This is a genomic window from Mycobacterium genavense ATCC 51234 (assembly GCF_000526915.1).
In the GTDB taxonomy this organism is placed as follows: domain Bacteria; phylum Actinomycetota; class Actinomycetes; order Mycobacteriales; family Mycobacteriaceae; genus Mycobacterium; species Mycobacterium genavense.
The window spans coordinates 1-56,937 of the sequence record NZ_JAGZ01000018.1; the positions used below are offsets into that span (position 1 = coordinate 1).

The 56,937-nt window shown below is 67.3% G+C and carries 49 protein-coding genes, 1 tRNA gene and 8 pseudogenes; 34 read left to right on the forward strand and 24 right to left on the reverse strand.

Annotated features, from left to right (window positions below; translation table 11 throughout):
• Nucleotides 1–66: 66 nt before the first annotated feature.
• The 3 genes and pseudogenes from T428_RS0123520 to T428_RS30545 all read right to left on the reverse strand — a co-directional run bounded on the left by T428_RS0123520 (nucleotide 67) and on the right by T428_RS30545 (nucleotide 2,682).
• Complete coding sequence (locus T428_RS0123520; RefSeq protein WP_025735564.1) at nucleotides 67–363, reverse strand: WXG100 family type VII secretion target; 297 nt, start codon at nucleotides 361–363, stop codon at nucleotides 67–69.
• Nucleotides 364–502: 139 nt separating this feature from the next.
• Nucleotides 503–1,684, reverse strand: coding sequence for a PPE family protein (locus T428_RS0123525; protein ID WP_025738382.1), 1,182 nt, complete (start codon nucleotides 1,682–1,684; stop codon nucleotides 503–505).
• A 57-nt stretch (nucleotides 1,685–1,741) separates the two neighbouring features.
• Nucleotides 1,742–2,682: pseudogene (locus T428_RS30545) on the reverse strand (PPE family protein, SVP subgroup).
• 358 nt (nucleotides 2,683–3,040) lie between these two features.
• On the opposite strand from T428_RS30545, the gene T428_RS0123535 reads away from it, so the two are divergent.
• Nucleotides 3,041–3,114, forward strand: a tRNA-Leu gene (locus tag T428_RS0123535).
• A gap of 24 nt (nucleotides 3,115–3,138) precedes the next feature.
• On the opposite strand, the gene T428_RS33350 is transcribed toward T428_RS0123535, so the two are convergent.
• From T428_RS33350 to T428_RS0123550, 4 genes are all read right to left on the reverse strand, one after another.
• Nucleotides 3,139–3,630, reverse strand: coding sequence for a hypothetical protein (locus T428_RS33350; protein WP_169733700.1), 492 nt, complete (start codon nucleotides 3,628–3,630; stop codon nucleotides 3,139–3,141).
• Nucleotides 3,611–4,279 carry a hypothetical protein gene (locus T428_RS31455; protein WP_051465341.1) on the reverse strand — a complete coding sequence of 223 codons (669 nt, stop codon included), beginning with the start codon at nucleotides 4,277–4,279 and terminating at the stop codon, nucleotides 3,611–3,613. Before T428_RS31455 ends, T428_RS33350 begins: the two co-directional genes overlap by 20 nt.
• Nucleotides 4,280–4,345: 66 nt before the next feature.
• Nucleotides 4,346–4,672: a DUF732 domain-containing protein gene (locus T428_RS0123545; RefSeq protein ID WP_025738383.1), complete on the reverse strand. Its 327-nt coding sequence runs from the start codon at nucleotides 4,670–4,672 to the stop codon at nucleotides 4,346–4,348.
• A 142-nt stretch (nucleotides 4,673–4,814) separates the two neighbouring features.
• On the reverse strand, nucleotides 4,815–6,035 hold the full coding sequence (locus T428_RS0123550) for a class I SAM-dependent methyltransferase (RefSeq protein ID WP_025738384.1): 1,221 nt from the start codon (nucleotides 6,033–6,035) through the stop codon (nucleotides 4,815–4,817).
• An 85-nt stretch (nucleotides 6,036–6,120) separates the two neighbouring features.
• Between T428_RS0123550 and T428_RS0123555 the strand changes: the two genes are divergently transcribed.
• From T428_RS0123555 to T428_RS0123605, 10 genes and pseudogenes are all read left to right on the forward strand, one after another.
• On the forward strand, nucleotides 6,121–6,924 hold the full coding sequence (locus tag T428_RS0123555; RefSeq protein ID WP_036468782.1) for a hypothetical protein: 804 nt from the start codon (nucleotides 6,121–6,123) through the stop codon (nucleotides 6,922–6,924).
• Between the two features lie 63 nt (nucleotides 6,925–6,987).
• Nucleotides 6,988–8,571 carry an esterase-like activity of phytase family protein gene (locus tag T428_RS0123565; RefSeq protein ID WP_084298852.1) on the forward strand — a complete coding sequence of 528 codons (1,584 nt, stop codon included), beginning with the start codon at nucleotides 6,988–6,990 and terminating at the stop codon, nucleotides 8,569–8,571.
• A gap of 101 nt (nucleotides 8,572–8,672) precedes the next feature.
• Nucleotides 8,673–9,428: a dienelactone hydrolase family protein gene (locus T428_RS0123570; RefSeq protein ID WP_025738387.1), complete on the forward strand. Its 756-nt coding sequence runs from the start codon at nucleotides 8,673–8,675 to the stop codon at nucleotides 9,426–9,428.
• A 35-nt stretch (nucleotides 9,429–9,463) separates the two neighbouring features.
• Nucleotides 9,464–9,712: a DUF6295 family protein gene (locus tag T428_RS30555; protein ID WP_245605056.1), complete on the forward strand. Its 249-nt coding sequence runs from the start codon at nucleotides 9,464–9,466 to the stop codon at nucleotides 9,710–9,712.
• Nucleotides 9,713–9,725: 13 nt separating this feature from the next.
• Nucleotides 9,726–10,484 carry a DUF427 domain-containing protein gene (locus T428_RS0123580; RefSeq protein ID WP_156943044.1) on the forward strand — a complete coding sequence of 253 codons (759 nt, stop codon included), beginning with the start codon at nucleotides 9,726–9,728 and terminating at the stop codon, nucleotides 10,482–10,484.
• A 378-nt stretch (nucleotides 10,485–10,862) separates the two neighbouring features.
• Nucleotides 10,863–11,999 (forward strand): YncE family protein, encoded by a 1,137-nt coding sequence (locus T428_RS0123585; protein ID WP_025738389.1) that lies wholly within the window; start codon nucleotides 10,863–10,865, stop codon nucleotides 11,997–11,999.
• Nucleotides 12,000–12,128: 129 nt separating this feature from the next.
• A pseudogene (locus tag T428_RS30560) lies at nucleotides 12,129–13,734 on the forward strand (long-chain fatty acid--CoA ligase).
• 23 nt (nucleotides 13,735–13,757) lie between these two features.
• Complete coding sequence (locus T428_RS0123595) at nucleotides 13,758–14,231, forward strand: SRPBCC family protein (RefSeq protein ID WP_025738390.1); 474 nt, start codon at nucleotides 13,758–13,760, stop codon at nucleotides 14,229–14,231.
• A gap of 30 nt (nucleotides 14,232–14,261) precedes the next feature.
• On the forward strand, nucleotides 14,262–15,152 hold the full coding sequence (locus tag T428_RS0123600) for a class II glutamine amidotransferase (RefSeq protein WP_025738391.1): 891 nt from the start codon (nucleotides 14,262–14,264) through the stop codon (nucleotides 15,150–15,152).
• Nucleotide 15,153: 1 nt separating this feature from the next.
• A complete protein-coding gene (locus tag T428_RS0123605) occupies nucleotides 15,154–16,023 on the forward strand; it encodes a patatin-like phospholipase family protein (RefSeq protein ID WP_025738392.1) in 870 nt (289 codons plus the stop codon).
• On the opposite strand, the gene T428_RS0123610 is transcribed toward T428_RS0123605, so the two are convergent.
• The 3 genes from T428_RS0123610 to T428_RS0123620 all read right to left on the reverse strand — a co-directional run bounded on the left by T428_RS0123610 (nucleotide 16,024) and on the right by T428_RS0123620 (nucleotide 19,156).
• Nucleotides 16,024–17,361, reverse strand: a complete 1,338-nt coding sequence (locus tag T428_RS0123610) for an aminotransferase class I/II-fold pyridoxal phosphate-dependent enzyme (RefSeq protein WP_211244006.1) — start codon at nucleotides 17,359–17,361, stop codon at nucleotides 16,024–16,026.
• Nucleotides 17,362–17,594: 233 nt separating this feature from the next.
• The gene (locus T428_RS0123615) at nucleotides 17,595–18,575 is read right to left on the reverse strand and encodes a patatin-like phospholipase family protein (protein WP_036468785.1); all 981 of its coding nucleotides are present in this window, start codon (nucleotides 18,573–18,575) and stop codon (nucleotides 17,595–17,597) included.
• Nucleotides 18,576–18,715: 140 nt separating this feature from the next.
• Nucleotides 18,716–19,156, reverse strand: coding sequence for a lipoprotein LpqV (locus T428_RS0123620; protein WP_211244007.1), 441 nt, complete (start codon nucleotides 19,154–19,156; stop codon nucleotides 18,716–18,718).
• A gap of 112 nt (nucleotides 19,157–19,268) precedes the next feature.
• Between T428_RS0123620 and T428_RS0123625 the strand changes: the two genes are divergently transcribed.
• Together T428_RS0123625 and T428_RS0123630 are read left to right on the forward strand one after the other, a co-directional pair.
• Nucleotides 19,269–19,868, forward strand: a complete 600-nt coding sequence (locus T428_RS0123625) for a cysteine dioxygenase (protein ID WP_025738396.1) — start codon at nucleotides 19,269–19,271, stop codon at nucleotides 19,866–19,868.
• On the forward strand, nucleotides 19,865–20,296 hold the full coding sequence (locus T428_RS0123630) for a rhodanese-like domain-containing protein (RefSeq protein ID WP_025738397.1): 432 nt from the start codon (nucleotides 19,865–19,867) through the stop codon (nucleotides 20,294–20,296). The genes T428_RS0123625 and T428_RS0123630 overlap by 4 nt, the downstream gene beginning before the upstream one ends.
• On the opposite strand, the pseudogene T428_RS30565 reads toward T428_RS0123630, so the two are convergent.
• The 3 genes and pseudogenes from T428_RS30565 to T428_RS0123645 form a co-directional block, all read right to left on the reverse strand.
• A pseudogene (locus T428_RS30565) lies at nucleotides 20,297–22,074 on the reverse strand (alpha/beta hydrolase).
• A gap of 9 nt (nucleotides 22,075–22,083) precedes the next feature.
• Nucleotides 22,084–22,869, reverse strand: coding sequence for an enoyl-CoA hydratase (locus T428_RS0123640; RefSeq protein ID WP_025738398.1), 786 nt, complete (start codon nucleotides 22,867–22,869; stop codon nucleotides 22,084–22,086).
• Between the two features lie 12 nt (nucleotides 22,870–22,881).
• Nucleotides 22,882–23,931, reverse strand: a complete 1,050-nt coding sequence (locus T428_RS0123645; RefSeq protein WP_245605057.1) for an enoyl-CoA hydratase/isomerase family protein — start codon at nucleotides 23,929–23,931, stop codon at nucleotides 22,882–22,884.
• A gap of 280 nt (nucleotides 23,932–24,211) precedes the next feature.
• On the opposite strand from T428_RS0123645, the gene T428_RS0123650 reads away from it, so the two are divergent.
• Entirely contained in the window at nucleotides 24,212–25,057 is an 846-nt protein-coding gene (locus T428_RS0123650; protein WP_025738400.1) for a Bax inhibitor-1/YccA family protein, read from the forward strand.
• Nucleotides 25,058–25,244: 187 nt separating this feature from the next.
• Here T428_RS0123650 and T428_RS0123655 read toward each other — a convergent pair whose 3' ends face one another.
• On the reverse strand, nucleotides 25,245–26,462 hold the full coding sequence (locus tag T428_RS0123655; RefSeq protein WP_025738401.1) for an acetyl-CoA C-acetyltransferase: 1,218 nt from the start codon (nucleotides 26,460–26,462) through the stop codon (nucleotides 25,245–25,247).
• A 90-nt stretch (nucleotides 26,463–26,552) separates the two neighbouring features.
• The gene (locus tag T428_RS0123660) at nucleotides 26,553–27,500 is read right to left on the reverse strand and encodes an SGNH/GDSL hydrolase family protein (protein WP_025738402.1); all 948 of its coding nucleotides are present in this window, start codon (nucleotides 27,498–27,500) and stop codon (nucleotides 26,553–26,555) included.
• 242 nt (nucleotides 27,501–27,742) lie between these two features.
• On the opposite strand from T428_RS0123660, the gene T428_RS0123665 reads away from it, so the two are divergent.
• The 4 genes from T428_RS0123665 (at nucleotide 27,743) to T428_RS0123680 (ending at nucleotide 32,250) form a co-directional block, all read left to right on the forward strand.
• Entirely contained in the window at nucleotides 27,743–28,810 is a 1,068-nt protein-coding gene (locus T428_RS0123665; RefSeq protein WP_025738403.1) for an alpha/beta hydrolase, read from the forward strand.
• A gap of 62 nt (nucleotides 28,811–28,872) precedes the next feature.
• Entirely contained in the window at nucleotides 28,873–30,267 is a 1,395-nt protein-coding gene (locus T428_RS0123670) for a cystathionine beta-synthase (RefSeq protein WP_025738404.1), read from the forward strand.
• A gap of 88 nt (nucleotides 30,268–30,355) precedes the next feature.
• A complete protein-coding gene (locus T428_RS0123675) occupies nucleotides 30,356–31,030 on the forward strand; it encodes an RDD family protein (protein WP_025738405.1) in 675 nt (224 codons plus the stop codon).
• Between the two features lie 53 nt (nucleotides 31,031–31,083).
• Nucleotides 31,084–32,250, forward strand: a complete 1,167-nt coding sequence (locus T428_RS0123680; RefSeq protein ID WP_025738406.1) for a cystathionine gamma-synthase — start codon at nucleotides 31,084–31,086, stop codon at nucleotides 32,248–32,250.
• 12 nt (nucleotides 32,251–32,262) lie between these two features.
• Here T428_RS0123680 and greA read toward each other — a convergent pair whose 3' ends face one another.
• Nucleotides 32,263–32,757: a transcription elongation factor GreA gene (gene greA, locus T428_RS0123685; protein ID WP_025738407.1), complete on the reverse strand. Its 495-nt coding sequence runs from the start codon at nucleotides 32,755–32,757 to the stop codon at nucleotides 32,263–32,265.
• A gap of 214 nt (nucleotides 32,758–32,971) precedes the next feature.
• Nucleotides 32,972–33,406, reverse strand: a complete 435-nt coding sequence (locus T428_RS0123690; RefSeq protein ID WP_025738408.1) for a DUF4307 domain-containing protein — start codon at nucleotides 33,404–33,406, stop codon at nucleotides 32,972–32,974.
• Nucleotides 33,407–33,531: 125 nt separating this feature from the next.
• Between T428_RS0123690 and mca the strand changes: the two genes are divergently transcribed.
• From mca to T428_RS0123705, 3 genes are read left to right on the forward strand one after another with little or no spacing between them, the layout of a single operon-like run.
• On the forward strand, nucleotides 33,532–34,404 hold the full coding sequence (gene mca, locus T428_RS0123695; RefSeq protein ID WP_025738409.1) for a mycothiol conjugate amidase Mca: 873 nt from the start codon (nucleotides 33,532–33,534) through the stop codon (nucleotides 34,402–34,404).
• Nucleotides 34,401–34,685: a hypothetical protein gene (locus T428_RS0123700; RefSeq protein ID WP_025738410.1), complete on the forward strand. Its 285-nt coding sequence runs from the start codon at nucleotides 34,401–34,403 to the stop codon at nucleotides 34,683–34,685. The genes mca and T428_RS0123700 overlap by 4 nt, the downstream gene beginning before the upstream one ends.
• Nucleotides 34,672–36,693 carry a thioredoxin domain-containing protein gene (locus T428_RS0123705; RefSeq protein ID WP_025738411.1) on the forward strand — a complete coding sequence of 674 codons (2,022 nt, stop codon included), beginning with the start codon at nucleotides 34,672–34,674 and terminating at the stop codon, nucleotides 36,691–36,693. Before T428_RS0123700 ends, T428_RS0123705 begins: the two co-directional genes overlap by 14 nt.
• A 77-nt stretch (nucleotides 36,694–36,770) precedes the next feature.
• On the opposite strand, the gene trhA is transcribed toward T428_RS0123705, so the two are convergent.
• Nucleotides 36,771–37,505, reverse strand: a complete 735-nt coding sequence (gene trhA, locus T428_RS0123710) for a PAQR family membrane homeostasis protein TrhA (RefSeq protein ID WP_025738412.1) — start codon at nucleotides 37,503–37,505, stop codon at nucleotides 36,771–36,773.
• 156 nt (nucleotides 37,506–37,661) lie between these two features.
• Here trhA and T428_RS0123715 point away from each other — a divergent pair, with 156 nt between their 5' ends.
• The 6 genes and pseudogenes from T428_RS0123715 (at nucleotide 37,662) to T428_RS30575 (ending at nucleotide 42,773) form a co-directional block, all read left to right on the forward strand.
• Nucleotides 37,662–38,450, forward strand: a complete 789-nt coding sequence (locus tag T428_RS0123715; protein WP_025738413.1) for a (2Z,6E)-farnesyl diphosphate synthase — start codon at nucleotides 37,662–37,664, stop codon at nucleotides 38,448–38,450.
• A gap of 41 nt (nucleotides 38,451–38,491) precedes the next feature.
• Nucleotides 38,492–39,862, forward strand: a complete 1,371-nt coding sequence (locus tag T428_RS0123720; protein ID WP_025738414.1) for a hypothetical protein — start codon at nucleotides 38,492–38,494, stop codon at nucleotides 39,860–39,862.
• Nucleotides 39,863–40,026: 164 nt separating this feature from the next.
• Nucleotides 40,027–41,115: a methyltransferase gene (locus T428_RS0123725; protein WP_025738415.1), complete on the forward strand. Its 1,089-nt coding sequence runs from the start codon at nucleotides 40,027–40,029 to the stop codon at nucleotides 41,113–41,115.
• 137 nt (nucleotides 41,116–41,252) lie between these two features.
• Nucleotides 41,253–41,333 (forward strand): annotated as a pseudogene (locus tag T428_RS36255) (hypothetical protein); the annotation flags it as partial.
• Nucleotides 41,334–41,403: 70 nt separating this feature from the next.
• Nucleotides 41,404–42,237, forward strand: a pseudogene (locus T428_RS30570) (methyltransferase).
• Between the two features lie 158 nt (nucleotides 42,238–42,395).
• Nucleotides 42,396–42,773, forward strand: coding sequence for a hypothetical protein (locus T428_RS30575; RefSeq protein ID WP_036468792.1), 378 nt, complete (start codon nucleotides 42,396–42,398; stop codon nucleotides 42,771–42,773).
• 117 nt (nucleotides 42,774–42,890) lie between these two features.
• On the opposite strand, the gene coaA is transcribed toward T428_RS30575, so the two are convergent.
• Complete coding sequence (coaA, locus tag T428_RS0123740) at nucleotides 42,891–43,829, reverse strand: type I pantothenate kinase (protein ID WP_025738416.1); 939 nt, start codon at nucleotides 43,827–43,829, stop codon at nucleotides 42,891–42,893.
• 116 nt (nucleotides 43,830–43,945) lie between these two features.
• Here coaA and glyA point away from each other — a divergent pair, with 116 nt between their 5' ends.
• The 5 genes from glyA to T428_RS0123770 all read left to right on the forward strand — a co-directional run bounded on the left by glyA (nucleotide 43,946) and on the right by T428_RS0123770 (nucleotide 50,205).
• The gene (gene glyA / locus T428_RS0123745) at nucleotides 43,946–45,226 is read left to right on the forward strand and encodes a serine hydroxymethyltransferase (RefSeq protein ID WP_025738417.1); all 1,281 of its coding nucleotides are present in this window, start codon (nucleotides 43,946–43,948) and stop codon (nucleotides 45,224–45,226) included.
• 69 nt (nucleotides 45,227–45,295) lie between these two features.
• Entirely contained in the window at nucleotides 45,296–46,123 is an 828-nt protein-coding gene (locus T428_RS0123750; RefSeq protein WP_025738418.1) for an acyl-ACP desaturase, read from the forward strand.
• Nucleotides 46,124–46,344: 221 nt separating this feature from the next.
• Nucleotides 46,345–47,646, forward strand: a complete 1,302-nt coding sequence (gene phoH2, locus T428_RS0123760) for an RNA 5'-3' helicase PhoH2 (protein ID WP_025738419.1) — start codon at nucleotides 46,345–46,347, stop codon at nucleotides 47,644–47,646.
• Between the two features lie 89 nt (nucleotides 47,647–47,735).
• A complete protein-coding gene (locus T428_RS0123765) occupies nucleotides 47,736–48,620 on the forward strand; it encodes a polysaccharide deacetylase family protein (RefSeq protein WP_025738420.1) in 885 nt (294 codons plus the stop codon).
• A gap of 121 nt (nucleotides 48,621–48,741) precedes the next feature.
• Nucleotides 48,742–50,205, forward strand: a complete 1,464-nt coding sequence (locus T428_RS0123770) for an adenylate/guanylate cyclase domain-containing protein (protein ID WP_025738421.1) — start codon at nucleotides 48,742–48,744, stop codon at nucleotides 50,203–50,205.
• 5 nt (nucleotides 50,206–50,210) lie between these two features.
• On the opposite strand, the gene T428_RS0123775 is transcribed toward T428_RS0123770, so the two are convergent.
• The 3 genes from T428_RS0123775 to glpX are packed head-to-tail and all read right to left on the reverse strand — an operon-like array spanning nucleotide 50,211 to nucleotide 53,737.
• Nucleotides 50,211–51,194: a hypothetical protein gene (locus tag T428_RS0123775; RefSeq protein WP_025738422.1), complete on the reverse strand. Its 984-nt coding sequence runs from the start codon at nucleotides 51,192–51,194 to the stop codon at nucleotides 50,211–50,213.
• 17 nt (nucleotides 51,195–51,211) lie between these two features.
• Nucleotides 51,212–52,615 carry a class II fumarate hydratase gene (locus tag T428_RS0123780; protein WP_025738423.1) on the reverse strand — a complete coding sequence of 468 codons (1,404 nt, stop codon included), beginning with the start codon at nucleotides 52,613–52,615 and terminating at the stop codon, nucleotides 51,212–51,214.
• 36 nt (nucleotides 52,616–52,651) lie between these two features.
• Entirely contained in the window at nucleotides 52,652–53,737 is a 1,086-nt protein-coding gene (glpX, locus tag T428_RS0123785; protein ID WP_025738424.1) for a class II fructose-bisphosphatase, read from the reverse strand.
• Nucleotides 53,738–53,816: 79 nt separating this feature from the next.
• Here glpX and T428_RS0123790 point away from each other — a divergent pair, with 79 nt between their 5' ends.
• Nucleotides 53,817–54,488: a DUF4245 domain-containing protein gene (locus tag T428_RS0123790; protein ID WP_025738425.1), complete on the forward strand. Its 672-nt coding sequence runs from the start codon at nucleotides 53,817–53,819 to the stop codon at nucleotides 54,486–54,488.
• A 10-nt stretch (nucleotides 54,489–54,498) separates the two neighbouring features.
• Nucleotides 54,499–55,295: pseudogene (locus T428_RS30580) on the forward strand (dienelactone hydrolase family protein).
• Here T428_RS30580 and T428_RS30585 read toward each other — a convergent pair.
• Nucleotides 55,276–56,416: pseudogene (locus tag T428_RS30585) on the reverse strand (AI-2E family transporter). The pseudogenes T428_RS30580 and T428_RS30585 sit on opposite strands and share 20 nt — an antisense overlap.
• A 224-nt stretch (nucleotides 56,417–56,640) precedes the next feature.
• Nucleotides 56,641–56,937, reverse strand: a pseudogene (locus T428_RS35145) (HNH endonuclease signature motif containing protein); the annotation flags it as partial.

A 56,937-nucleotide genomic window follows, 5' to 3' on the forward strand; every position in this document is an offset into this window, starting at 1 on the left:
GGTAATTGATCGACATTGTCTATGTCCTTCTGAGTTGAAAGTTTTGGAAACCAGTGGTTTTCGCGGTTAGTGGCTGAGGGCCTGCTGCGAGGCCTGCTCTTGCGTCTCGTAGTTGTTGGCGTCACGGATCAGTCCGTCCCGCACGCCGTGGAGCATGTTGACAATGTTGTTGAACGCCTGGTTCATCTGACCCATCGTGTCGTACGAGGTCGCCTGGGCCTGACCACTCCAGCCCGCACCGGCGATGTTCATCGACGACGCCCACATCTTGCGAGCCTCATCCGACACCGTCTGCGCGTGCATCTCAAAACGGCCCGCCATCGCACGCATCGCGTGCGGGTCGGTCATAAAACGTGTTGCCATCTTGCCTTTCTCCTTTTTTCGGGTGCTGCCTTCGGTAACTGGAAGTCTGAGCGCGACGGTAGCCGCGCAGCGGATAGATTACGGCGTAGCGGTTAACTGCCAGCCTCGAACGAGTGACATGTGACTGCCTTTTCGGGCGTCACACCACCACCTGCTTCGGCATGACGATCGGCTTGAAGCCGTACCGCGGCCCGGCGTACGCGCCGGCGCCCTTGGCTCCGGCCACCATTCCCGGCATGCCGGGCGCGCCCATGACGCCGGGCTCCTCCTCGGCGGCGGTCCAGCCCGAGCCCTCGAGCGGAGCGGTCGCTGCGGCCGCCTCGGTCGCGGGGGCTGCGTTCGCCGCCCAGCTGGCCGGCACCGAGAGACGGCTTACGGTCGACGCCCCACCGAGGCTCGCCGTCGCCGCGCTGCCCAAGCCACCCGCACCCGCCATCGGGGACACCGAGCTCACCACGGCACCTTCGATGATGCCGCCCGCACCGGCCGGCACCACGTCGCTGACCGCGGCCGCCGGCACCGCGGCGCCGGCCAAGACGTGGCCCAGCGATACGGCGGTCGGGATGGTGATCATGCTGAACCAGGCGGCGGTGTTGACCGCGCCGTTGATGGCGTTCAGCACCGACGGGGTACCGAGGAAGCCGTCGATCGACTGCAGAATGTTGTTGCTGGCTACGGGGTTGGTGATGCCCAACGAGTCGAGCAATGACTGCACATCCGAGCTGAAATCCAACGTCTGCAAATCGTTGGCCCCCTCGAGCACGTCATTGGCGGCGAGCGTGGTGGCGCCGGCGGCTGGGTCGGTGGTCGACGCCAGCGGCGTCACCGGCTGCAGCGTCGAGGCGGCCGCATCCGCGGCGGCCTGATACGCGGTCATGGCGGTGGCGTCCTGGACCCACATTTCGTTGTACTCGACCTCCAATTCCATCAGCTGTGGGAGGCTGAACGGGACCGTCGCGAGCGCGGCCGCGAACTCCGCGCGATTGGTGAAGACCAGTGCCGGGTTCACCACCGCCGCGTGCGCCGCCTCGAACGCGGCCGCCGACGATGCGGCGGCGGAACTCGCCTGCTCGAGCGCGGCCGCGGTGTCGGTCAGGTACGTCACGATCGGCTGTGCCGCGGCGGCGGCTGCGGCCGACCCCCCGCCCGTCCACTGCTCGGTGGTCAGCAACGAGATGATCGACTCCCACGAGGTCGCCGTGGTGCTCACCTCCGCGGCCAGGTTGGCATACGCGGTCGCGGCGGCCATAAACGGCGCCGAGCCCGGACCGCTCCACACCAGCGTCGAGGTGATCTCGGGGGGCAGTGCTGCAAAGTCCATAACCATTTTGTGTATCCCGCTCGTATAGGTCGTATGAGAGTTAGGTCGGTGCCGCTGCTAGACGGCGGTCGATTTCGGCATGACGATCGGCTTGACGCCGTAGCGCGGCGCCCCGAAGCCGTTGGATGCGCGTTCCGCGCCGGTCACCACGCCCGGCATGCCGGCGATCGGAGTGCCCGTGCTGGCCTGCGGAGCGGCGGCGGTCCAGCCCACGGTGTGCAGCGGAGCGGCGGCGGTGCCAGCCACCGGGGTGACCTGACCGCCGACCCAACTCGGGGGCACCGACAGGTTGCCGACCAGGGTGCCCTGGCCGATGCCCGCGACCACCGGCATCGCGCCACCCATGCCTCCCACGCCGCCCATGCCCACCGGCATGGGGGACGTCGAGGCGGCGAGATCCGCGGCACCCGCGGCGGCGGCGGCGTCACCGATCGTGTCGCTACCGGCGGGCAGCAGACCACCACCGGCCATACCGACCAGGTTCGAGGCGGCTGACGCCCAGTTGCCGGCACCGATGTTGAGGATGTTGGCCGAGTTGCTGGACAGGCCGAACATCCCGCCGAGCATTGCCGAGTTGGTGTAGTAGCCGGTGCCACCGAGCAGGTACTGGAGCCAGTCGAGGGCGGTGGTGCCGGGCTCGGCCGCCTGGACCTGTGACACCGGATCCGACAGCAGGTTGAATTGGTCGCCCTCCGACAGCAGTGCCGATGCCGCGTTGTTGGCCTCGGTGTCGCTGTAGCTGTTGGAGCTGGTGCCCAGATTGGTCGCATACGCTTCCAGCTGGGTCTGCGCGTCGGCGGCGGTCGTCTGGTACGCGGTGCCGAACGCGGAGAGAAGATCGCCGCCTGCTGGAGCGAGACCGCGTCGGCGCCGGCCGGGGTGACGACCGTGGTTGCCGCCGCGGCGCCGGCGTTTTGCGCCGCCAGATTGGCATTGATCGTTTCCAGCTGCCCCTGCGCGGCAAGCATCTCTTCAGTCACTGTTGTCAAAGATGACATCCATTGCTCCTCTAGTGTTCGAGCCATGTCGAGCCAAAGAACTGGATCGACCCTGTGCGGTGGCGTACGAGCCCCTGTGTACTGGCGTAAGGCTAATTTCCCCCTGACCAAGTTCCCGATCGAAAGGGCGAGGATGGCGGGCGTTTACGGCCTCTTAACGCCGACGCCCGCAGTTTTAACAAGGTCCTGCCGGCCGACATAGCGGTGTCACTTGTGGGGTGGGGGCGCGTGCCCGGACGTCTGGCGGGACGCGCATCCTACGCGAAGAGAGGTCGGCACGCACGTGGGGATTTCGGCCGAATTCGGGTGGGACGCGGTGTCCCACCACCGGATCGCGCGCGCTAGATTCGCCGCCGAGGCCCCCATAGCCCAATTGGCAGAGGCAGCGGACTTAAAATCCGCCCAGTGTCGGTTCGAGTCCGACTGGGGGCACGGACCTACTGGGAACCGCCATGACTAGCAGGGATAGAACCAGCCCTCCGGCAGCCGCCACGAAACCGGGTACCAATCGCTGAACCAGGACAAGTACTCGTGGTGGTCCCTGGTCGGGTGGTACGCCGTGTGGTTGTGCCACCCATAGTCGGCTACCTGCCGGCGGCGCGGCCGGTGTGCGTCAGGGTCGGTCGCGGACGGCGATGTCGGACATCGCACCTTGGTAGTAGCCGATGATGTCGGCCGCGCTGATCGAGGTTTCGTCTTGCGGCCGAGAAAGAACACGCTGCAGGCACCGTCGATCGTGTGCTTGGGGTCAAGGATCCGGTCCATCCAGCTGAGCCAGAAGAAGCAGAGCACCGCGAGCCTGCCGAGGCGGCGGGACCGGGTGAGGGCCCGGACGAAATAGTCGATCGACCAACGCAAGGCGGTGCCCGCGCCGGCCACGCTGCCGGAGTCGATGCGTTCGAACCTGCGGAACAAGTAGCGCTGCCCGCTATCGGTGAAGCGGGTCAAATCGTAGGGTCCCTCGCAGATCTGCTGGATGAACGGCGAGTCGGCGTAAACGATTCCGCGCGGACGCAGCACCCGGTGGATCTCCCCGGCCACCACCGTCGGCTCCAGCACGTACTTGCAGCACCGCCTGGATGATCACGCCATCGACGCAGCCGTCGGCCAACGGGATCGCGTGGCCGTCGCCGACGAATTGCACGGTCGGGCTGGCGTAGATGTCGAAGGAGACGAGATCGACCTCCGGGTCGGCGTAGAGCCCCGCCAAGCCATCGCCCTGCGAGCCGCCCCCGATCACCAGAATCCGGGGCCGTCGCCCGGCCGTGCCGGCGTCGACCCGCAGCAGCTCCAGCATCCGGGCGACGCTGGCGGCGGCGGTGTCGTTCGCGGGGTGCATCAGCGACGCCAGCACCCGGTGCAGCCCCCGTCGGGGCACCTCCGATGCGCCCTGGGAAGCGCGCAACCGGTCGGCGTCGACCACGCTGTGCTCGAAATCGATCAGGGCGGGTATCCCGGCGATGACCGGGCACGGCTCGGAGCAGTACCGGCACGACGAATTGGTGCATCGCCAGGCACCGGCTTCGCGGCGCACCGGGTCGGTGCAGCGTGGACAGATGATGAGGTTTTCGCGGACCATCGTGTCCAGGGCGAGCACCGATTCACCCTAGCCCGCGGGCGTCCGGTGCAGGCGACATTGCTGCGGAGGTTGCCGGGTCAACCCCTACATTTTGCTGCGGTTCTGCGGGCAGTAGGCCGCGACCGCCGCACCCACGATGCTGCCCGCACCCATGTTGCTCACCCCGAGCGCCTTCTTCACGTCGTCGACGGTCTGGGCCATCGTGTCCCCGGCGTCAAAGTCCTGACACACCGCACGGCCCGCGTTGATCATCATCTGGTCCTGGCCGTTGGGCCAGCTCAGCTCGCGCTGCTGCAGGGTGCGCAGGTACGTGTCGTCCGCCCCGTCGGCATGCGCGATCGGAGCGGCGCCGATGGCAAGGGTGGTCGCCACGGCGGCGATCGGGCCCGCCAACCATGCCGTGTTCTTCATTCGTCGACCCCCTTGATGTGAACCGTGCAGAACCAGAATCCTAACGTTGTCTTGACATTATGTCTCGCCAACGGATGCGGCGGTGCCGGCCGGCTGCGGCTTGCTCCGTCAGGGGCCGCCAGATGCGGCTCAGCGCGAGCTATTACGCACCATGCTCACTCGCGTTGATTGCCATCGACAGGAAGTCCAACCGCCACAGCTCCTGAAAAAGCTTGCGCGCGAAGTCCTTCGCCGCATCGGCGTTGCTGCCACCGCGCGCTGCGACGGCGGTGGCGATCTCCCGGATGCTGCGACGGCCGTCGACGAGTTGCGCGAAAGGTAGTTGATCCGGGCCCAGCCGCACCCGGTAACCGGACCCTAACAGGTCGGCGTCGGACAACAGGCAGGCGGCGCGCGACATCGGGACGTAGTCCAGCGCCTGGTCCGTCGCGAAGTCGATGGTGTACTGCTCTTTGGGACGGTCCGGGCGACACGCAATGAAGAAGTGTGTCGCGTTCGCCGGCTGTAGCCGTTCCACCACCGACCATAGTTCGGCGTCCGGCAATTTTGCCAAATAGTCTCCGAATTTGCTTGCCGGAGTGAAGAATTCGTGAGGATAGTACGGCGCCTTGTGGAACCATCCCTGGAAGGTGAGCCCGGCCGATGCGACCAGATCGAGGCAGTCGGCGACGGTGTAGCTGCGCTGGCGACCGTGCAGGAACGTGTCGACGAGCGCTCCGTCGGTCTGCAGATCGCGGGCCACCGCCAGGTAACCGCGGATGGGATGGTCGGCGGGCAGTGCGGCGATGATGTCCTTGACCGCCCGCACCGACGCGTCGTCCTGGGATAGCCCCAAGTCGCGGAACACCGACTCGAGCAGATCGACCCCGATCCGGCCGTATTTGGCGTACAGCATCAGCCCCATCGCGCCGTCGCGGCGCAGGCAGCCGACCAGCGCCGTCAGCCCGGTCAGCGGATCGGCCAGATGATGCAGCACGCCGGTGGACACGATCAGGTCGACGTCGCGGCCCAACGTCGATACCGCTTCGATCGGAAGCAGGTGTAATTCCAGGTTGTCCAGGCCGTGCTTGTTTTTCAGATACCGCTGATGGTCCAGCGCCGATTGGCTGACGTCGATCGCCACGACCTTGGCGGCGCGGTTGGTGAACGCGAAGACCGAGGCCTGGTTGGCGCCGCACCCCGCGATCAGGATGTCCAGGTCGGGCCGGTAACCGCGGTCCGGCCACAACACCCGGTGCGCCCAGTAGGGGTCGAACCACTCCCAGTTGTTCTTCGAGTAGGCCTCGAGGTCGTCAATGGGGGGCGGGTACTGCCACCGATCGTATTGCCGGGAGACCACGTCGTCGCGCGGATCGTCGTTCACTACACAGGCAATGTAACGGGTTTGCCGGGCCCCGCTGGATGCCGACGCGGCGTTGCCCGTGGGGTAGTGGTCGGCAACTCCTACACTGACCCACCGTGGGCATGCTCTTGGATTTGCGCCGTGGCTTATCTACTGGGTGTTGGTCGGCAACGTCCCCTTCAAAACCGCGGTGGTGGTCGCGTTGGTGATCGCCATCGCCGCGGTTGCGATCGGGCGCACCCTGGGTACGTCGGGCGGCACCCTGGAGATCGGGGCGGTAGCCACGTTCGCGGTGCTGACGGTGCTGACCTTCACGCTCAGCGAGACCTTCATGCACCGGTGGATACAGCCGCTCAGCAGCGCAGGGATCTTCCTGGTAGCCCTGATCGGGCAGCTGGTCGGCAAGTCGTTCGTGCGCGAGTTCGCCGCGGCCGAGCAACCTCCCGACGTCGTCAAGACAGAGCTGTTCGACCGGATCACCGACGTGTTGTCCTGGATCTGGATCGCCGCGTTTGCCGGCATGACGGTGTCGTCGGCGATTCCGCCGGTGCTCGAGCAGTTCGGTGGCCAAGCGGCCACGATCCTCGACACGAAAACACCGCTGCTGTTCATCTGCTGCTGGGGCATCCCCTACTCGTTGCTGGGGCTGGCGGCGCTGGCCTCGCGGTATGTCCCGGAGCGGATGCTGGTCGGGATCGACGATATGGAACGGGAAACCTCGTTCGTCGCCTACGACGAAGCGACGATCGACGAGCTGTATTTCCTGGCCCAGGAGCACTCGAATCGCGAGGTCGGCCCCGGTAAAGAGGCGTACAACCTACGGGTCGGGGGGAAGGGAACGCCGCTGACCGGCGACGAGTCGCGCAAGTCGTGGCCTTCGACCTACAAAGTGCGTGACAAGAAGCGTTGAACCGTGACGGCTGCTCGCGCGACATTGCGCAGCGAGACAACTTTTACTCGTTAGGTCGACTGCATGGCATCCCACAGGATCTGGCTCGTCGCTGCCGCCACCGCGATGATCACGGCGGCGGCCTGCTCGTCGGACCATTCCGGATCACGCGCTAAGCCGGAGTTGAAGACGGGCGCCGGCCAGGCGTTGACCATCACCCCGGAGCAGATGCTCGCGGCGACCGATGGGGACACGCCGGTGGCCTACGCCAAACCGGAGCACGGCACCATCACCTACGGCGCCAACGGCGCTATGATCTACACCCCCGACGCCGGGTTCACCGGCACCGATCAGCTGCACCTCACCTCCACCGCCAGCGTCAAGCTCTACGCCGAGAACCTGCCGCCGCTGGCGACCATCGGCGGCGGCGCCGTCCAGGCCAATGCGCACGGCTCGGCGATCGCCCCGGTACCGGGCAGCTCCGACGAGATTTACGGCCTGACCGACCGCGGCCTCAACGTCGCCGGGCGCACACCGAACGAAATCGTCCTTCCCATACCCGATTTCCACCCGCAGATAGCCAAGTTGAAGCTCGCCGACGGTGTGGCGTCGGTGCAGCGGATCATCACGCTGGCGGGCAAGGACGGGGCGCCGTTGGTCGGGCTGTCGCCCCCGCAGGCCACCAGCGGCGAGGTGATGGTCGACATCAACAGCAACCCGCTAACGCCGTCCGATCACGGCCTGGACGCCGAGGGTCTGGTCGCGTTGCCCGACGGAACCTTCTGGATCGCCGACGAATACGGCCCGTTCATCGTCCATTTCGACGCCAATGGCAAAGAGCTGGAACGCCTTTCACCGTTCGACGGGACGCTGCCCAAGGAGCTGTCGCTGCGCGGCCCGAACCACGGCCTGAAGGGTTTCACCGTCACCCCCGACGGCACGACCCTGGTGGCCATCATGCAGTCGGCGCTGCAAACCCCGGGGCTGGCCGGCCCGTCGACGTCGGTTCCGATCACCCGCATCGTGACGATCAAACTCGCCAACCGCGGCGACGTGCACGAGTACCTCTACCCGCTGGCCAACCCGCAGCAGACCAAGGTCGCGGTGTCCGAAATCACCGCGGTCACGAACACCACCTTCCTGGTCGACGAGCTGGACGGCGAGCCGCAGCCCAAGGGCAACAAGAAGATCTATCTGGCCGACATCTCCGGAGCCACCGACGTCGGCCCCCGCGCGAACGTGGCCGGGACGAGCTATCAGGCCGACCGCGGCGGCCTGCTGGTCAACGGCGTTCCGATCGAGACCTTTGTCGGCATCAGCGGGGTCGACGCGGCCACCGAAAAACTCGGCAGCGCCGGCATCACGGTGGCCGGCAAGAAACTCAAACTCGATCTCACCGATCTGCTGGGGTCGCTGCCGGCCGCCGGCAGCTTCTTCGGCCACGCCAAGATCGAAGGCATCATCACCCCGGACGGCGGCAAGACCATAATGGTCGCCAACGACAGCGATTTCGGATTGCAAGGCCTGGCGTCGACCACTCCGCCGTTCGCGCTCAAGCCCAAAACGCTGCCCAACGGCGCCCAAAACAGCGGCGAGATTTTGACCGTCGACCTCAGGAAGTTGCCACCGACGATGGAGGCCGAGACCATCCCGATCAAGGTCGGCTGAGCCACCGCGCAAGTTCGGATACGTTGGATTCCGGCGGGCGCACCACCACACGAGCCGCACGCGCACCGCACCCAATTGCGGCCCAGCAAGGCGCATCTCGTATGAATGCGGTCAGCCCGGATGCCATTCGCGCGGAGACGATCACCATCACCGGCCACGGCGGCGACGAGATCGAGGCCTATCGCGCCAGTCCGCTCGCCGACGGATCGCGTGGCGGAATCGTCTGGATCCATCACATGCCCGGCTATGACCGGGAGACCAAGGAGTTCGTTCGCCGGGCTGCCGTCAGCGGCCACCACACCGTGGCGCCGAATCTGTACTCCCGCGAGGCGCCCGGTGCGGCTCCCGACGACGCGGCGGCGACGGTACGGGCGGGCGGCGGTGTGCCCGACGAGCGGCTGGTCGGCGATGTCGCGGGCGCGGTCGAGCACCTGCGTTCGCTGCCCGGCGCGAACGGCAAGTTCGGGGTGATCGGGCACTGCTCGGGCGGGCGGCACGCCTTCCTGGCGGCGTGCTCGCTGCAACTGGACGCCGCGGTGGACTGCTACGGAGCGTTCGTCGTCGAAGATCTGCTTGACGGCATGCCCAAGGCGATGCAACCGATCCTGCACCTGGCGCCCCAGCTCAGCTGCCCGCTGCTCGGATTGTTCGGGATCGACGACAAGTTTCCGACTCCACCCGCGGTGGCCGCGCTGGACGCCGAGCTGACCAAGCTCGACAAACCACACGAGTTCCACTCCTACGAGGACGCGGGCCACTCGTTCTTCTCCGTCGACCGGCCGGCCTACCGGGCCGAGGCCGCCGTCGACGGTTGGCGCCGCATCGACGAATTCTTCGCCACCTACCTGAAAGGCTAGGTCTACCAAGCCATGTGCACCTATCTGACCAACACGTGCAGCTCGACGGCAGCGCCAAGGGCGCGTCGGGGTGGTTCGGCGCCGACCGCGCCACGGTCTATGTCGACCATCCCGACCACGCGCCCTTCGGCCACACGGTCAACATCGATGTCATCAATCCGGGGCTCGGCACGTCGGCACGGGTGGCGCTGGCGCTCACCGAGGAAAGCGCGCTGGCGCTGGCCGACGCCATCCGCACCGCGATTTCGAATGCGACGGCCGGCCTGGCGTCCAAGGACCAGTAGGTGACCCATGACGATCGAGCCTGACTACCCGCAGATGGCCGCCGCCCGCGGCCGCATCGAACCGGTACCGCGGCGGGTCCGGGGCTTTTTGGGCGACGAGCTGATCTTCGATACGACCGCGGCGCGCTATGTGTGGGAAATCCCTTACTACCCGGCGTATTACGTGCCGCTGGCCGATGTGCGCGCCGAGTTCCTGCGCGACGAGAACCACGCGCAAAAGGTGCAGTTCGGGCCGTCGCGGTTGCATGCGGTGCAGGGCGCCGGCCAGACGCACCCGTCGGCGGTCCGTGTCTTCGACGCCGACAGCCCCGTCGCGGGCATGGTGCGGTTCGAATGGGATGCGTTGCGCTGGTTCGAAGAAGACGAGCCGATCTACGTCCACCCGCGCAATCCGTACTCGCGGGTCGACGCGCTGCGCTCGCACCGGCACGTCCGGGTCGAGTTGGACGGTATCGTGTTGGCCGACACACGATCCCCGGTACTGCTGTTCGAAATTGGTTTGTCGACAAGGTATTACATCGACCCTACCGACGTTTCGTTCGCGCATCTGGAGCCCAGCCCGACGCAGACGCAGTGCCCGTACAAGGGGGTAACCTCCGGCTACTGGTCGGTGCGCGTCGGCGACACCGTGCACGCCGACCTCGCCTGGACCTATCACTTCCCGCTGCCGGCGGTCAGCCAGATCGCGGGCCTGGTGGCGTTCTACAACGAAAAGCTCGACATCGCCGTCGACGGTGTCAGTCTGGCCCGACCGAAGACCCAGTTCAGCTAATTCATCGCGACATACCCAAAGGCGGCAAATGTGACATTTCCCTCTTTTGGCCAGGGAAGCTAATAAATTCTTACCCTGGTTTTTGCCAACCGCTCGTCGTCGAGTTAGCTAGGATACGTATACCAGCATTTAGTAGCGACCTTAATTGTTAGCCATCTGGTGTCTGTGTATATACTTGGTGACTATCACCTGAGCGGATCCTGAGGCCGCGCAGTGATTTAGCCGACAGCGCCGATTTCAAAAATTTTCGGCCGAAATTCGGCCAGTAGCATTTGTGCAGGCCAGCGCATTTTCAGGCGCTGAAATGCGGTTATCCGACGTCGCTTCACCACTGGCGCACGCGGAGGGCCGACATCAACGAACGAAGGCGGTGCGAACGTGAGCGAAACCAACGGCCGGGAGGCCGCCGGCGGGGTCGTCGAGATCGACGCGACACCGATGGCCCCGATGGCGATCGAGATCGCCGTCGGCAACGGCCCGATCAGCGGCATCGCGACCAGTCCGGACGGGCGCCGGCTGGTGGCGACCCACTACGGAACCGATCGCATCTCGATCATCGACACCGATACCTTTCGCGTGGTCGACACGATCGACGGCGTCGACGAGCCGTTCGCCATCGCGACGGCCGGCTCCGGACCGGGCCGGGCCTACGTGAGCACGGTGTCGACGGCCTACGACGCGATCTGGGTCATCGACGTGTCCACGAACGCGGTGGTCGCGACGCATCCGCTGACGCTATCCGTCAGTGACCTGGCGGTCGATACGGCCGGGCGGCAGGTGTACGCCGGCCGCGACGGCGCCTGGGTGGCCGACCTGGCCGCGCTGGACACCGCGACCGGAAAGATCCACGCGATCACCATCGCGGAGGCCGCCGCCACCGAATGCGTGCGCGTCAGCCCCGACGGCTCTCGGGCCTACGTGGGCGTCAACGGGCCCACCGGCGGCCGGCTCGTCGTGGTCGACACCCGAGCGCAAGCCGGTGCCCGGGCCAGCTGGCGCCAGAAGCGCGGCACCGGCGAACGGACCGCGCTGCGGGTGATCGACACCGTGGAGATCGGCCTGCCCGTGCGTGACGTCGCGCTGAGCCGAAACGGCGCGATCGCCTACGTGGCGAGTTGTGCCCCCGAGGTGGGTGTCGTCGTCGACGTGATCGACACCCGGACCAACAAGATCATCACCACCCGCAAGGTCGGGGAGATCGGCGGCTTTCTCACCGGGATGACGCTGTCCGCCGGCGGAGCCCGCGCCTACCTGGTCAGCGACCACAACGTCACCGTGCTGGGCACGCTGACCCACGACGTCATCGCCACCCTCGCGGCGGGTATGCAGCCGTCGTGCGCGCTGGAAAGCCCGGATGGCAAGCGCCTCTACATTGCCGGCTACTGCGGCGCGGTGAGCGTCACGCCCATCGCGACGCCCGCCCCGCCGGCCATCGAGAGCGGTGCCGACCGGGAGCTGCCGTCCACCGCCTTGCTGGTGCCCGACCTGGTGGCGCACGAACCCGTGCTCGCCTGACGTTCCGGTGCGGCCGCGGTACAACACACCTTGTCGGGGGAACCCGGTGTCCGGGCGATGGCGCGGCGATACCATTCGCCCGACCGACCATGAGGCGGCGCTGCGCCGAGACGGTAAGGCGGTAGATCGATGCAAAGCACGATGCAGGACTTTCCGCTGACCATCACCGCGATCATGCGGCACGGCTGCGGCGTCCATGGGGCCCGAACCGTCGCGACGGCGACCGGGGACGGCTATCGGCACACCACCTACCGCGAATTGGGGTGCCAGGCCGCCCAACTGGCCCACGCGTTGCGCGGCCTGGGCGTAACCGGCGACCAGCGCGTCGCGACGTTCATGTGGAACAACGCCGAGCACCTCACGGCGTACCTCGCCGCCCCGTCGATGGGTGCGGTGCTGCACACCCTCAACATCCGGCTCTTCCCCGAGCAGATCGCCTACGTCGCCAACGAAGCCGAAGACCGGGTGGTGCTGGTGGACATGTCACTGGCCAAGCTGCTCGCCCCGATACTGCCCGAGCTGGACACCGTGCACACCGTCATCGCGGTCGGCGACGGGGACACGGCGGCACTGCAGGAGTCGGGCAAGACGGTGCTGCGCTACGCGGAGCTGATCGAGTGCGAGTCGACCGAATTCGACTGGCCGGACCTCGACGAAAAATCGGCCGCCGCGATGTGCTACACGAGTGGCACCACCGGTAACCCCAAAGGTGTTGTCTACAGCCATCGTTCGAGCTTCTTGCACACCATGGCCGCGTGCAGCACCAACGGGATCGGGGTGGGGGCCTGCGACCGGGTGCTGCCCATCGTGCCGATGTTCCACGCCAACGCGTGGGGGCTGCCTTACGCGGCCGTGATGGCCGGCGCCGACCTGGTGCTGCCCGATTGCCACCTAAACGCGCGATCGGTGATCGACATGATCGAGAAGCTGCGGCCCACCCTGGCCGGCGCGGTCCCGACCATCTGGAACGACGTGCTGCATCACCTGGAAAAAGAGCCCGACCACGACATCTCGTCGCTGCGGCTGGTGGCCTGCGGCGGCTCGGCCGTTCCGGTGTCGATGATGCGTACCTTCGAAGACAAATACAACGTCCAGATTCGGCAGCTGTGGGGCATGACCGAAACGTCGCCGCTGGCCACGCTGGCCTGGCCGCCGATCGGAACCCCGGAGGAGCGACACTGGGCCATCCGCGGCACCCAGGGCCAGCCGATCTGCGGGGTGCAGATGCGCATCGTCGCCGACGACGGCACCGTGTTGCCCAACGACGGCGAGGCGGAGGGCGAGGTCGAAGTCCGCGGCCCGTGGATCACCGGCTCCTACTACCTCGGCCCTCGGCCGGGACGACTCCAAATTCGATTCCGGCTGGTTGCGTACCGGCGATGTCGGCCGCATCGACGCCGACGGCTTCGTCACCTTCACCGACCGCGCCAAGGACGTGATCAAGTCGGGCGGGGAATGGATCTCCTCGGTCGAGTTGGAGAACTGCCTGATCGGCCATCCCGACGAACGGTGGCAGGAACGCCCGCTCGCCGTCGTCGTCCTCAACGAAGGTGCGTCGGTCAGCGCCGGCGAGTTGCGAAAGTTCTTGTCGGACAAGGTCGTTCGTTGGTGGCTACCTGAGAGGTGGGCCTTTGCCGACGAGATCCCGCGCACCAGCGTCGGCAAGTACGACAAGAAGGCCATCCGGGCCCGGCACGCGGACCACCGATACGACGTCACCGAGGCGCGCGACTGAGGCTCGCTGAAAGGGATTGATCCATGGCACATTCGCGGGTCTTCGCAGAGTCGCTGGTCATACCGGTTCCGGTCGAGCAGGCCTTTCACCGCATTCTGCCGGCGCCGCTGCCGGAGCTCTTCAGCCACCGGCACGGGGTGTTCCCTCCGATCGAGGAGGTGCGCGACCAGACCGGCGCGTGGGATGCCGCGGGCCAGACCCGCACCGTGGTGCTGGCCGGCGGCGGCAGCACCCGCGAGGAGCTCACCAGCGTCGACCCGCCCCGTTCGTTCGGCTACCGACTCGACGATGTCACCGGCCCGATGGCCTTGCTCGTCGACCATGTGCTGGGGGAGTGGACCTTCGCGCCGGCCGCCGGCGGCACCGAGGTCACCTGGCGCTGGGACATCCACCCGTGCTCGGCCCTGGCCGCACTGGCGCTTCCGGTGTTCGGCCGGATGTGGAAGGGCTACGCGCGCCAGGCGCTGCGCGACCTGTCCGGGATGCTGACGCGCTGAGCCGCAACCCTATTCGGTAGCGTCGAGCCCATGTGTCGACTCTTTGGCCTGCACGCCGGGACGCACGCCTGCACCGCGATCTTCTGGCTACTGGACGCACCCGACAGCCTGGCCGAGCAGAGCCGGCGCAATCCGGACGGCACCGGCCTGGGTGTCTTCGAGGCGAACGGCGAACCGCGGCTGTACAAGGAGCCGATAGCGGCGTGGCAGGACGCCGAGTTCGCCACCGAAGCACACCGCAAGACCGGTACCACGTTCGTCGCCCATGTGCGCTACGCGACGACCGGATCGCTCGACATCCGCAACACCCACCCGTTCTTGCAGGACGGCCGGATCTTCGCGCACAACGGTGTGCTCGAGGGACTTCCGCTTCTCGACGAGCGGCTGCGCGAGGTCGGCGCCGACGACCTGGTGCTGGGTCAGACCGATTCGGAGCGGGTGTTCGCGCTGATGACCGCCTCGATCCGCGCGGCCGGCGGCGACGTCTCCGCCGGCATCACCGACGCGATGACCTGGCTCGCGGACAACGTGCCGATCTACGCGGTCAACGTGTTGCTGTGTACGGCCATCGACATGTGGGCGTTGCGCTACCCGGCAACTCACCAGCTCTGCCTGCTGGACCGCCGCGACGAGTCCGCGGAAGCACCCGACGCGGCATTCGACCTGCGTACCAAGCGGATTCACGCGCAGTCCGACCTGCTGTGCACTCGGCCGTCGGTAGTGTTTGCCACCGAGCCGATGGACGACGACCCGCGCTGGCGCCTCTTGCACCCCGGCGAGCTGGTGCACGTCGACGGCTCGCTGCAGATTCACCGAACGATGATCCTGCCCGACCAGCCGAAGCACCTGCTGCGCCGGGAGGAGCTCAGCGTGCCGGTCGAACACGCGCAGCACGCGCTGCCCAACACCCGGAAGTTGTGACATGACGACCAAACGTGCCCTGGTGCTGGCCGGCGGGGGAATAGCCGGAATCGCTTGGGAGACGGGGATTCTGCAGGGCATCGCCGACGAGTCACCGGCGGCGGCGCGGCTGCTGCTGGACTCGGAGGTACTGCTCGGCACGTCGGCGGGTTCGGCGGTCGCCGCCCAGATCGGCAGCGGTGCCACGCTGGAGGAGTTGTTCGAGCGCCAAGTCGCCGAGACGTCGGGCGAGATCGACTCCGGCGTCGACGTCGAGACCGTCACCGAGCTGTTCCTGACCGCGCTGGCCGAGCCCTACGACGACTCGCTGGACAGGACGCGCCAGCAGATGCGGCGCATCGGGGCGGTGGCGCTGGGCAGCAAGACCGTTCCCGAGCCGGTTCGCCGCCAGGTGATCGCGCAACGCCTGCCCTCGCACGACTGGCCGCGCCGCGTGCTGCGCATCACCGCGATCGACACGGCCACCGGCGAATGGGTGATTTTCGACGCCGAATCGCGGGTGGAGCTCGTCGATGCGGTGGCGGCCAGTTGCGCGGTGCCGGGAGCGTGGCCGCCGGTGACGATCGACGACCGCCGGTACATGGACGGTGGGATCGCCAGCTCGGTGAACCTCGATGCCGCCCGCGACTGCGATGCGGCGGTGGTGCTGGTGCCCTCGGCGCCCGACGCGCCCGCGCCGTTCGGCGACGGGCCAGCCGCCGAGATCGAGGCATTCGCCGGCGCGGCATTCGGGGTATTCGCCGACGCCGACTCGTTGAAAGCGTTCGGGCCCAACGTGTTAGACCCGCGCTATCGCGTCAGCTCGGCGGCGGCGGGACGGGAACAGGGCCGCCGCGAAGCCGCTGCCGTGGCTCGGTTCCTGGGCGTCTGATCAGGCCCCCAATCCCGTCAGCTCGCACAGCGCGGTGCGGTGGCCTTCGGCGATCTTGTCGACCGCGCTGGCGATGTCGCCTTCGCTGTGGTTGGCCATCACCTGCAGCCGGAAGCGCGCCTGCCCCCGGGCTTCCGCCGGGTACTCAACGAGGTTGGCCACCAACCCGTTTCGATGCAATTGCCGGCTCACCAGGCGGGCCACGGCTTCGCTGCCCATCTTGACCGAGCCGATCGGAGAAGGCTCTCCGTAGACATCGAAGCCCGCGTCGGCCAGGCGTGCCCGCAGCTGCAAGACGTTGGACATGCACTGGTGCCGCAGCTGCGCGCCTTCCGGGCTGTCGACGATGTCGAAGGCCTTCCCCACGATGGCCGCCTGGATCGGCGACAGGGCGTTGGAGAACGTGTTCGGCGAGGCGTAGTAACGCAGGTATTCGGTCACCCGGCGATGCTTGGTCGCCACGAAGCCGCCGTTGGAGGCGAAGGTCTTGGAGAAGGATCCCATCACCAGGTCGACCTTGCCCATCATGCCCTGCAGGCCGATGTGGCCGCGGCCGTCGAGGCCGATCGAGCCGAGATCGTGCGCGACGTCGACCACCAGTGTCGCCTTGAATTCGCGTGCCAAATCTTGCAATTCGGCGATGTCGGGAGTGTCCGAGTCCATCGAGAACAGCGACTCGGTCACCACCATGATGCCGTGGTCACGGTCCTGGGCGCGAACGGCGGCCAGCTTCGCGCGAGCGTCGGCGATGTCGTTGTGGGCGAACAGGTGCACATTGCGCGTCGCCGCGGCGGCCCCCTCCTGCAGGCAGGCGTCGGCGAGCCGGTCCATGACGATGTGGTCGTCCGGCCGCACCAGCCCCTTGACCACCCCATAACCGGCGGCCCATCCGGTGGAGAACAGGCTGACGTAGGCGGCGTCGACAAAATTTGCGATCTTGCGCTCCAGCGCGAGCGACACCGACGTGTTCCCCACCAGAGCCGGTGAACCGGCGCTGTGGACTCCGTAGTCGTCGATCGCCGCCCGTGCCGCGGCTTTGATCTCAGGATGACCGGACAGCGAAAGATAGTCCTGCGACGCGAAATTCACGCCCGACATGGTCCGGCCGCCGTCGTCGTGCACGGTGGCATGACGCCGCGGACCGGCCTCGGTGGCCCGGCCGAATGGCCACAGACCGTGTTCGCGCCGGCAGTCTTGCCATCGATAGAAGCGGTCGACGCGCGCAATGATGTCGTCGCCGCCCAGCGCCCGGAAGTCCTGCATGCTGCCGTCCAGCGTCGCCGGGTCAGTTGCCTCGGCGACCGATGCGGCCTCGGGGATGTCCACTGCGAGAGTCACTGCGCTCCTTGGGATTTGATCTTGGTCCCTAACCAGAGTCGGGCGCGCCAAGATTACTAGGCTCGTGTTAAATAGCCTGTGAATCGCGCAGTGATTGACTCTTAACAGTGTCGGTCGCACATCTGAAAGCTCTGGGAATCCGTGAAAGTCCCGCGTCGCGGCGATGGGACGCTATGATGTCGCGGCTGGGTCGGAGTGAGGGAATTCCGAACCGACGCAACGTCTCTCGGAATTCAGCCGTCGATCGCGGGCGGTTCGTCGGCCGGGTGCTCGAGCGCGTCGAGAGCCTGATCGGCCAGCAGCCGGCCGACGTCGATCACCTCTGCTGCGCGGTGGAAATCCAGGCTCCGGCACGTCGAACGCGGGACCTCGATCAACAGGTCGGGTGGGTAGGCCGACAGCATGTGGCGAGTGAGCGCCGACTGGGCGATGTCGAAGGCCCGGTACATCACCTCGAAGCTGCCCAGCTTCGGAACCCCCGGCGCCTCCACGAGCTCGTCGGCGTCGTCGTCGTCCTCGTCCGAGTAGGTGTCCACGCCGAAGCGGCCCAACACGGCACGCGCGGTGGGCCGGTCCAGCAGCGACCGCACGGCCGACGTGTCCAGCAGCGCGGTCGTGCTGCGCACCATGCGGTTCAGCAACTCAACGGTGGCACCGGGCTCGGGCTCGCGTTTCGCGATCACCTCGCTACCGCTGACGCCCACGGCGATGGTCAGGTCGGCATTGACCCCCGCGAGTGGGGCCATCGGCAGCGGATCCAGGATCCCGCCGTCGGCCAGCAGCCGCCCGCCGACCTCGTGCGGAGGGATCACCCCCGGAATCGCGATGGATGCCCGGATCGCCTGGTCGAGCGGACCGTGCTGAAACCACACCGACTTGCCGGCCAGCAGGTCGGTGGCCACCGCGGTGTAGGGGATCGGCAGTTCCTCGATTGCGACCGGACCGAGGATGTCGCGCACCGCCTCGAGGATCTTTTCGGCCCGCATCACCCCCGCCGCGCTGATCGACGGGTCGAGCAACCGCAGGATGGTGCGCTGCGTCAGCGACTTGGCCCAGTCGGCGAACTCGTCGAGCCGCCCGGCGGCCTGCAACCCGCCGATCATCGCGCCCATCGACGAGCCGGTGATTCCAACGATCTCGAAGCCGCGGTCCTGCAGCGCCTCGATCACCCCGATGTGGGCATAGCCGCGGGCGCCGCCGCTCCCGAGTGCCATGGCGACCCGGGGACGTGGTGATCGACGCGCGACGGCTTCGCCAGACACCCCTACATTTTGCGTGCCGGATCCGGCCCGCGCCGGGTCGGGTCGGCACTTTTTTCACCCATGATCGCAATTGCGCGGGAGTTCGAACGACGCTAGTCGCATTCGTCGTTGGCGGAGGCCCGCGCGGCGGTGATTACCGCCGCCTGCCGGGCCGGCGTCAGATCGGCCCACCTGATGTTCCAGCTGCTCGCGGTGGCCGTCGGCGACGTTTGGACCATCGCCAAATACGGCTCGAACTGGGATTCCCCGGTCTTGGGTCGCGCCGCCATCCACAGTTTTGCGGCATGACAGGCCTGGTAGTACTCCTCTTCGGTCGATTCGGCGGGGACGTCGACCTTGGTTGTCACCCCGGCCGGGGACAGGCCGACGGCCACCGCCGCCGCCGAGGTGACGCCCCACGGGCCGGCTGACGGTTGCGGGGGCGACGTGACCTTGCCGGCGCGGGCGCCATCCGACGAGCACCCCGCCAGTCCGATCGAACTCGCCACGACGAGTGCGCCCCATAACAGGGGGCGCCGACTGAACGACCGCACGGCCTCAATCTATGCAACACTGGCGGCCGTGATGGAGCGCTTCGGATTTTGCGAGTGTTGTCGGCCTAAACGCGCCGCCCTCGCCCAATCCGATTCGTTGTGGAGTTCTGCCATGTCCGTGTCCGTCGCCCGTTCCGCTGCGTTGCGCCCACCGATCCTCGCGTCGCCCTGCGCCGGCCCCACCCGGCTGCGGGTTCCCGACCTGCTGCACGCCACCGACCAGGCCGCCGATGATGTGCTCAGCGGCCGTTGCGACCACCTGCTGCCGGCGGGCGGGGTGCCGGACTCGCGGCGCTGGTTCACCCGCATCCACGGCGACGACGAGCTCGACGTCTGGCTGATCAGCTGGGTTCCCGGTCACGCCACCGAGTTGCACGATCACGGCGGGTCGCTGGGCGCGCTGACCGTGGTGTCCGGATCGCTCAACGAATTCCGTTGGGACGGAAGAAGCTTGCGGCGACGCCGGCTCGATGCCGGTGATCAGGCCGGGTTCCCGCTGGGCTGGGTGCACGACGTGGTCTGGGCGCCCCGGCCGGTGGCGCGCCCGCTGCCCGGGACCGTCACCCCGATCAAGACGCCGGGGGCGCCGACGCTGAGCGTGCACGCGTATTCACCGCCGTTGAGCGCGATGTCGTACTACGAGATCACCGCGGACAGCAGGTTGCGCCGTCGGCGCACCGAACTGACCGATCAACCGGAGGGGACGCAATGAGCCGTATCGACGTGGTGTTGAGATCCGCCCGGCGCCGCTTTCGCCGGCTGGCGGCCACCGAGGTCCCCGATGCGCTGCGCCGCGGGGCGGTGCTCGTCGATATCCGGCCGCAGGTGCAGCGCTTCCGCGAGGGGGAGGTGCCGGGGGCGTTGGTGATCGAACGCAACGTCCTGGAATGGCGGTGCGACCCCACCAGCGATGCCCGCCTGCCGGAGGCCGTCGGCGACGACGTCGAATGGGTGATCGTGTGCTCGGAGGGCTACACCTCAAGCTTGGCCGCGGCCGCGCTGCTCGACATCGGGCTGCACCGGGCCACCGACGTCATCGGCGGTTTTCACGCGCTCGCCGGCGCGGGGGTGCTGGCCGAATTGGCCGGGAATCCGGACGTGCTGGCCAATGCCGGGGCGCCCGCCCGCCGCTGGCTCTAGCTAATCGTTGGCATGCAACAGCGGTCGCAGCCGCTCGGTCTTCTCCGGCGTCCACCCCGGCGGTGACAACACCGCCGCCCAGCCGTTGGCGACGTCGGCGACGTAGCGGTGGCCGTGCCCGTCGGGCACATCGACGGCAACCGCCATGTCCGCCGACACCTGCAGGAAAGTCACCACCGGGATCCAGCGCGTTTCCGGCAGCACGTCATATCCCCGCCGTTCGCGCAGCCAATCCGGCTCGCTGAACAGCAGACCCGGTGTCCACCAGGCGATCGGGTCGGAGGCGTGCTGCAGATACACCACCCGCGGGCGGCCCCACGGGTCCTCGGGGCGGTCCAGATTGCTTGGGCGCGCGACGAATCGGACGTTGTGGCCGTCGTTGTAGATGGGCAGCTACTCCGGTGAACCGGCGTCTCGGGTGGCGGTCAGATCCGTCCAGATCGTGTTGTTGAACGTCAGCCCGCTGAACAGGGCGCCGTGGGTGCGGGCCAACACGTTGTTGAGGCTCATGAACGGCGCCTCAGCCCGAACGAGCCCAGGCTCTCGCCGAACACCACCAGCTTGGGACGGTGCCCCTCGGGCAGTTGCCGGATCAGCCTGTCGACGGCCTCGAACAAGGCCTGGCCGGCGTGGCGGGCGTTCTCCTTGTCCACCAGAAATGAGAGCCAGCTCGGCAGGAACGAGTACTGCATGCTGACGATCGCGGTGTCGCCGTTGTACATGTACTCCAGCGCCGAGGCTTCGGCTTCGTTGATCCAGCCGGTCCCGGTAGTCGTTGCGACCGCGACGATTTCGCGCTGTAAGCCGCCTTCGCGCTGCAGTTCACGCGCCGCCAGCTCGGCGGCCGCGGTGATGCCGTCCGCGGAATTCAGGCCGGCGTAGGCGCGGATCGGTTCGGCGGCCGGCGCGCCGTTGAACTTGGTCAGCTGGTCGACGGTCGGGCCGCCGCTGACGAAGATGCGGCCCTGGTGGCCCAGCGATTCCCACGACACCAGCGACTGCGGACCACCGGATCGCAGCGGGCTTTTCGGCATGGCGATCGCGGGATTCATTTCGTTGTTGGTCGTGGCGAAGGTGTTGTTCATGGTGCGCATCGCGAACTTGAGCACGACGCCGTTGAGCACCGTGATCGTCAACACCACCAGCAGCACCACCACGATGGTCACCGAGAGGCGAAACGGCGCGATCCGATCCAGTTGTCCCACAAGGAAACTGACCAGTATCCGGATGGCTTGGCCGATTTCGACGACGGTGAACAGCACGATGACGGACAGGATCGCGGCCGTGGGGTAGTCGTACCACTTCAGGTGTCCGATCCCCATCAGGTCGCGCACGTCGTCCTGCCAGACGTGAAACCAGATCGCCATCAGCACCTGGACCACCAGGGCGACCGGGATCAATACCTTCCATGCCCAGCGCGGCGACGGCGGGCTGTAGTTCTTGGTGCGCATGTATCGGACCAGCCAGACCGAAAAGACGCCCAGCCCATAGCCGATGGCGCCGGAGAACCCGCTGACCAGCGCCTGGAAGATCGCGCCACGCGGCAGCATCGACGGTGTCATCGAGAACCAGATGAAGATCAGGCCGACCGTGGTGCCGGTGAAGGTGTAGTGGGGAACCCAAAATGGCTTGGTCGCGATGTCCACCAGTCCGGTGGTGTCGGGGTCTTCTTGCGCCGCGTCGGGTTTGGTGGCGACGCTTGCCTGCGGGCCCGCGACTTGGGCTGCGCCGGCCGCCGATTGGTCGTCGGCGCCGGTCGCAGAACCTGGCTCGCTCATGGGGGCATCTTAGCGATGCGTGAAGTGGGGATCCCGCTTCTCGACGAATGCCGCCATCCCCTCGGACTGGTCGTGGGTCGCGAAAGTCGAATAGAACAACCGTCGTTCGTAGAGCAGCCCCTCGGCCAGGGTGGATTCGAAGGCGCGGTTGACGGCTTCTTTGGCCATCCGGGATGCCGAAAGCGACATCCGCGAAATGGTGGTGGCGACGGCCTTGGCCTCGGTGAGCAGATCGTCGGCCGGCACCACCCGGGAAACCAGCCCGCTGCGTTCGGCCTCGTCGGCGCCGATGGTGCGACCGGTCAGGATCAGGTCCATCGCCTTGGCCTTGCCGATGGCGCGAGTGAGTCGCTGCGAACCGCCCATGCCCGGCAGCACACCGAGTTTGATCTCGGGCTGGCCGAATTTCGCGGTGTCCGCGGCGATCAGCAGGTCGCACATCATCGCCAGCTCGCAGCCACCGCCCAGTGCGTATCCGGCCACCGCGGCGATGGTCGGGGTGCGTACGGCGGCCAGCTTGCCCCAGGTGGCGAAGAAGTCGGCGCCGAACGCGTCGGCGAAGCTCAGCCCGGCCATCTCCTTGATGTCGGCACCCGCCGCAAAGGCCTTGCCGCCCGCGCCGGTGATGATGATCGCCCCGATACCCGAATCGTTGTCGAATTCGGTTGCCGCGCTGGTGACTTCGTTCATCACCTGGCTGTTGAGCGCGTTGAGCGCCTCCGGCCGGTTCAGCGTGATGATCCCGACCCGCTCGTCGCGCTCGACGAGGATGGTCTCATAGTTTGTGTTGCTCACCGCATCGCCTTTCTAGAATTTCAGGTCGTCGTCGACCGGCGCGAAATACGCCTCGATGTCGGCCGCGGAGACCCCGGCCAAGGTCGGCGGCGACCACTTCGGATTGCGATCTTTGTCGATGATCTGCGCGCGAATGCCTTCCACCAGATCGTGGGAGCGCGCCGAGGCCGACGATACTCGATAGTCTTGAACCAGAACGTCTTCCAGCGTTTCCATCTTTGCCGCCCGGCGCACCGCCTCCAGCGTCACCGATACCGCGATGGGGGATCGGGTGGCGATCAGGTCGGCGGCGTCGTGCGCTGGTTGGGCGTCATGGGCGCGCAGCGCCGCGATGATGTCCGCCACGGTGTCGCCGGCGAAGCATTCGTCGATCCAATCTCGTTGCGCGACAAGACTACTGGGTGGCGGCTCGACGGCGTGTGCGGCGAGCGCGCTGTCGACGTCGCCCGAGACGATGGCGGCGGTGAACGCCTCGAGTTGGTCGTGGCCGACGTAGTGGTCGGCGAATCCCAGAGCGATGGCGTCCGCGCCGTCGAACGGCGCGCCGGTCAGACCGGCGTACAAGCCGAGCGCCCCCGGCGCCCGGGACAGCAGAAACGCGCCGCCCACGTCGGGGATGAAACCGATGCCGACCTCCGGCATTGCGATCTTGGACTTTTCGGTCACCACCCGGACGCTGCTGTGCGCGCTGACGCCGACGCCACCGCCCATCACGATGCCGTCCATCAACGACACGTAAGGCTTGGGGAAGCGGCCGATCTGGCCGTTGAGCCGGTACTCGTCGCGCCAGAATTTGCGTACCTCTACGCCGTCCTTGCGGGCGCTGTGGTAGACCGCGACCACGTCGCCGCCGGCGCACAGCCCGCGCTCGCCGGCGCCGGACAGCACCACCGCGCGCACCGAATCGTCGTTTTCCCACCGCGTGAGCAGCGGGGCGAGCACGTCGACCATCGTCTGGTTCAGCGAGTTGATGGCCTTGGGGCGGTTGAGCGTGATCAGGCCGACGCCATTGTCGACACGGGTCAAAATCTCGTCGGATGTCTCGGTCGCGCCTTCGGTCACGCGCCAGCCTTTCATCGTTTCGAGGGCTTTACGGGTCGGTCATCTGTGCCCAGGGTGGCGCGGCGATGACTTCTGGGCCTTGACCAGCAATCTAGATCGTGACAACTGGGGCGATGCCCGCGGGTAAGGATCGGGTAAGGATTATGTTTGAGCCGACGACAGTCACCGAGCCCCGGATATACCCTGAAATAACCAGTTCCGCTGGGAACCTGGAAAGGCGGCTGATCGTTGAGCAGGTGTTCGCACAGCTCGAAGCCACAGTCTTAGAGAGGATCCGACGGTGCGGGAGACCAGTAACCCGGTATTTCGTTCGCTGCCCAAGCAGGGCGGCGGATACGCGCAATTCGGCACTGGCGCGGCCCAGATGCAGCAGGGGCACTACCAAGCTGACCCCTACCAGGCTCCATACCAGGAGGCCAAGGCCACCCGTCCGGTGACCATCGACGACGTCGTCACGAAGACCGGCATCACGCTGGGCGTGCTGACCGTCTCGGCGATCGTTTCCTACTTCCTGGTGGCCAACAATCTCGCGCTGGCGATGCCGCTGACCCTGATCGGGGCGCTCGGCGGTTTCGTGCTGGTGATGATCGCGATGTTCGGCCGCAAGCAGGACAACCCGGGGATCGTGCTGAGTTACGCCGTTCTCGAGGGCCTGTTCCTCGGCGCGGTCTCGTTCGTCTTCGCCAACTTCCAGGTGTCGAACGTCAACGCCGGCGCGCTGATCGGTGAGGCGGTCCTGGGCACCTTCGGGGTGTTCTTCGGAATGGTCGTCGTCTACAAGACCGGCGCCATTCGGGTCACGCCCAAGTTCACCCGCTGGGTGGTCGGCGCGATGTTCGGTGCGTTGGCCCTGATGATCGGCAACCTGGTGCTCGGCATGTTCGGTGTCGGTGGCGGTGCGGGCCTCGGCCTGCGCAGCGGCGGACCGCTGGCGATCCTGTTCTCGCTGGTCGTGATTGGTATCGCCGCGTTCAGTTTCCTGATCGACTTCGACGCGGCCGACCAGATGATCCGCGCGGGAGCGCCCGAGAAGGCGGCGTGGGGCATCGCGCTCGGCCTGACCGTGACGCTGGTCTGGCTGTACCTCGAGATCCTGCGTCTGCTCAGTTATCTGCAGAACGATTAGTTTTCTACGACAAGAGCCGGCACACGTACGGGCGTGCCGGATTTTGTCTGCGCTGGAGAAGGCTTGCCGGCGTTGCGTGTGCGGCTGCGGCCTTGAGTGTGCGGCTACTGCTGTCTGGCCCTGCGTGTCGCCCAGCCTGGGGGCACACGCAAAGCCCAGGACGCACACGCAACGCTGACTCAACGACCTAGCTGAGCCGCTCGAAGATCATGGCCATGCCCTGCCCACCGCCGACGCACATGGTTTCCAGGCCGAACGTCTTGTCGTGGGTCTGCAGGTTGTTGATCAGCGTGGCCGCGATCCGGGCGCCGGTCATGCCGAACGGGTGGCCCAGCGCGATCGCGCCGCCGGAGACGTTCAGCTTGTCCTCGTCCATGCCCAGCTCGCGGGCCGAGCCCAGCACCTGCACCGCGAAGGCCTCGTTGATCTCGTAGAGGTCGATGTCGTTGATCGACATGCCGGTCCGGACCAACGCCTGCTTGGACGCCTCGATCGGGCCCAGTCCCATGATCTCCGGCGAGAGGCCGCTGACGCCGGTGGATACGATGCGGGCCAGCGGCGTCAGACCCAGCTCCTTGGCCTTGGTGTCACTCATGATCACCAGCGCCGCCGCGCCGTCGTTGAGCGGGCAGGCGTTGCCCGCAGTCACTGTGCCGTTGGGCCGGAACACCGGCTTGAGCTCGCTGATCTTCTCGTAAGTGGTCCCGGGTCGCGGGCCGTCGTCGGTGCTCACCGTGGTGCCGTCGGGCAGCGTCACCGGCGAGATCTCCCGCTCGAAGAACCCGCTCTTGATCGCCTCCTCGGCGCGGTTCTGGCTGCGCACGCCCCAGTAGTCCTGGTCTTCGCGGCTGATGCCGGTCAACAGTGCCACGTTCTCCGCGGTCTGCCCCATCGCGATGTAGATGTCGGGCAGGGTGTCGTCCGAGCGCGGGTCGTGCCACTCGTCGGCGCCGCCGGCCGCGGCCGCGGAGCGCTCCTGCGCCTCGCTGAACAGCGGGTTCTTGGTGTCCGGCCAGGAGTCGGCGCTGCCCTTGGCGAACCGGGACACGGTTTCCACCCCCGCCGAGATGAACACGTCGCCCTCGCCGGCCTTGATCGCATGGAAGGCCATCCGGGACGTCTGCAGCGACGACGAGCAGTACCGGTTGACCGTGGTGCCGGGCAGAAAGTCGTAGCCCAGTTCGACGGCGACGACGCGGGCCAGGTTGAACCCGGACTCACCGCCGGGCTGGCCGCAGCCCAGGATCAGGTCGTCGATGTGATGCGGGTTGAGAGCGGGGACCTTGTCGAGGGCGGCGCGCACCATCTGGGCGGCCAGGTCGTCGGGCCGCATGTTGACCAGCGACCCCTTCGTGGCGCGCCCGATCGGCGAGCGGGCGGCGGAGACGATGACGGCTTCGGGCATGACGGTTCCCTCCAAGATGTTCGCTCGCGTGAAGTGCGGGTGGCAGATCCACCCCGACGCGCTAAGGCATATCTAGACGGTGCCGATTAATCAGTTCGACGACGGGGCGGCCTCGCTGGGCGCCGGGCGCCGCCACAGCCGCGACATGGCGCTGAGCGGGGTGTGGCCGCCGGTGACCATGGGTGTCTCGGCGCGCGCGGCCCGGTTCAGCACCGGACCCTCGATCTGTTCGCCCAGCGCATCGCAGAGCGCCACCAGCAGTTGCGCGGCGGCCAAGGCGTACGCGGTGGGCGAGGGGTGAAAGCCGTCCGCAGAGAACATCAGCTCGGGAGTGGCCCGGAATTGGGGAGCCAGCAGGTGCGCCAGCGGCACCGGCACGCCGCCGGCGGACCGCACGGCCGTGGTCTGCGCGCGGGCGAGCTGTCGGGTCCGCGCGTGGGCCAGCGACCGCAACGGTTGGGGGATCGCGGAGATCACGCCCAGATCCGGGCAGGTGCCGACGACCACGACCGCGCCCCGCGACCGCAGCTTGCGCACCATGCGGCCCAGCCGTCGCGCGGACTGGCTGATCCCGTTCAGGGCGGTCACATCGTTGGCGCCGATCATCATCACGGCCGCGTCCGGCGGTGGCCCGGCCACGAACATCGCGTCGACCTGCCTGCAGACGCCCTTCGACGTGGCCCCGACAATTGCCTTGGTGCTCAACCGAATACGTTTGCCGCTCTGCTCGGCAAGGCCGCGCGCGATCAACACGCCCGGCACTCCTTCGGCGCTCGCGCAGCCGTACCCGGTGGCGGTCGAGTCGCCGAAGATCATCAGGTGCAGATCCGCGGACATGCCGCGCTGCCAGCGTTCCACCGGGCCGCCGCCGGGTGAGTACACGCCGTCGGCGCGGGGCGGGATGTCCCAGGCCCTGGGGATGACGGTGCGCGCGTGGGTTGCCTGGCCGACGAGCAAATTCCGCGCCCCCAGATAGGCCGTACCTGTCGAGGCGACTGCGCCCGCCGTGGCCAGGGCGATTGTCGAAAGACGTGGCACCCTAACGGTCACGGGATCAGTTTAGATCGACTGTCGTGTTTGCGCGGACACCCGGCAAACAATGCGGTCACGTTGTGAATCAGATGTGGTATCAAATCAGACTCTTCAAACGTTCCTTTAAGAAATGCCTGCGAAGCTAAGTTTAACGGGTTGGCTGAACGACTCGGCGCACGAATTGAACTGGGCGCTCGGCTTGCTCGTCACATGCTGTATCGCACTACAAAGGCGTAGGAGTGTCGAGCATGACCGCAGTTAGCACGGTTTCCGGTGCACCCCGGAATGCCGCCCACCTTCGCGATTTGCTGAAGTCACGCAGGGCCGCGGCGCGCAAATTCGCGATCAGCGACGGCGCCCTGGTCGAGGTTCTCGAATCCGGCCCCAGTGTCCAGGGACGAGTGGCCACATTGGCCTCCCGTGTCACCATCCGGCCGATCCTCACCGCCGGCAGCTACGCGCCCACCGTGCCCTGGCCCTGGGGTCTGATCGACCTCGCGGCCAGGGCCTTGCTGCCGGTGTCGCCCACCGTGCGAAACACCGTGAAATTGCCGCATGCGTCGGCGCAGTTGGTTCGCGGACCGGGCGTGCTACCGGCCGACGGCGCCCGGCGCGTGGTGCTCTACTTCCACGGCGGTGCCTTCTTGATCTGCGGAGCAAACTCGCACGGCCGGGTGGTGGAAGCGATCTCGAAATTTGCCGACGCACCCGTGCTGGTGGTCAATTACCGGCTGTTGCCCAAGCACTCGGTCGGCATGGCGGTGCAGGACTGTCACGACGCCTACCGGTGGTTGCGGCGGCGCGGGTTCGAACCGGATCAGATCGTGCTCGCCGGCGACTCCGCGGGCGGGTATCTCGCGCTGACTCTCGCGCAACGACTTCAATCCGAGGGCGAGGAGCCGGCGGCGCTGGTGGCGATCTCGCCACTGCTGCAGCTAGCAAAGGAATTCAAGCAGGCGCACCCCAATATCAAGACCGATGCGATGTTCGGCGCAAAGGCGTTCGACGCACTCGTCGAATTGGTTGCCAGTGCGGCGCAGAAGAACATCGTCGACGGCAAGGCCGAGGAGATCTACGAACCTCTCGAGCACATCAAGCCCGGCCTGCCGCGCACGCTGATCCACGTCTCCGGATCCGAGGTGTTGCTGCACGACGCGCGGTTGGCGGCGAGCCGGTTGGCGGCCGCCAGGGTACCGGCCGAAGTTCGGGTCTGGCCCGGCCAAGTTCACGACTTCCAGCTGGCGGCCCCGCTGGTGCCCGAGGCGGTCCGTTCGCTGCGCCAAATCGGGGAGTACATCCGCGAAGCCACCGGTTAGCCCATCCCGTCCGCGGCGAGAGTGGGTGTGCGCGGCCAGAAATCGCCTGAGACGATGAACGCATGCGAATTGCGCAGCACATCAGTGACATCATCGGCGGCACGCCACTGGTTCGCCTGAACTCCGTCATCTCCGCCGGTGCTGGCACGGTCGCGGCAAAGGTCGAATACCTCAACCCGGGCGGTAGCTCCAAGGACCGCATCGCGGTGAAGATGATCGACGCCGCCGAGGCCGCCGGGCTGCTCAAGCCGGGCGGCACGATCGTCGAACCCACCTCGGGCAACACCGGCGTCGGCCTGGCCCTGGTCGCCCAGCACCGCGGCTACAAGTGCGTGTTCGTCTGCCCCGACAAGGTCAGCGAGGACAAGCGCAACGTGCTGATCGCCTACGGCGCGGAGGTGGTGGTGTGCCCGACGGCGGTGCCGCCGGAACACCCGGACAGCTACTACAGCGTCTCCGACCGGCTGGTCGACGAGATCGACGGCGCCTGGAAGCCCGATCAATACGCCAACCCGCAGGGCCCGGCCAGCCACTACGCGACCACCGGTCCCGAGATCTGGGCCGACACCGACGGCAAGGTCACCCACTTCGTCGCCGGCATCGGCACCGGCGGGACGATCACCGGCGCGGGTCGCTACCTCAAGGAGGTATCCGGCGGTGCGGTGCGCATCGTCGGTGCGGACCCCGAAGGGTCGGTGTACTCGGGCGGCACCGGCTGGCCCTATCTGGTCGAAGGGGTCGGTGAGGATTTCTGGCCAGCAGCCTACGACCCGACGGTGCCCGACCAGATCATCGCGGTCTCCGACTCCGATTCGTTCGACATGACCCGCCGGTTGGCCCGGGAAGAAGCCCTGCTGGTCGGCGGCTCGTGCGGGATGGCCGTGGTGGCCGCGGCGAAGGTGGCCGAGGAAGCCGGGCCGGACGCGCTGGTCGTCGTGTTGCTTCCCGACGGCGGCCGCGGCTACATGTCGAAGATCTTCAACGACGCGTGGATGTCGTCGTACGGTTTTCTGCGCACCCGCCTGGACGGCTCGACGGAGCAGCCCACGGTCGGTGACGTGCTGCGCGGCAAGTCCGGCGCGCTGCCCGACCTGGTCCATACCCACCCGACCGAGACGGTGCGCGACGCCATCGGCATCCTGCGCGAGTACGGGGTGTCCCAAATGCCCGTGGTCGGCGCCGAACCGCCGGTGATGGCCGGTGAGGTCGCCGGCAGTGTCTCCGAGCGCGAACTGCTGTCGGCGGTTTTCGAGGGCCGCGCCAAATTGGCCGACGCCGTCTCGGAGCACATGAGCCCGCCGCTGCCGATCATCGGTGCCGGCGAGCTGGTCGGTTCGGCCGGTAAGGCGCTGCGCGACTGGGACGCGCTGATGGTCGTCGAGGAGGGCAAACCCGTCGGGGTCATCACCCGATACGACCTGTTGGGCTTTCTGTCGGACGGGCCGCGGCGGCGTTGACGACGCGTGTCCGCAGCGTCCGGGACGCGCGGCTTCTCAGGTACTGTAATGCGGCCAGTTCCGCTAACCCGCAGTGGAAGGTTGCACCATGACCGATCAGCCGCCGCCCGCCTCGCCGCCTGAACAACCCGGCGGCTTCGAACCGGCCTCCGGCGGGCATGAGCCCGCTCCTTCCGCGCCCGGCGGCCCGGTCCCGCCCCCGCCTCCCGGCGGAAGTTATCCGCCGCCGCCTCCGCCGTCGGCCGGTGGATACGCGCCGCCGCCGCCCGGACCGGCGGTCCGTGCACTGCCGACCGACTCCTACACGCCGTGGCTCACCCGGGTACTGGCGCTGATCATCGACTACCTGCCGTACGCGATCGTGCAGGGCATCGGCACCGGGATCATGTACGCCACCCAACAATCGTCGTGCGTCACCGACATCACGCAGTACGACGTCAGCCAGTATTGCGTGAGCCAGCCCTCGATGATCGGCCAGTTGGCGCAATGGCTGGCGACGCTGGCCGGCTTGGCGTATTGGCTGTGGAACCGGGGCTACCGCCAGGGCACCACCGGCTCGAGCGTGGGCAAGACGGTGATGAAGATCAAGGTGGTCAGCGAGACCACAGGAGCGCCGATCGGCTTCGGGTTGTCCGTTGTGCGCGAGCTTGCCCACTTCGTCGACGCGGTCATCTGCTTCATCGGTTTCCTGTTTCCGCTGTGGGACGCCAAACGCCAGACGATCGCTGACAAGATCATGACGACGGTGGTCCTGCCGATCTGACGGCCCGAGTCCGCCTCGGCGTGATCGCGCGCCGCTGGATAGGCTGACAGGCGATGAGCGAAGACCGCCGCGGACCCGACGGAATCAACGGGCTGGCCACCAAAACCATCCATGCTGGCTACCACCCGGACCCCGCGACCGGGGCGGTCAACGCACCGATCTATGCGAGCAGCACCTTCGCCCAGGACGGCGTCGGCGGTCTGCGCGGCGGATTCGAATACGCCCGCACCGGCAACCCGACCCGGGCCGCGCTGGAGGCCGCCCTGGCGGCCGTCGAAGGGGGCGCTTACGGGCGGGCGTTCAGCTCCGGGATGGCCGCGACCGACTGTGCCCTGCGCGCCCTGCTGCGGCCGGGCGACCATCTGGTCATCCCGAACGACGCGTACGGCGGCACATTCCGGTTGATCGACAAGGTCTTCACGCACTGGAACGTCGGGTATAAGCCCGTGGCGCTTTCGGACCTCGACGCCGTGGCGGCCGCGATCACCCCGCAGACCCGGCTGATCTGGGTGGAAACGCCCACCAATCCGCTGCTTTCGGTCGCCGACATCGCGGCCATTGCCGAACTCGGTCGGCAGTACTCGGCAAAAGTGTTGGTGGACAGCACCTTTGCCTCTCCGGCGTTGCAGCAGGCGTTGACGTTAGGCGCCGACGTCGTGCTGCACTCGACGACCAAGTACATCGGCGGCCACTCCGACGTGGTGGGCGGCGCCTTGGTCACCAACGACAAAGCGCTCGACGACGCCTTCGCGTTTCTGCAGAACGGCGCGGGCGCGGTGCCGGGCCCGTTCGACGCCTACCTGACCATGCGCGGCCTGAAGACATTGGTGCTGCGGATGCAGCGGCACAGCGAAAACGCTTTGGCGGTCGCGGAATTCCTCGCCGGGCATCCGTCGGTGAGCACGGTGCTCTATCCGGGTCTGCCGACCCATCCCGGCCACCAGGTCGCCGCGCGACAGATGTCCGGTTTCGGCGGCATGGTGTCGGTGCGCATGCGCGGGGGCCGGGCTGCCGCCGAAAAGCTGTGTGCGGCAACCAAAGTGTTCATCCTGGCCGAATCGCTGGGCGGGGTGGAGTCGCTGATCGAGCACCCCAGCGCGATGACCCACGCCTCGACGGCCGGTTCGCAATTGGAAGTGCCCGACGACCTGGTTCGGCTGTCGGTGGGCATCGAGGACGTCGGCGACCTGCTCGCCGACCTCGAACAAGCGCTGGGCTAGTTCGCGGCGGAACTAGTCGTGGTAGGGCTCCGCGCTGACCAGCGTGACCTGCACGGTGTTGCCGTTGGGCACGGTGTAGGTGCGCGTCTCGCCGACCTTGGCGTCGATCAGCGCGCCACCCAGCGGCGAGTTCGGCGAATACACCTCGAGCTTGCCGTCCTTGACGCCCTCCTGGCGGGTGGCGATCAGGAACGTCTCGGTGTCGGACTCGTCTCCGTCGTAGTAGACCTTGACCACCGAACCGGGCAGCGCGACGCCGGACTGCTTGGGCGCCTCGCCGACCTTGGCGTTGTTGAGCAGGTCCTGCAGCTGGCGGATGCGCGCCTCCTGCTGGCCCTGCTCTTCACGGGCGGCGTGGTAGCCACCGTTCTCGCGAAGGTCGCCCTCCTCGCGGCGATCGTTGATTTCGGCGGCGATGACGGGACGATTCGCGATGAGCTGATCGAGCTCAGCCTTCAGCCGGTCATGTGATTCCTGGGTCAGCCAGGTCACCTGAGTGTCGGTCATCTCGTCGTGCTCCTCGTCGTGTTTCTCCGCGTAACCGCGTGAGTGTGTGAAATGCGTTGCAGGGAGTGTCTGGGTCCCGCCCCTTGCTGCCGTGCCGTCGTGCTTACGGCCGCTAATGCAGCAATACACGGTCCCAGGCGGAACCGTGCATTCATCCATGTTACCACCGTGGAAACAGCCGATGACGTCATTTGAGCTTCGCCTTTGTCATCCGTCAGGCCGTGCGCAGGTAGCCGGGCACCTCGGTGCTGCATCCGTAAATGTCTGCCATCACCGGCGGCGCCGACGACTTCACGGTGGTCGTGACCTGCACCGTTGCCTGGGGCGACGGCCCGACGAGCAGCTCGCGCCGACCGGTTTCGCTGCCGTCTTTGGCGCGGACCCGCACGATGCAGTCCACCGGCCGCGACGGATCGGATCGCGTCACGCTGATCGTGACCGTCGCGGTCTCGTTGTCGACCACCTGGTAGCCGGCCAGCGAACCGGAGACGTCACTGGTGGCCAGCCGTTGGTAGCCGACGATCGCGACGCCGATGCCCGCCGCGAGGACCAGCACACCCAGCGCGATGGCCACCCGGCGGCGCGAGATACCGGACAGCCGCGCGCGCCCGTAGCGGGTCTCGGGGCGCGGAATGGGAGTCTGGGTCATCGCTGTTTCAGGTGTGGGTCTAGGTGTGCTGCCGGTGGACGCCCGACAGCATGCAACATGGGGAAACTGGAATTGTAGGGTCCTTATAGGCTCGAGGGGAGACCAGCGAACCGACAAGGGGACACGTGAGCGAACTGCGGTTGATGGCGGTGCACGCCCACCCCGACGACGAATCCAGCAAGGGTGCGGCCACGCTCGCCCGCTATGCCGACGAGGGTCACCGCGTGCTGGTCGTGACGTTGACCGGCGGCGAGCGCGGCGAGATCCTCAACCCGGCGATGGACCTGCCCGACGTGCAAGAGCACATCACCGAGATTCGTCGTGACGAGATGGCCAAGGCGGCCGAAATCCTGGGCGTCGAGCACACCTGGCTCGGCTTCGTCGATTCCGGTCTGCCCAAAGGCGATCCGCCGCCGCCGCTGCCCGAGGGCTGCTTCGCGCTGGTGCCGCTAGAGGAGTCCGTCGAGGCGCTGGTGCGCGTGGTCCGCGAGTTCCGCCCCCACGTGATCACCACGTACGACGAGAACGGCGGTTATCCGCATCCGGATCACATTGCCTGCCACCGGGTTTCGATGGGCGCATACGAAGCGGCGGGCGACTACGCCCGCTTCCCGGATGCCGGTGAGCCGTGGACGGTGTCCAAGCTGTACTACGTCCACGGCTTCCTGCGGCAGCGAATGCAGCTGCTGCACGACGAAGCCGTCAAGCACGGTCACGAGCCACCGTTCCAAAAATGGCTTGAGCACTGGAAACCCGAACACGATCCGTTCGAATCGCGGGTGACCACGCGGGTGGAGTGCTCGGAGTATTTCAGCCAGCGCGACGACGCGCTGCGCGCGCACGCCACGCAGATCGACCCGAAGGCCGACTTCTTCGCCGCCCCGATCGCCTGGCAGCAGCGGCTATGGCCGACTGAGGAATTCGAGTTGGCGCGCTCCCGCGTCCCGGTCAGCCTGCCCGAGGACGACCTGTTCACCGGAATCGAGAACCACGCGTGAACCGACTTTTACTCACGCTGATCGCCGACGGGCCCCCGCACAACACCGGGCCCGATTTCGGCAAGGCCAGTCCGATCGGGCTGCTGGTCGTCGTGTTGTTGTTGATCGCCACCCTGTTCCTGCTGCGGTCGATGAACCGGCAACTGAAGAAGGTGCCCGAGTCGTTCGACCCCAAGCACCCCGAACCCGATCAGGCCGCCGACGAGGGCACCGATACGGTCGGCCCGCCCCACGACGAGGCGCCCGGGCCGGGAGGCGGATCCGGCGATGAGCCCGGCTGAACCGTCGTCCACCAACACCCTCGGGCTGGCCACCAGCCCGTATTTGCGTCAACACGCCGACAACCCGGTGCACTGGCAGCAGTGGACACCGGAGGCGATCCAGGACGCGGCCGAACGTGATGTGCCGATCCTGCTTTCCATCGGCTACGCCGCCTGTCACTGGTGTCATGTGATGGCCCACGAATCGTTCTCCGACGACGAGGTGGCGGCCGCGATGAACGCGAACTTCGTCTGTGTCAAGGTCGACCGCGAGGAACGGCCGGACATCGACGCGGTCTACATGAACGCCACCATCGCGCTCACCGGTCACGGCGGCTGGCCGATGACGTGTTTTTTGACTCCGGACGGTCGTCCCTTCTTCTGCGGCACCTACTACCCGAAAGACGGTTTCCTGCAGCTGCTTTCGGCCGTCAGCGAGACCTGGAAACAGCGTCGCGCCGAGGTCGAGGAGGCGTCGGATCACATCGCCGGCGAGCTGCGCAAGATGGCCTGGTCTCTCGGGGGACCGCCGGACGGTGGCTTCGACATCGACCCGGCGCTGTGTGACCACGCGGTGGCCGACGTGCTCAGCGACCAGGACTTGACGCACGGCGGGTTTGGCGGGGCGCCCAAGTTCCCGCCGTCGGCGGTGCTCGAAGCGCTGCTGCGCCACTACGAGCGCACCGGGTCGCCGGCGGCGCTGGAGGCCGTCGAGCGCACCGGCGCCGCGATGGCCCGCGGCGGAATCTACGACCAACTCGCCGGCGGATTCGCCCGGTACAGCGTCGACAAGGCTTGGGTGGTACCGCATTTCGAGAAGATGCTGTACGACAACGCGCTGCTGCTGCGTGCCTATTCGCACTGGACCAGGCGCACGAAAAACCCGCTGGCCCGCCGGGTCACCGCGCAGACCGCACAATTCATGCTCGACGAGCTGGCCGACGGCGACATGTTCACTTCGTCGCTGGATGCCGACGCCGACGGCCGCGAGGGCTCGACCTACGTCTGGACACGTGAGCAGCTGACCGAGGTGCTCGGCCCCGACGACGGCCCTTGGGCCGCTGAGGTTTTCGCCGTCAGCCCGGACGGCACCTTCGAACACGGGACGTCGGTGTTGCAGTTGCCCGCCGACCCCGACGAGGCGCCACGGCTGACGCGCGTGCGGACCGCGCTGTTGGCCGCCCGGCGCACCCGCATCCAGCCGGGACGCGACGACAAAGTGATCACGTCGTGGAACGGGCTCTCGATCACGGCGTTGGTTGAGGCCAGCGTCGCGCTGGACGAACCCGAATTGGCCCGCGCGGCGCGGCGCTGCGCGTCGGCGCTGCTGGACACCCACGTCGTCGGCGGCCGGCTGCGGCGGGCCAGCCTGGGCGGGGTCGTCGGCGAGAGCGCCGCCATTCTGGAGGACCACGCGGCGCTGGCCACCGGGCTGTTGGCGCTCTACCAGCTGACCGTCGAAGACGTCTGGCTCACGGCGGCGTGCGAGCTGCTCGACACCGCGCTGGCGCATTTCGCCGATCCGCAGCGGCCCGGCCGTTGGTACGACACCGCCGACGACGCCGAGCAGTTGATGCTGCGGCCGTCCGATCCGCTGGACGGGGCCACCCCGTCGGGCGCGTCGATGATCACCGAAGCGCTGCTGACCGCGGCGCATCTGGTCGGCAGCGTCACGGCGCCGCGCTATTTACAGGCGGCAACGCAGGCGCTGGCCGCGCATTCGGTGCTGCTGGCCAAGGCCCCGCGGTCGGCCGGGCATTGGATTTCGGTGGCCGAGGCCGCGATCCGCGGCCCGCTGCAGATCGCGATCGCCTGCCACTCGCCGCGCTCGTCGCTGCTGGCCGACGCCCGCCGGCTCGCGCCAGGCGGGGCGATCGTGATCGGCGGCAAGATGGATTCCTCGGCACTGCTGGTCGGCCGGGACCGGGTGCACGGCGACGACGCCGCCTACGTGTGCCGCGGACGGCTGTGCGATCTGCCGGTGACTCGGTCGGCCGATCTGGCCGCGGCCCTGGGCGTGCCGTCATAACGCCGCGAAACTGTATTCCGCTACCCGTTTCGCGAGTAGTCCCGTCGCTGGTTGCAGTCTCGCAGGGCCGGTCTGGATCAGAACACCACGAACCACATCGCGATGTAGTGGCAGATCGCCGCCACCGCGGTGCAGGCGTGGAAGAACTCGTGATAGCCGAACGTCGACGGCCACGGGTCGGGCCAGCGCAGCGCATACAGAATGCCGCCGATGCTGTACAACACGCCGCCGACGAACAGCAGCACCATCGCGGCCACCCCGGCGTTGTGCAGGATTTCGCCGGTGTACCACACCGCAACCCAGCCCAGCAGGATGTAGAGCGGCACGCCGACCCAGCGCGGTGCGGACGGCCACAGCATCTTCAGCAGGATCCCCGCCGCCGCGCCGCCCCAGACAATCCACAGCACGACGCGGCCGTCGGCCGGTGACAACGCCAGCAGGGCGAACGGCGTGTAGCTGCTGGCGATGAACACGAAGATCATCGAGTGGTCGGCCCGCTTCATCCACTTCACGGCGGCCGCCGACTTCCAGTGCACGCGGTGATAGGTGGCGCTGACGGTGAACATGACGATGGTGGCGAGGGTGTAGAGCAGGGTGGCCAGCCCGGCCCGGGTGGAACCCACCGCCCACGACACCGCGACAAGCGAGGCGCCCGCGAAGACGGCGGTGCCCGCGGAATAGACGTGGATCCAGCCGCGGAATCGCGGCTTGGTCAGTACCCGGGTGACGCCGTCGACGAGATGTTGCGCTGCATTGGCCGCGATTCCCGGCGATTCGGGTTCCGGGTCGGTGGCGGTGGTGGTGCTGCTCATGTCTTTAGTTGCCTTCTTCGGATCGCGGTCGAAATGCCCGTTCCTGACACGGCTAAACACTAGCTCGCGCCGGCCGGGTGACCGCCCCGTCAACAGCGGTGACGTCGGCGAAAATCTACCCGAAATTGGCTGCGGCCCACAGTAGTGTGGATGCTCGTGGAGATCATCCCGCCGCGGCTCAAGGACCCGTTGTACCGCGTCTACGAGCGGCGGCTGCGGCAGGGCCTGGCCGCCTCGAAATCCCAACTTCCGCGGCACATCGCCGTGCTGTGCGACGGGAACCGGCGGTGGGCCCGCGACGCGGGATACGACGACGTCAGCTACGGCTACCGGATGGGCGCGGCCAAGATCGCCGAGATGCTGCGGTGGTGCCAGGAGGCCGGCGTCGAAATGACCACCGTCTATCTGCTGTCCACCGAAAACCTGCAACGCGACCCCGACGAGCTGGCCGGGCTGATCGAGATCATCACCGATGTCGTCGAGGAGATCTGCGCACCCGCCAATCGGTGGAGCGTGCGCACGGTCGGGGACCTGGAACTGCTGGGCGACGAGCCGGCCCGCCGGCTGCGTGGCGCGGTCGAGTCCACCCCCAGCGTCGCGCCGTTTCACGTCAACGTCGCCGTCGGCTACGGCGGCCGCCAGGAAATCGTCGGTGCGGTGCGCGCGTTGTTGAGCAAGGAACTCGCCAACGGCGTCACCGGCGAGGAACTCGTCGAGGCGGTGACCGTCGACGCCATCTCCGAGAACCTCTACACCTCCGGGCAGCCCGACCCGGACCTGGTGATCCGCACCTCGGGAGAGCAGCGGCTGTCGGGGTTCCTGTTGTGGCAGAGCGCCTACTCGGAGATGTGGTTCTGCGAAACGCACTGGCCCGCGTTTCGCCACGTCGACTTCCTGCGCGCGCTGCGCGACTACACCCGGCGAGACCGCCGCCACGGCAAATAGCGCTTCGAAGCGTCCGGACGCAGCCGTGCCACACTGAGTGGATGGCTGCGCTGTCGGCAGTGGTGTTCACGCTGAGCGCCTGGCTGGGCCTGTATCTGGCGGCCCGCGATCCGCGCAAACCCGTCCTCGCGTTGGCGGCGATCGGGCTGTGCGGCTTTGCGCTGGTGGTCGCGTTGGATGCGATTCGGACCGCCGACCCCACCCACGCCCGGGTGCTGAGCCGCGACGAGGTCTACCTGACGGCGATCCCCGGCGTGGCGTGGTTCGCGGTGCTCGTCGAGCTGTCCCGGCCCAGTGACGGCTGGCGGTCGCGCGGCCGGGAACTGCTGCTGATTGCCGGGGTCGCCGCGCTGACCCTGCTCGGCGCGACGTTGGCCGGTAGCGTCGGTGGGCCGTTGCGGGTGGGCCACTGGCTGATGTTCGCGGTGACCTCGGTGTCCACCCTGGGCGCGATGGCGGTCGCGCTGCGGCGCCCCCGGCGCCCGCGGCCGGCCGTGGGCCTGGCCATCACCGCGACCCTGTTCTTCTCGCTGGGCAACGCCATCCTGATCATCCCGCTGGGCCTGGTGCCTACCTGGCTTGCGCTGGCGTCGACCAGTTGCGATGTCCTCGGGCTCGGGGTCGCCGTCGCCCTGTGGGACGCGTTTGACGAGGGACAGGCGCTGCGCGCCGACATGCTCCGCTCGTTCGCCGGTTCGGTGGCGGTGGCGGCGCTTTTCGGCGGCCAGGCGCTGATCGGGCTGGCGCTGACCCGTGACGACTCCGCCGCGCAGACCACGCTGACCGTGCTGCTGTTCACCAGCCTGGCGATCGCGATCACCGTCCAGGTGCTCGCCGACCCGCTGGCCGGAGTGTTCGACCGGCTGGCGTTCTCGAAATCTCCTGCGTTGCGGGCAGATCGGGCCGCGCTGCGGCACACCGGAGCGGCGCTGCCGCTGCGCCAACAACACCCGCTCGCCGACGTCGACGACGTCACGTTCGTCAGGCTGACCCGGCGCGCCCTGGGCCACTACGGCGACCTGAGCAAGCTGGTGGCGAGTCTGTTGACGGCGTTGCCGGTGATCGACGAGCGGCTGGCGGCCCGGGGCGCACCCGATCATCCCGTCGAGCGAGCCAGCGAGCTCAAAGCCGTCCTCGCCGAAGGTATTTCACGGTTGAAACCGCGCGACGGCGGCGATTTCGGAACCACCGAAGAGTGGCGCTACTACAACTCGCTGTACTTCCCGTACGTGGTCGGGGTGCGCGCCTACGCGCAGAACGCCACCGCCTCGGGCCTGGATCCGATCGCGCGGCAGGCCTGGCAGTGGTTCGTAACAAAGGTCCCTCAGCGTTCGCTGCACAACTGGCAGAACGCCGCGGCCCGGCTGATCGCGGCCGATCTGCGCGGGCGTGTCACAGTCCCCAGCGATTAGCCGGTGTCCCGGCGCCCTGCCGTATTTGTCCAGCCTTCGGCGTAATTCGGCTGACAACGCCGGTTGTAATGGCGACCTCGCCCATCTTCGGGTGGACTGGCAACGAATACCGGATGTGCGGCCGACCGGTCCGTACGTGTGATCCGAGTCTGCTAGGGGGACTTATGCTTTCGCCGACCCATCCGTCCACCCAATTCGCACGCGCTCTCGAGGTCGTGCGACACCACCTCGGCCGGGTGCACCAGCGCATGGTTCCCCCGCAGGCCGCGATGATGGAAATGATCACGAATGCTTGGGCCGCGCAAGCGATTACGGCTGCGGCCGATCTCGGCATCGCCGATGCGCTGGCCAAGCAGCCGATGAACGCCGACGAGTTGGCCGAGGCGGTCGACGCGGATGCCGACACCATCAGTCGTCTGCTGCGGGCATTGATCTCGCGAGGGATCTTCCGTCGTCGCCGCGACGGCCGCTACGACCTGACCCCGCTGGCGGACACGCTGCGCAGTGACGGTAACGGGTCGCTGCGCGCGTTCGCCCGGTTCGTGGGATCGCCCCAGGATCGGGAGCATTGGAGCCACGTCACGGACTCGATCCGCACCGGCCGGGCCGTGGTTCCCGAACTGCGCGGCAAGCCTTGCTTCGAATACCTGGCCGAAGTGCCGGAGCTCGACGAGATCTTCAACGACGCCATGATCGACCTCTCCGAACTCGAAATCCCGCCCGTCATCGCCAGCTACGACTTCAGCCGGTTCGGCACGATCGTCGACATCGCGGGTGGACACGGCCGGCTGCTGGCCGCGGTGTTGAATGCGACACCGCAAGCCCGGGGGATCCTGTTCGACCAGCCCCATGTGATTTCGGGCGCCTCGGCATTACTCGAGGAACAGGGCGTGGCGGACCGGGTCAAGCTGGTCGAAGGCTCCTTCTTCGAGTCCGTGGCCGACGGCGGCGACGCCTACCTTCTCAAGCACATCATCCACGACTGGCCCGACGACGAGGCGGTGCAGATTCTGCGCAACATCCGCAAGGCCGCCGGGGTCGGAAAGCACGTCTCGATCGTGGAGTTCGTCATTCCGCGCCACGACCGCAAATTCCCGGGCCACTGGCTGGATTTGGAGATGCACATCGCCGCCGGCGCCCGCGAGCGCACCGCCGGCCAGTACGGCCGGTTACTGAGCAGCGCGGGCTTCCGGCTGACCCGGGTGGTCGAAACCGCCTCGCCCATCAGCATCGTCGAAGCGGTCGCTGTTTAGTGCGCGCCGACCTCAAATACCAAGGAGCAGTTTTGATTTCACCAAAGATCCCGGATGGCCAAATCTCTCGTGTCGTCGGGGCCGTTCGGCACCACCTCGGACAGCTGCACCAGCGGATGGTTCCGCCGTCCATGGCGATGTTCGAATTGATCTCGAAAGCGTGGGCGGCACAAGCGATTACCGCCGCCGCCGATCTCGGTGTAGCCGACGTGCTGACCAAGAAGCCGTTGTCCGCCACGGAGTTGGCCCAGGCGGTGGACGCGGATGCCGACGCCGTCCGGCCGCCTGATGCAAGCCTTGGTCGGGTGCGGCGTGTTCCGTCAACTGCGGGACGGGCGCTACGCCCTCAACCCGATCGGGGCGACGCTGCGCACCGACAGCGAGGTCTCCTTGCGCAGCGCGGCTCGATTCGTCGGGCCACCGCAGCATCGGGAGCACTGGAGCCACCTCACCACCGCCATCCGCACCGGTCAGGCCGTGGTCGCGCAACTGCGTGGGAAACCGATCTTCGAGTACCTGGCCGAAGAAAAGGACTACGACGAGGTTTTCAACAAGGCCATGACCAGTGGGTCGACGCTGGCAATCGGGCCGGTCGTCGCGGGCTACGATTTCGCCTGTTTCGCCACGATTGTCGACGTCGCCGGCGGGCACGGTCGATTGTTGGCCGCGATCCTGAAGGCCACGCCGCAGGCCCGCGGGATTCTGTTCGACCAGCCCCACGTCGTCGCGGACGCACTGACCCTGCTCAAGCAACATCGGGTGGCCGACCGGGTCCGGGTGGTCGAGGGGTCGTTCTTCGAGGAGATCACCTCGGGCGGTGACGCATACGTCCTCAAACACATCGTGCACGAGTGGTCCGACGACAAGGCGCTGCAGATCCTGCGCAACGTGCGCAAGGCGGCCTGAGCCGGCAAGCATGTGCTGCTCGTCGAACAACTGCTGCCCGAGCACGATCGTGATTTCGTGGGCAACCTGCTCGACCTGGAAGTGCTCGTCGAATTCGACGGCTGCGAGCGCACGGCCGCGGGCTACGCCGAACTGCTGGACCGCGCCGGATTCCGGATGACGCGGGTGGTGGATTCGGCCTCGCCGTACAGCGTCGTCGAGGCGATCGCCGTGTGACGATTCGACGTCGACCGCCTGTCGCGGGAATACGCGCACGAAATCCCCGGTCATAACTGCCGTGGCAGGACTTGGCAGCGCCACGCGTCGAGATGGCAGTGCTCCGGCGGCACGCTCAAACCAGTTCGACACAAACCGCCGTCACGAGGAGTAATCACATGTCCGCTGTTACCGGCTTGCCGGCCAGGCCCCTGTACGACGCGACTGACTCGTTATTGCGTTTCGCCATGCGTGCAGATGCGACACTGACGGGGCTGTGCGGCCTGGCCGTCGCCTTCGCCGCCGAGCTGCTCGTGTCGCTGACCGGCTTGAGTGCCGACGTGGAATACGCCCTGGGCGCCTTCTTCGTGCTCTACGGGCTGGCGGTCTACAGCCTGACGGGGCTGCCGGACTTGCGCAGTGTCGGCATCGGTGTCGTGGTGGCCAACATCGTCTTGACGCTGTGCGCCCTGGTCGCCGTCGAGGCGGTGTCCATGACCCCGATCGGAGTGGCCGCGGCGCTGGCCGCCGGCGTCCTCACCGCCGTCTTTGGCTAGCTGCAATACCTGGGAGTGCGTCGATTGCCCGCGTAGCACTCCCGTCCCCCGATGCGGGGCGCCCCGGGGCTACCTCAGTGCTCCGGCGAGCGCCCCGCCTCGGCCTTTGGCGGTGCGTCACAGCTTGCGCAGCCGCAACCGGTTGATGGAGTGGTCGGCGTCCTTGCGCAGCACCAGGGTGGCGCGGGGACGGGTGGGCAAAATGTTCTCCACCAGATTCGGCCGGTTGATCGAGCGCCAGATCTCGCGGGCGGCGGCGACCGCCTTGGTGTCGTTGAGGGCCGAGTAGTCGTGGAAGTGCGATGCCGGGTCGGCGAAGGCGGTGCTGCGCATCGCGAGGAACCGGGAGATGTACCACTGCTCGATGTTTTCGATCCGGGCGTCCACATACAGCGAGAAGTCGAACAGGTCCGACACCATCAGGGTCGGACCGGTTTGCAGCACGTTGAGGCCCTCCAGGATCAGGATGTCCGGATGGCGGACCACGTGTTTGGCCCCGGGGATGATGTCGTAGCGCAGGTGCGAGTACACCGGCGCACACACGTAGTCGGAACCCGATTTGACCGACGTGACGAATCGCATCAGCGCCCGGCGGTTGTAGCTTTCCGGAAAGCCTTTGCGGTGCATCAGGTTTCGCCGGTCCAGCTCGGCGTTCGGATAGAGGAAGCCGTCGGTGGTCACCAGGTCCACCCGCGGGTGGTGATCCCAGCGCGCCAGCAACGCCTGCAGCACGCGGGCCGTGGTCGACTTTCCCACCGCCACGCTGCCGGCCACACCGATGATGAACGGCACCGGCCGGTCCGGATTCTGCTGCGGCTCACCGAGGAATTCCGCAGTGGCAGCGAACAATCGCTGCCGGGCGGCGACCTGAAGGTGGATGAGCCGGGCCAGCGGCAGATACACCTCTTCGACCTCGAGTAGGTCGATCTGCTCGCCGAGACCACGCAGACCGACAAGCTCCTCTTCAGTGAGGGCCAGCGGCGTCGACATGCGCAACGCGCGCCACTGCTTTCGGTCGAACTCCACGTAAGGGCTCGGCTCGCTCAGCCGGGGCATAGTGCCAGTGTGGCAGGGACGATCGCGCGCTAGACGGCTGGGCTGGGTAAAGGCGCACCTGGAATAGACTGGCGGCCGTGACTGCCGCACCTGATGCCCGCGTGACCGCCTCCGTGATGTCTGCCCCGCTCGCCGAAGTCGACCCGGATATCGCCGAGCTGCTCGGCAAGGAGCTCGGCCGCCAGCGCGACACGCTCGAGATGATCGCGTCGGAGAACTTCGTGCCGCGCTCGGTGCTGCAGGCCCAGGGCAGCGTGCTCACCAACAAGTACGCCGAGGGGCTGCCCGGTCGGCGCTACTACGGCGGTTGCGAGCACGTCGACGTCGTGGAGAACATCGCCCGCGACCGCGCCAAGGCGCTGTTCGGCGCCGACTTCGCCAACGTGCAACCGCACTCCGGCGCTCAGGCCAACGCCGCGGTGCTGCACGCCCTGATGTCGCCGGGGGAGCGGTTGCTGGGTCTGGACCTGGCCAACGGCGGGCACCTGACGCACGGCATGAAGCTGAACTTTTCCGGCAAGCTCTACGAGAACGGCTTCTACGGCGTCGACCCGGTGACGCATCTGGTCGACATGGACGCGGTGCGTGCCCAGGCGCTGGAATTCCGGCCGAAGGTGATCATCGCCGGCTGGTCGGCCTACCCGCGCATTCTCGACTTCGCGGCGTTCCGGTCCATCGCCGACGAAATCGACGCCAAGTTCTGGGTCGACATGGCCCACTTCGCGGGCCTGGTCGCAGTCGGTTTGCACCCGTCGCCGGTGCCGCACGCCGACGTCGTGTCGACCACCATTCACAAGACGCTCGGTGGTGGCCGCTCCGGAATGATCATCGGTAAGCAGGAGTACGCGAAAGCCATCAACTCGGCGGTGTTCCCCGGTCAGCAGGGCGGCCCGCTGATGCACGTGATCGCGGGCAAGGCCGTTGCGCTCAAGATCGCCGGCACCCCCGAATTCGCCGAGCGCCAGCAGCGCACGCTGTCCGGGGCCCGGATCCTCGCCGACCGGCTGCTGGCCGCCGACGTCGCCAAGGCCGGCGTTTCGGTGGTCAGCGGCGGGACCGACGTCCACCTGGTGCTGGTCGACCTGCGTAACTCCCCGCTCGACGGCCAGGCCGCCGAGGACCTCCTGCACGAGGTCGGCATCACGGTCAACCGCAACGCCGTACCCAACGACCCGCGGCCGCCGATGGTCACGTCGGGTCTGCGGATCGGGACGCCCGCGCTGGCGACCCGGGGCTTCGGCGACGCCGAGTTCACCGAGGTTGCCGACGTCATCGCCACGGCGCTGGCGGCCGGCACCTCCGCCGACATTGCCGCCCTGCGTGACCGGGTCACCCGGCTGGCCAGGGAATTCCCGCTGTACGACGGGCTCGAGGACTGGGCACTGGTCGGCCGTTAGGGTCACGAAATGGCCGCGACACGCGCGGCCCGTTTTATTGAACCTGTGTCTATCGGTTACAGTAACCGCATGGCACAGAAACCTGTCGCTAATGCGCTGACCCTGGAACTCGAACCGGTCGTTGAGGCGGAGATGGACCGCCACCTGTCCACCGACGACATTTGGTTTGCTCACGACTACGTGCCGTTCGACCGCGGGGAGAACTATGCCTTCCTCGGTGGACGCGACTGGGACCCGTCCAGCATGACGCTGCCGCGGGCTTTCACCGACGCCTGCGAGATCCTGCTGCTGCTCAAGGACGACCTGGCCGCTCATCACCGCGAACTCGTCGAGCACTTCATTCTCGAGGACTGGTGGGGCCGCTGGTTGGGCCGCTGGACCGCGGAGGAGCATCTGCACGCCATCGCGTTGCGCGAGTACCTGGTGGTGACCCGCGAGGTCGACCCCACCGCCAACGAGCAGGCCCGCATCGAGTACGTGATGCAGGGCTACCGCGCCGACCACTACAGCCAGGTGGAAACCCTGGTGTACATGGCGTTGACCGAGCGCACCCATGCCGTGTTCTGCCGCAACCTGGCCGCCCAGCTCGAGGAGCCGATCTTGGCTGGGCTCATCGACCGGATCGCCCGCGACGAGGTGCGCCACGAACTGCTGTTCTCCAATCTCGTCGCGCACTGCCTGAAGGTCACCCGCGAGGAGACCATCGCCGCGATCGCCAAGCGCGCGGCCGAACTGCAGGTCGTCGGTGCGGACATCCGCGCGTATCAGGACAAGGTGCAAAACGTCGCCGCCGCCGGGATTTTCGGGCCCGCCGAGCTGCGCCAGGCGATCGCCGACCGCATCACCGACTGGGGCGTCGCCGACGAGCCCGCGCTGCGGCAGTTCGTCAGCGGCTAGCTTTCGCATGGTCAGCGTCACACCCCGGCGCCGGCGCGTCTGCGCTGCTGCGAAGCGGCGACGAGAGTAGCGTCGTCCTCGATGGTCAGCGTCAAGCTCTGCTGCCAGGGCGGCACCTCCCGTCAGATCAACGGAAGGACCGGCCCCGGTCCTGGTGTCGCAGTTCCCGCCGACATGCCTGTGCGGGTCCGCGCGGGCTCATCCCGCTCGAGGAGCGCTACGTGACCGAAATCCGGACCTACGTGATCGACACTTCCGTGCTGCTGTCCGACCCGTGGGCATGTAGTCGGTTCGCCGAACACGAGGTGGTGGTCCCGCTGGTGGTGATCAGCGAACTGGAGGCTAAACGCCACCACTACGAGCTGGGATGGTTCGCCCGACAGTCGCTGCGCTTGTTCGACGATCTGCGACTCGAGCACGGTCGCTTGGATCAGCCCATTCCCGTTGGGACACAAGGCGGTACGCTGCACGTCGAGCTCAATCACGCCGACCCGGCCGTGCTGCCGGCCGGCTTCCGAACCGACAGCAACGATTCCCGGATCCTGAGCTGCGCGGCCAACCTCGCCGCCGAAGGCAAGCGGGTTACGTTGGTCAGCAAGGACATTCCGCTGCGCGTCAAGGCCGCCGCGGTAGGCCTGGCCGCCGACGAGTACCACGCGCAGGACGTGGTGGCCTCCGGCTGGTCGGGGATGCGAGAGATCGAGACCGCTTCCGAGGACATCGACGCGCTGTTCGCCGACGGCGAGATCGATCTGGTCGAGGCGCGAGATCTGCCGTGCCACACCGGTATTCGGCTGCTGGGCGGCAGCTCGCATGCGCTCGGCCGGGTCAATGCGGACAAGCGCGTGCAACTGGTTCGCGGCGACCGCGAAGTGTTCGGGCTACGTGGGCGCTCCGCCGAGCAGCGCGTGGCGCTCGACCTGCTGCTCGACGAGTCGGTGGGCATCGTGAGCCTCGGCGGCAAGGCCGGCACCGGCAAGTCGGCGCTGGCGCTGTGCGCGGGTCTCGAGGCGGTGCTGGAACGGCGGACCCAGCGCAAAGTCGTGGTGTTCCGCCCGCTGTATGCCGTCGGCGGTCAGGAGCTGGGCTACCTGCCCGGGAGTGAGAGCGAAAAGATGGGCCCCTGGGCGCAGGCGGTCTTCGACACCCTGGAAGGGCTGGCCAGCCCGGTCGTGCTGGAGGAAGTGCTGTCGCGCGGCATGCTCGAAGTGCTGCCGCTGACCCACATTCGCGGGCGCTCGCTGCACGACTCGTTCGTGATCGTCGACGAGGCGCAGTCGCTGGAGCGCAACGTGTTGCTCACCGTGCTGTCGCGGCTGGGCACCGGATCGCGGGTGGTGCTCACCCACGACATCGCCCAGCGCGACAACCTGCGGGTGGGCCGGCACGACGGCGTCGCAGCCGTGATCGAAAAGCTCAAGGGTCACCCGCTGTTCGCCCACATCACGCTGCTGCGCAGCGAGCGCTCGCCGATCGCCGCGCTGGTCACCGAGATGCTCGAGGAAATCGCCGGCCCGCACTGATGGTGGTTGGCCGCGAAACTGTATTCCACGACGCGTGCACTCGCGAAATGCGTCGCTGGTTGCAATCTCGCGGTGGGTAGGCTTTTACGGTGCGCAACCGACCCGACACCCCGGCCTGGCGCTACTGGCGGACCGTGTTCGGTGTCGTGGCCGCCGGTGCGGTGCTGGTGATCGGCGGCCTGACCGGTCACGTGACGCGCGCCGACAGCATGAGCTGCTCGGTGGTCAAATGTGTCGCGCTGACGTTCGACGACGGGCCGAGCCCGTTCGACGAGCGGCTGCTACAAATCTTGAAGGACTGTGGCATCCCGGACGCCAAGGCCACCTTCTTCCTGATCGGCAACAAGGTGGCCGCCAACCCGGCCGGGGCCAGGCGGATCGCCGACGCGGGAATGGAGATCGGCAGTCACACCTGGGAGCACCCCAACATGACGACGCTGCCACCCGAGGACGTCGCCGGACAATTCAGCAAGGCCAACGATGCGATCAGTGCCGCGACCGGGCGGACCCCGCCGCTGTACCGTCCGGCCGGCGGGCTGTCCACCCCCGACGTGCGCCAGACCGCCGCTCGCTATGGGTTGGCTGAAATCCTTTGGGATGTAATACCTTTCGATTGGGCGAACGACTCGAACACCGCGGCGACGCGGTACATGCTGATGACGTATATCAAGCCCGGCTCGGTGGTGCTGTTCCACGACACCTACTCGAGCACCGTTGACCTGGTGTACCAGTTCATTCCGGTGCTCAAGGCCAACGGCTACCGCCTGGTCACGGTCAGCGAACTGCTGGGCCCGCGGGCACCGGGCAGCAGCTACGGCAGCCGCGAAAACGGGCCACCGGCCAACCAACTCCACGACATCCCGCCCGCCGACATCCCGACGCTGCCCAACACGCCCTCGCCCAAGCCGATGCCGAACTTCCCGATCACCGACATTCCGGGCCAGAACTCGGGTGGGCCGAACAACGGTGCCTAGCGACCACGCCGCTACCTTATAGAGGGTGATCAAAGCGGACTGACTGCGCGGTCGGGGCGCGCGCGAATCGCGTGATTCGGCGGCGACATCCGAGCCGCCGCAGCGCAAGTCGGCGCGGCGGCTGTCCATTGAATACGCGGTCGACCTTGCGCTGGCTTACATCATCGCGGTGATCGACGCCGCCGCCATCCTGATCCCGCTGCGGGGTCACACGTTCCTGGACACCGACGTCGATTTCGCGCAGAAGAACGCCCCGACGATCGTGGTGCTTGTCGTGCTGGGGATCGTTGGTGTGGCGGTGGCCGGGATGGTCAGTCTCGCCCCCACGCTGCGCTGGTACGCCGCCGGCGAAGAACCCACCGCGGCCCAGCGGGAGATCGCGATGAAACTCGCCGGTCGCCAAACGGCGATCCTGATGGTGGCCTGGGGGTTGGCCGGCACGATCCTGCTGCTGGTCATTCTCGACGGCGGGGCCGCGCTGGTGTTGCCGATGGTGCTCGGTGTGGCGCTGGGTGGACCGGCCGCCGCCGGCACGGGAATGCTGCTCGCGCAACGCACCCTGCGCCCCATCATGGGTGCGGCGACCCAGGGCCTCGAGCCCCGGCTGGCGGTGCCCGGGGTGTTCGCGCGGCTCGTCATGCTCTGGTTTCTGGTCAGCGCACTTCCGATCGGTGTGGTCGCGACGTTGGTGGTGCTGCGCTCAAATGGCTGGCTGATTCAACAGTCGGCCGACGTGGACGTGCCCATTCTGGTGGTGTCGTTGGCCGCGCTGCTGCTCGGGCTGCCCACGATGATCCTGACGTCGCGCTCGATTTCGGACCCGATCGGCGAAGTTGTCGACGCGATGGCTCAGGTCCAGCGCGGCAACATCGACACCACTGTCGGCGTCTACGAGCGGTCCCAAATCGGGCGTCTGCAAACGGGATTCAACCGCATGGTGGCCGGCCTCGCCGAGCGCGACCGGCTACGCGACCTGTTCGGGCGTCATGTCGGCGCCGACGTCGCGCAGCGCGCGATCGAAGAGGGGGCGTCGCTGTCGGGAGATGTGGTCGAGGCGGCGGTGTTGTTCATCGATCTGGTGGGTTCGACTCAGCTGGCGGAAAGCCGTCCGCCTCAAGAGGTTGCCGACGTGCTCAACGACTTCTTCCGCATCGTCGTCGACGCCGTCGACGAACACCACGGCCTGATCAACAAGTTCGCGGGTGACGCCGCGCTGGCCATCTTCGGGGCTCCGTTGCGCACGGGCGAGCCGTCCTCGGCGGCGCTGGCCACGGTGCGCACGTTGGGCACCCAATTGCGTCGGCTCCCCGTCGATTTCGGCATCGGGGTGTCGGCGGGCCGGGTCTTCGCCGGCAACATCGGCGCCGAAAACCGCTATGAATACACGGTAATCGGTGACGCGGTCAACGAAGCCGCCCGCCTGGCGGATCTCGCCAAGACGGCGAATCGGCGCATCCTTTGCTCGGCGGCGGCCGTCGACCGGGCCGACGAGACCGAACGCGGTCATTGGGCGGAGTGCTATTCCACCGTGTTGCGCGGTCGCTCGGAGGCCACGCATGTGTCGGCGACCGCGGGCCCGGCCTGACCGGTTTACTTCGAAACCTTCAGCGATCCGATCACCTGGTTGAGCAGTCCCGCCGAGGCGGCATCGCCGATGGGCGTCGCGCCCAGGAAGATGGTGACCGGCTTGGTGTCGACCGCGATGATGACCACGGCGTCGCCCTTGACGTTGCGGGCCGGGTCGGCGATCGTGACGTCGGCGTCCACCCGCGCGGCCTTGATTCCCTCGACCGTGATCGACGACTTCTTGATCGGGCCCAGCGTCGGTGAGGCGTTCGAGTAGCCGGGGCCTTCGGCCACGCAATTCATCAACTTCGCTGCCTGCGCGCTGACGTCCATGCTGGGGACGAAGTTGGTGACCGCGACCTCGGCCTGCATCACCCACTGACTGGCGCCCGGCACCTCCTGCGCTACTCCTACCGCGCCAATGAGATTCGGAGTTTGGTCATCGGAGAACGGCACCCATCCGGGTGCTGCGTTGGCCGGAAACGACAGCTTGCCCGCCTTGATCGGGGCGCCGCCCGCGGGCTTGTCGCCGCCGGACACATTGGGTGTGCAATCGGTTGCGGTCTGTCCGGAACCGCCCGGCTGCGACGTCGGCGCGGCCGTCGAAGGCGACGGACTCGCTTGGTGGGGCTTGGGTTCGTTGTTGAGGCTGACGATCAAGATCACCACCAGCGCGATGACACCCAGCACCGCGATGCCCGCGACGATCAGCCACGGCATGTTCGACCGCGGCCCGTTCGGCGGCGGTCCCGGCGGGTAGGCGCCGGGCGGCCAGCCGGGGGCATACGGCGGCCCGGCCTGGCCGAACTGCTGACCGGGGTACGAAGGGTCCATCTCGCCCTGAGGATTGGTGAACGGGCCGCCCGGCGGGTACGGGGGCGGGCCGCCTTGCTGCGGGCCGGTCGGCGGTGGTCCGGTCGGCGGAGGTCCACCCCAATAGGGGCCCTGCCCATACGGATTCGCACCGTACGGATCCTGACCGTAGGGACCGCCCGGAGGAGCCGTCATTGCAGAACCACCCCCACCTAATTCGCCGGTTTGACCTTCGCCATCGCCAGCACGTCGAGCCGGCGGTCCAGTTCCTCGATCGACAACTTGTCGCCGATCAGACCGCGGTCGATGACGGTCTGACGGATCGTCTTTTTCTCCTTGAGCGCTTGCTTGGCCACGGCAGCGGCTTCCTCGTAGCCGATGGCCGAGTTCAACGGTGTCACAATCGACGGCGACGACTCGGCCAACCCGCGCAGGTGCTCTTCGTTGGCCTTGAGACCGACGATGCAGCGCTCGGCGAACAACTTGCAGACGTTGGTCAGCAGCTTGAACGACTCCAAGACGTTGCGAGCCATCATCGGGATGTAGACGTTGAGTTCGAAGGCGCCCGACAAGCCGCCGACGGCGACGGCGGCGTCGTTGCCGATCACCTGGGCTGCGACCTGCGTAACCGCCTCGGGCAGAACAGGATTGACCTTGCCCGGCATGATCGAGCTACCCGGCTGCAGGTCCGGCAGCGCGATCTCGGCCAAACCGGTCAGCGGCCCGGACCCCATCCACCGGATGTCGTTGGCGATCTTGGTCAATGACACGGCGATGGTGCGCAGCGCGCCGGACGTCTCCACCAAGCCGTCGCGCGCGGCCTGAGCCTCGAAAGAGTTTGCCGCGGTGCGCAATTCGGACAGTCCCGTCGACGCGACCAGCGCCTCGACCACCTTGGCGCCGAAGCCGTCGGGAGCGTTGAGCCCGGTTCCCACCGCGGTTCCGCCGATGGCCAGCTCACCCAGCCGCGGCAGCGTGGCCCGCACCCGCTCGATGCCGGCCTCGATCTGGCGGGCGTATCCGCTGAATTCCTGGCCGAGGGTGACCGGGACCGCGTCCATCAGGTGGGTGCGGCCGGACTTGACCACGATGTGCCACTCGCCGGCCTTGGCGGCCAGTGCGTCGTGCAGGATCTCGAGCGCCGGGATCAGGTGGCGCACTGCGGCTTCGGTGGCCGCGATGTGGGTGGCGGTCGGGAAGGTGTCGTTGGACGACTGCGACATGTTGACGTCGTCGTTGGGGTGCACCGTGACGCCGTTCTTGGTTGCGATGGATGCGATCACCTCGTTGGTGTTCATGTTGGAGCTGGTGCCCGAGCCGGTCTGGAACACGTCGATCGGGAACTGGTCGTCGTGTTGTCCGTCGGCGATCTCGGCCGCGGCCGCGATGATCGCGTCGGCTTTCTCCGGTGCCAGCAGCCCGAAATCGCGGTTCACCTGGGCGCAGGCACCCTTCAGCAACCCCAACGCGCGGATCTGGGTGCGCTCCAGGCCCCGGCCAGAAATCGGAAAGTTCTCCACCGCGCGCTGGGTTTGCGCTCGCCACAACGCTTTTGCGGGCACACGTACCTCGCCCATGGTGTCGTGCTCGATGCGATATTCAGCGCTTTCGGCCATGAATCGGTTCCTCTTCGTCGGGGTGTGCTGTCGCGGTTACGGCAGGGGATAGGCAGCGGTGCTGTCGCCGGTGAAGTCGATCGCGGAGTATTCGTTGAGCTTGGAAAGCCGGTGGTAGGCCTCGATCATCCGGACGGTGCCCGACTTCGAGCGCATCACGATCGACTGGGTGGTGCACCCGCCGGGGTAGTAGCGCACGCCCTTGAGCAGATCGCCGTCGGTGACGCCGGTGGCGCAGAAGAAGACGTTCTCGCCGGACACCAGGTCCTCGGTGGTCAGGATCTGATCCAGGTCGTAGCCGGTGTCGAGCGCCTTGCGGCGTTCGGCCTCGTCGCGCGGCGCCAGCTGCGCCTGAATGGCCCCGCCCATGCAGCGGATCGCCGCCGCGGCGATGATCCCCTCCGGGGTGCCGCCGATGCCGGCCAGCATGTCGGTGCCCGACTGGGGCCGACAGGCCGAGATCGCGCCGGCGACGTCGCCGTCGGTGATCAGCCGGATGCGGGCACCGGTGGCGCGGGCGTCCGCGATGAGCCGACTGTGCCGCGGCCGTTCCAGGATGCACACGGTCATGTCCCGCACCGAGAGGTCCTTGACCTTGGCGACGGCGCGGATGTTGTCGGCGATCGGGGCGGTGATGTCCAGCACGTGCGCGGCTTCGGGCCCGACGGCGATCTTGTTCATGTAGAACACCGCCGACGGGTCGAACATCGCGCCGCGGTCGGCCACCGCCAGCACCGAGATGGCATTCGGCATGCCCTTGCTCATCAGCGTGGTGCCATCCACCGGGTCGACGGCGAAGTCGCAGTCCGGGCCGTCGCCGTTGCCGACCTCTTCGCCGTTGTAGAGCATCGGCGCCTCGTCTTTTTCGCCCTCGCCGATGACGACGACGCCGCGCATGGAGACCGAGCTGACCAGTTCACGTATCGCGTCGACGGCCGCGCCGTCACCGCCCTCCTTGTCGCCGCGGCCCACCCAGCGGCCGGCGGCCATCGCGCCGGCCTCGGTGACCCGGACCAGTTCCAGGGCCAAGTTGCGGTCGGGCGCCTCGCGGCGTGCCCGTACCTGCGGGTCGGAGCCCGCAGTCGCGGTCGAAGACGAACCGGATCCGCCCGATGCTGTCATGTGGGTGATTCTCCCAGAAGCGGATCCGTCCGCTGGAGCTGGGCGGCGGCTGTCGACGGCAAACTGGGATACTCGTGGGGTGACCCAGGAGCAGCCCGGCGCCGAGCAGGCCGGTGAGCCGGTGCCGGCGGCCAGGCCGGCCAAACCGCGGTTGCTGCAGGACGGTCGCGAAATGTTCTGGTCACTGGTGCCGCTGGTGATCGGATGCATCCTGCTGGCCGGGATGGTCGGAATGTGTTCGTTTCAGCCGACCGGGGCGCACCAGGGCGCCATTCCGTCCTACGACGCGGCGACGGCCCTGCGTGCGGATGCGCAGACGCTGGGCTTTCCGATCCGGTTGCCGCAGTTGCCCGCGGGCTGGCAACCCAACTCCGGCAGTCGCGGCGGTATCGAGAACGGGCGGGTGTCCGACGGTCAGCGGCTGCGGGCGGCCACGTCGACGGTCGGATACATCGGCCCGACGGGGATGTATCTGAGCTTGACGCAGAGCAACGCCGACGAGGACAAACTGGTCGCCTCGATCCACCCGTCGGCGTATCCGACCGGAACGGTCGACGTCGCGGGTACGAGCTGGATCGTCTATCGCGGGTCCGGTGACCGCGGTACCGATGCCGAGCCGATCTGGACCACCAAGCTGACCAGCCCGGGCGGGGCCGCCCAGATCGCGATCACGGGTGCCGGAACCACCGAGCAGTTCCGTACGCTGGCGGCGGCGACGCAGTCGCAGGCGCCGTTGCCGACCGGCCGATAGGAGCGATCGCGTGACAGCACCCGAAGCGGACCTGTCCGGGTGGGTAGTGGCCCCGTTCAGTGGCGGCGGCTACACCCACGACGTCTATCGCAAGGGTGCCGGACCCGGCGTGGTCCTGATTCCGGAGATACCCGGAATCCATCCCGGCGTGCTGGGGCTGGGTAACCACTTGGTGGACAACGGATTCACCGTCGCCATACCGTCGCTGTTCGGCGAGCCGGGCCGGGCCAAGACGAACGGGTCCATCGCGGCGAGTCTGGCGCGAGCTTGCGTGGCGAGGGAATTCGCGGCCTTCGCCACCAACAAGCAGCGGCCGGTGTCGCAATACCTGCGCGCGCTGGCCCGCGATCTCAACGCGTCCACGCCCGGCAAGGGGGTCGGCGTCATCGGGCAGTGCTTCACCGGCGGCTTCGCCCTGGCCGCCCGGTCGACGACAGCGTGCTGGCGCCGGTGCTCTCGCAGCCGTCAGTGCCGCTGCCGCTGGGGCGTGCTCGCCGCAGCGATCCCGGGCTCAGCGAGGCGGAGCTGGCCGCCGTCGCCGAGCGCGCCACCACTGAAGGCTTGTGTGCCATGGGTTTACGGTTCAGCGAGGACTCGGTGGTGCCGGCTGAACGATTCGCCGCGCTCAAGCAGCGGCTCGGCGACGCGTTCGAGGTGATTGAGATCGACTCGCGCTCGGGCAATGCCCACGGTTTCACCAAGTCCGCACACTCCGTGCTGACCACCGAGGTCCGCGAGGTCGACGGCCATCCGGCCTACGAGGCCCGCCAGCGAGTCGTCGAATTCCTCACGCAGCGCCTGACTTAGCCGTCTTGCGCCACGGCAGCCAGTTGCGGCGCGCGGGTTTGTCGTCGTCCGGTATCACCAGCTCGACGCCCTTGTACACCGCCAGGTAGACGTCGATCGTCGTGACGATCAGAATCATCAGAACCGGCCCGATGACGATGCCCCACGGGGCCGAACACGGCGATACCGTCGAACACCGCCAGCAGCATCAGCGCCGGATTCAGCCGGGCGTCGCGCGGCACCAGGATCGGCCGCAAGAAGTTGTCGATGTTGGTGACCACCAGCAGATGCCACAAGATCACGAACGCACCACCGAAGATGTTGCCGTAGAAGATCATTCCGATACCGAACGGAATCGTCACGATGCCCCCGCCCAGCGGGATGATCGACAGCGCGGTGAGCACGATCGCGAAAATGAAGAAGCCGTGGTGGAATCCGGCGATGTAGATCGACCCCGCACCCGCGACCCCTTGGCACAGTGCGATGACGAACTGGCCGAACACGGTGCCGCGCACCATCGCGGCGGTCTTCTTCAGGTACAGATCCGTGACTTCCTCGCCCAGCGGGTTGAGCTGAGCGATCAACGTGCGCAACCTCTCCCGGTGCACCAGCAACGCGAGAAAGACATACAGAAAGATGATCCCGTAGGTGATGGCACCGACGACGCCTCCCGCCGCTCCCTGGAGGGCTTGCAGCAACCACTGGCCGGCGTGCTGTCCGCCGCTGACCGCCGCCTTGCGCAGTTGCTCGGCGGTGATTGTCATGTGGAGGAACGGGACTCGGCCCAACAGGTCGTTGACGAGGTGCAGCGCCTTGTTGCCGAGTTCGCTGGGGTCGGTGGTCTTGACCCATTCGGAGATGCTGCTGACCATGCGGGAGATCTGGACGACGGCCAAGACGATGAGCAGGCCGACCGGCACGATGACCATCGCCAGCGCCGACAGCACGGTGAAGGTTGCCGACAGGCCGGTGCCGAGGCGCCGGTTGAACCAATTGAACAGCGGGGTGAACAAATACGCGCCGACGGCGGCCACCACGATCAGCACGAAATAGTCGCGCAGGAAGTAGGCGCCGAACGCCAGCGCGATCAGCGTGAGAACCGCGAGGGCTCGTTTCTGGGTGAGCGTGAATTCGGTGTTTATAACGCCCTCCGGGTCGCCGTTGAGCTGAACCTTAGCCCAGCCCGCGAATTTGGTGCAGAGTGCGCGCTATCGCGGATTGGTTGGCTGCCCGCTTGGCGGAGCTGTGGCCACCGGCGCCGGGCTTGCATCTGCGGGTAGATCTCCCGACTTGGCTCGGCGTTGGTGCGGGTTGCGGATGTTTCAGGTGAAATTCGTTATGCTCCAATAGGTTTGAGTGCTGGTGCTTAGTTGGTGGGTGGTGGTTGTGGTTGGAAGGGTTGGTACCACCACCAGTGGGCGCGTTCGCCGGTGGGTCCGGGGCATGGTGGCACGTCGGGTGGGGGTTGGGTGGGTGCGCGAGTGATCCTGGGCGCAGTGGTTGGCCGGTGTGGTCGGTGACGAGCAGGTGCTCGGGGTCTCCGGTGATGGTGATCAGGCCGCGGTGGTGCAGGTGGTGGTGGTAGGGGCAGACCAAGACGATGTTGGTCAACTCGGTGGGGCCGCCGTTTCCCAGTGCACGATGTGGTGGGCGTGTAGACCGC

What these genes read in the sequence shown, in the direction of transcription:
- T428_RS0123725 (WP_025738415.1), top strand. Translation starts at nt 40,027, where the DNA reads ATGCTTTCGCCGACCCATCCGTCCACCCAATTCGCACGCGCTCTCGAG.
- trhA (WP_025738412.1), bottom strand. Translation starts at nt 37,505, where the DNA reads ATGAGCAGCACCACCACCGCCACCGACCCGGAACCCGAATCGCCGGGA.
- T428_RS0123545 (WP_025738383.1), bottom strand. Translation starts at nt 4,672, where the DNA reads ATGAAGAACACGGCATGGTTGGCGGGCCCGATCGCCGCCGTGGCGACC.
- T428_RS0123670 (WP_025738404.1), top strand. Translation starts at nt 28,873, where the DNA reads ATGCGAATTGCGCAGCACATCAGTGACATCATCGGCGGCACGCCACTG.
- T428_RS0123775 (WP_025738422.1), bottom strand. Translation starts at nt 51,194, where the DNA reads ATGACGGCTCCTCCGGGCGGTCCCTACGGTCAGGATCCGTACGGTGCG.
- T428_RS0123615 (WP_036468785.1), bottom strand. Translation starts at nt 18,575, where the DNA reads ATGGCACTCGGGAGCGGCGGCGCCCGCGGCTATGCCCACATCGGGGTG.
- T428_RS0123665 (WP_025738403.1), top strand. Translation starts at nt 27,743, where the DNA reads ATGACCGCAGTTAGCACGGTTTCCGGTGCACCCCGGAATGCCGCCCAC.
- T428_RS30575 (WP_036468792.1), top strand. Translation starts at nt 42,396, where the DNA reads ATGTCCGCTGTTACCGGCTTGCCGGCCAGGCCCCTGTACGACGCGACT.
- T428_RS0123565 (WP_084298852.1), top strand. Translation starts at nt 6,988, where the DNA reads ATGGCATCCCACAGGATCTGGCTCGTCGCTGCCGCCACCGCGATGATC.
- T428_RS0123680 (WP_025738406.1), top strand. Translation starts at nt 31,084, where the DNA reads ATGAGCGAAGACCGCCGCGGACCCGACGGAATCAACGGGCTGGCCACC.
- T428_RS0123600 (WP_025738391.1), top strand. Translation starts at nt 14,262, where the DNA reads ATGTGTCGACTCTTTGGCCTGCACGCCGGGACGCACGCCTGCACCGCG.
- glpX (WP_025738424.1), bottom strand. Translation starts at nt 53,737, where the DNA reads ATGACAGCATCGGGCGGATCCGGTTCGTCTTCGACCGCGACTGCGGGC.
- T428_RS0123625 (WP_025738396.1), top strand. Translation starts at nt 19,269, where the DNA reads ATGTCCGTGTCCGTCGCCCGTTCCGCTGCGTTGCGCCCACCGATCCTC.
- T428_RS0123705 (WP_025738411.1), top strand. Translation starts at nt 34,672, where the DNA reads ATGAGCCCGGCTGAACCGTCGTCCACCAACACCCTCGGGCTGGCCACC.
- T428_RS0123655 (WP_025738401.1), bottom strand. Translation starts at nt 26,462, where the DNA reads ATGCCCGAAGCCGTCATCGTCTCCGCCGCCCGCTCGCCGATCGGGCGC.
- coaA (WP_025738416.1), bottom strand. Translation starts at nt 43,829, where the DNA reads ATGCCCCGGCTGAGCGAGCCGAGCCCTTACGTGGAGTTCGACCGAAAG.
- T428_RS0123630 (WP_025738397.1), top strand. Translation starts at nt 19,865, where the DNA reads ATGAGCCGTATCGACGTGGTGTTGAGATCCGCCCGGCGCCGCTTTCGC.
- T428_RS0123595 (WP_025738390.1), top strand. Translation starts at nt 13,758, where the DNA reads ATGGCACATTCGCGGGTCTTCGCAGAGTCGCTGGTCATACCGGTTCCG.
- T428_RS0123675 (WP_025738405.1), top strand. Translation starts at nt 30,356, where the DNA reads ATGACCGATCAGCCGCCGCCCGCCTCGCCGCCTGAACAACCCGGCGGC.
- T428_RS0123720 (WP_025738414.1), top strand. Translation starts at nt 38,492, where the DNA reads ATGGCTGCGCTGTCGGCAGTGGTGTTCACGCTGAGCGCCTGGCTGGGC.
- T428_RS0123690 (WP_025738408.1), bottom strand. Translation starts at nt 33,406, where the DNA reads ATGACCCAGACTCCCATTCCGCGCCCCGAGACCCGCTACGGGCGCGCG.
- T428_RS0123780 (WP_025738423.1), bottom strand. Translation starts at nt 52,615, where the DNA reads ATGGCCGAAAGCGCTGAATATCGCATCGAGCACGACACCATGGGCGAG.
- glyA (WP_025738417.1), top strand. Translation starts at nt 43,946, where the DNA reads ATGTCTGCCCCGCTCGCCGAAGTCGACCCGGATATCGCCGAGCTGCTC.
- T428_RS0123570 (WP_025738387.1), top strand. Translation starts at nt 8,673, where the DNA reads ATGAATGCGGTCAGCCCGGATGCCATTCGCGCGGAGACGATCACCATC.
- T428_RS0123750 (WP_025738418.1), top strand. Translation starts at nt 45,296, where the DNA reads ATGGCACAGAAACCTGTCGCTAATGCGCTGACCCTGGAACTCGAACCG.
- T428_RS0123520 (WP_025735564.1), bottom strand. Translation starts at nt 363, where the DNA reads ATGGCAACACGTTTTATGACCGACCCGCACGCGATGCGTGCGATGGCG.
- T428_RS0123605 (WP_025738392.1), top strand. Translation starts at nt 15,154, where the DNA reads ATGACGACCAAACGTGCCCTGGTGCTGGCCGGCGGGGGAATAGCCGGA.
- greA (WP_025738407.1), bottom strand. Translation starts at nt 32,757, where the DNA reads ATGACCGACACTCAGGTGACCTGGCTGACCCAGGAATCACATGACCGG.
- T428_RS0123525 (WP_025738382.1), bottom strand. Translation starts at nt 1,684, where the DNA reads ATGGACTTTGCAGCACTGCCCCCCGAGATCACCTCGACGCTGGTGTGG.